The organism is Allobosea eneae (assembly GCF_042657265.1).
Lineage (GTDB): Bacteria > Pseudomonadota > Alphaproteobacteria > Rhizobiales > Beijerinckiaceae > Allobosea > Allobosea eneae.
In genome coordinates, this window is sequence record NZ_JBHSLW010000076.1 from 1 (window position 1) to 51,724 (window position 51,724).

The window sequence follows — 51,724 nt, forward strand, 5'->3', positions numbered from 1 at the left end:
GCCGGCGACAGAGGCTGATCTGCTGATCGATCATGGGGTGCGTGGCCCAGATCCAGTAGAGGGCATCGCCGCGGCCGAGGTCGGCGATCGGGAAGGCCGCGCACTGCTCGATGGACAGCGTTGTGTAGTGCGCCTCCGGTGCCTTTTGCTTCTTGCCGGCCTCGCTCCACGCCTCGAAGCGCCATGGGAAATCCACCATGACGAAGTCGAACGACATCGGAGTAAGGTCGCCGAAGCGCCAGCTCATCCCCGCACCTGCCGCTCGAGGAACTCATCGACCGCCTGGGCGATAAGCTGGTCGCGGCTCTTGCCGGTGATGCGCGCGAGCAGGGAGAGCCCGGCCTCCATGGGCTTCGTCATGCCATCCTCGACCAGTGCGATCGAGCGCTCGCGGTTGCGGATCATCCGGATATGTCCGCGCTCCGCCAACGCATGGACCATGCGATGGGCGTTGCTCTTGACGATGCCCAGATGCGCCGCGATCTCCTCGTATGACGGCGCGACCTGGCCGGCCCCGAGGCGCTCGCGGATGAAGGCCAGGCAGTCGGCCTGGCGCGGCGTCAGGCCCATCATCGCGTCGGCCCTCCCGCCTTGGCGATCGCCTCGCGTTTCGCGAGCTCGATGCACATCTGCGCCATCGTCTCGCCATGGCGGAGCACGGCTTCGCGGGCCTCGGCCGGCAGCTTCAGGAAGGCTCGCATCTCGTCGGCGTACTCCTTCAGGGCCTCAAGCGAGCGGGCGGCCGCATTGAGCCGTTCGATATCTCGCTTGCCGAACTGCACGCCGCGCAGCTCCTTGATCGCCTTGCCGTCGTTCAGCGCGCGCTGGCGCGTCTCGGCGAAGCGCACCGACTCGATCTGTTCGGCGAGCGAGATCCTCGGGCCGGTCATGAGCGGTCCTCGATCGCCAGCGGCGCGGCGGAGCCGCCGACGCCGTGGTGCAGACCGACATCAGCGCCGGCGCGCCAACCGGCGCTGCCGGCGCCGGCATAGCGTTCCTTCCGATCCTTCAGCGGCACAAGAACGGCACCCGGCTCACGCTTCGCCAGGGCCTGCTTCGCTTCCTGCCGCGCGGCCTCGTTCCGGACCGGCTTGAACAGCTCGCCAAGGCGGACGGACAGGCGCAACACCATGCCGTCGACGAAATCGGCCGCTGCGGCGCGCCGGGTCGAGAGCTTGCGGCGACGGGCATAGAACGGCGTTGTCTTGAACTCGCGCAAGGCGCGGTCGACAGCGCCGAAGCAGACATCGCGCAGATAGGCGGCGATATCCGGACCGGGCTCGCGGCCGACGAACAGGATGTCGCCCTGATTGCTGCGGATCAGCATGGCGCAGTTGGTATAGAAGGCGATCGCGGCCGAGAGCTTGTCGCGCCAGGTCGTACGGTTTGTCGTTCGGATCGAGCTGTCGGGCGCCGTCGCCTCGGTCATCTCGATCTCGGCCTGGTCGAAGCCGTGCTCCGCCATCAGCCGGGCGGCTAGCGCGGCCGCAGCCATAGCCTCGGCTTCGGTGCAGCCGCTGGCCTCGGTCTTCGCCTGCAGGGCAGCGATCTTGCCGCGAAGGCGCTCGCGCGGGCTCATGCCTCGGTTCCCGCTTCGCGCAGCAGCTCGCGCAGACGACCCTTCGAGGCTGCATCGAGGGCGCGCTTGCCACCCCAGATCGTCTTAACGACGAGGTCGAGCTGCGCCAGCTTTGGCCTCATCTTGCAAAGCCAGACATCGACGACCTTGACCTCTCGATCATCATCGCCGTCCTTGGGGTCGTGGGTCGCAGCAAGCAGCGCCTCCATCGTCAGCTCGGTACCGCGATAGAGCGCCTCCAGCATGCGAGCCTCCGCAGGCTGGAACTTCACGCCGCCGACCTCACGGGGAAAGTTCTCGGTGACGCCGAGCGCCCGCAGGATTTCGCGATTGCCAGCTTCAAGTTCGGCAGCCGGTATCTGCACCGGCTTCGCCTTCGGCGATACGGCCGGCGGCTGCCCAGGCGCGGGAAGCGCTAGGCGACGGCCGAACTCTATCGGCACCTCAATCAGCAGGCGCTTGCCGATGGCATCGAGATAATACTCCGGCTCGGTCGCGGTCTCGCCAGCGACGATGCCGGGCGGCGGCGCCATGCGCAGGAGCAGCGTCTTGCCGTGCGGCGCGGACGCGGCCTCGAACGGTCCCTGATCCTTCGCCTTGATGAGGAGCAGGCGCTTCGGCGCATTCCAGCCGATCTCGAAGCGCGGGCCGCCGATTTCCGCCAGCACCTCGGCCTTGAACGCAATCTGCAGCTTCGCCGGCGTCGTCGCCTTGAAAGTGACGAAGGAGAGCTTGACGTCGGCCTTGAGCTTCGGCGCCGAAGGAACGAGCGCCTGGAAGGTGGTTTCGTCGAGATCGTCGAAGGCGCTCATCCGAACATCTCCATGAGTTCGGGTTGCTGGTCGGGCGCCGGCGGGGCGCTGCGGGTGGTGACGTCGCTGCCGGTCCGGATCTCGGGGGCGCCGGCGTAGACGCGCAGGACGTGCTGGGCGCAGTAGGAGGTCGGCCAGATGGTGGCGGCGCCGCAGACGCGGCGGCCGCCGAAGATGTCAGGCCGCTCGCCGCGGCGTGGCACGACGGCCTCGCAGACGATCCAGCGGCATTGGTCGAACTGGGCGCGGGAGAGGAGGACGGACACCGATGCCCCCTCAGTTCAGCGCGACGCCGGCGGGATCGAACGATCCATCTGGGCGTCGATGGTGATAGCGATCGGACAGCGACAGGATGTAGTCGAGTCGGCGCCGCAGCGCGTCCGGTGTCGGCATGGTCGGCTCGATCGTGCCGGATAGGACTGCGCTATCGAGCAGGGCCACTGCCGCCATCAACGACGCGTCGACCGTGACCGTCACCGCATTGAGCGGGCCGAATTCGGGGGTCAGCACGTTCGTCAGCGTCACCAGCGTTTCGGTGTTCGCCAGCGCAAGCTTGTTGGTGAGCGCGACCAGGCGCGCCTTGTCGGCTTCGGTCGTCATGTCGTTTCCTCGGGAAGAAGCCGGCAATCGGCCGCCGGCACGATGAAGATCAGTCCGTCATCGGCGCGGACGCGCAGATGCGAGCAGCTGGACGGGCCGACGACGCGGGCCTTGAAGGCGAGCTCGCCCAGCTCGTGGTCGAAGGTGCGGACCCCGACGAGGGCCTCCCGGGCGAAGTCGTCGACTGGCCCGGGTTCGTGGCTGAAGGTCTTGCCGCGGAGCCACATGGTCAGGCCTCCGCACGGGCCTGCCGGCGCGCGAGCGTCATTAGCCTGCCGGTGATCGAGTTGGGCTTTCGGCCGAGGCAGCGCCCGATCTCGCTGTCCGTCGCCCCGTTGAGCGACATCTGCTCGATGATCTTGTCTTCCTCGGCCGTGAACCCGCGGACGATGTGGTTGCCGCGCTTTACCGCAACGACGGGGCGGAAGGCGTCGCGAGTACGTGTTCCCTGGGGCGGTTCGATCGCATGGCGTAGGCACTGCCAGGCGATCGCGCCGGGAGATTTGCCCATCGCTTCGGCGATGCGCTTTACCGACCAGCCGCGGCGCTCACGCAGGTCGGCGAGCTTCTCGATGTCGATGCTGCTGCGGGGTGATGCCATCGCCCACCTCACGCCGCCGCGAGATCGATAGTGACCGTTTCGAAGCGGTCTTGCGGGCGCCGGCGCTGGTAAAAGCGGACATATTCCTTCGTGCCGGTGACCCGGATCGCGTCGCGGATCGCCGTCATCGCCCGCGTCCAGCGCTCGTCGCCGATGTCGAGCTTCAGCAGCAGGAAGAGGTTGGCCTTGTTGATCTGGCCTTCCCTCTCGACGGCGAAGGCGCGTGAGACGATGGCGCGGATCTCCGGCCGGCTGTCGGCTCCCCATTCGACCAGACATTCGTCGATCAGCGCCTTGGCCTGCTGGAGCTGCGGCCCGAACTCGATCAGGTCGGCGATCTGGACCTTGACCTGCATCAGCCCGTCGACCGTCTGGAAGGTGACGTTGCCCTTCTCGCCACCAGCGCGGGCGCCGTAATCCTGCTCCAGCAGCTGCTGGAAGCCGTTGAGATCGGCGAAAGTGTGCTCCTTGAAGCGGGCGACCTGGGCCGAGAGATCGAGCGCGAAGGCCATGACCTTGCGCACCATCTCGTCCTCGAGCTTGTCGGCCGGCTTCACCAGCTCGACCGGGACGAGCCGACCCTTTGCGTCGCGCATGTGCGGCTGGCCACCGACATCGACGATGCCGCTAGCGACGGTGGGTGCCTGGCGGGCCAGAGAGGTTTCGTTCTCGCTGCCAGGCAGGGAGGAAGCGTTGTCAAGCTGCATGAGCGGTCTCCTCGGTTGAAGGTTCGGAAGGGTCGCCATCGGCCTGCTCGACGATGAGACGGGACATGGCGACGATCTCGTAAGTCGAGACGCGGACGGCCTCGCGCTCGGGCGCCGAGAGCACGCGCCGGGCGGTGGCGAGCGGGTCGATCGTGACGGCGAAGCGCAGCAAGCCGGCGCGCTCGAGCGCCTGCAGCGTGCCGAGGAGCGCGTCCGTCGACAGGCGGAAGCTCTCGCTCGTGGCACGGAGCTCCTCGGCCCGGCGTTGGCCGTGGATGACCATGGTGTGGTCGCGACCGCCCGAAAGGCGGCCTACGGCGCTCGGACCCAACGACGTCATCTTGCTGGCGAGCCACCAGCAGGCGTAGCGGAGATGGACCCGCTCATCGGCGCCGGCGCGGCCAGCAACCATGATCTCGTGGTGGGTGATGCCGGCGACGGCGCCGACTGCCTGGACAATCATGTCGAAGGTGACGTGGCGCTCGCTCATGCCGCGTGGCCTCCGTCGTCGCGGCCGGCCGGACGTGGCGCCCGCGGGAAGCTGACGACGTTGCTGTCGCCGATCGGCATGGCGAGAGCGGCAAGGCCGGGTCTCAGGACATGCACCGGCCCGACGCCGTCCAGCTGGCGCTGGATCTGCGCCTGCTGGGCCCTCAAAGCCTGTTCGAGCGAGGGCGAGGCGGCGGCACTGGCGACGATGTCGAGATCGCGGGCAATCGCCTCCATCTCGTCGGCATCGGCGGCGCGCTGCTCGAGGTGCTCGGCCTTTTCGGCGAGCAGGCACAGGGACACCGTGAGATCGCGGCAGGCGTCGATCGTCGGACGCTGGTGGGAGGCGACATAGGTGCGGAAGAGGTTACGCAGCTCGCGCAGATCGGCGGAGAGAGGCTTTGCCTGCATGGCTCAGCCCTCCCGGCCCGGCAGCGCCGGAACGCGGCCGAGATGGCGAGCGTGGCGGACCGCCTCCTCGCGATCGAGCTGGGCGAAGCCGATGGCGCCGGCCAGGCTGGCGCAAGTGCCCGCGATCAGCACGAAGGCGTAGACCTCCGGGTTCCTGACGAAGTGCAGCATCGCGCCGGCGACGAAGCCGCCGAGCGGGACGAGGCTGATGCAAACGAGCTTGAAGGCTGATCGGAACATCAGGCGACGTCCTTCTGCTGGCGGTTGGGGCAGACGCGGCAGGCATGGAAGAGCCGGGCGCGGGTCGAGTTCGTCGCCGCGAAGGGCTTGGCCTGCTCGGAGAGGCAGCGATCGCGACCGATCTCGTCCAGGATCGGGCACATGACGGTCTCGCCCATCAGCGCGCCGCGGATCTTGGCGAAGAGCTTGTCCTGGTCGCCCGCCTGGTACTTGTTGGCGAGCACGTAGGAGATCGTCGCGTCGGAATAGCCGAGCTGGCGGGCGACGGCGCGCGAGGTGCGGGTCTTGCAGGCCTGTGCCAGCACCGCGACCTCGACCGGCATCGCCTCGCCCCAAGCCAGACGAGCCTTCTCGACCTGATCGACATGGGAGGAGCGGTTCATGCCGCCCTCCCGGCCAGATCGTTAAGGTTAACGGCCTGCTCCAAATTGCGATCGTAGAGGATGGTGCCGCCGGCCAGCGTCGCGGGCGCCTTCGGGCCGGTGTTCTTGGCCGGCAGCAGCCGCCAACGGGCAATCAGGCCGGGATGGGCACGATGCCCGACTTCGGCGAGATAGCCCGCGCCTGCGAGCGTGCCGACATATTCGCGGGCACGCTTCACCGTCACCGGCACGGCGTCGGTCGAGGCAGCCACGGCGAGCTCGCGGATGGTGAACTGGCGGAGCGCCCGGATCGCGGTCCAGAGCTGCTGAGCCCGGCGGCCGCGATCGTCGGCGAAGTCCGGCCGGCGCTGGACCGGCGCCGGAGCGCGGAGGTCGCGGACCTTGTAGATGTTGGCCTTGCGGTTCTTGATCGTCGGCTGGTCGCCGACGAGAGCGATATGGCCCTGCTCGGCGCAGAACAGGACGTAGTCCTTGATCGTCTGGCGCGAGCGGCCGTTGCTGGCCTTGTGCACGTCGGTGATGGTGAAGCCGCCGCGCCGGCTCATCGCCACCATCTCCTTCCAGTAGTGCAGCGGGCCGCGCGGCAGGGCGGCGGTGGGTGCGGTGCGCTTCATGCCGCCCTCCGGCTGCGCGCCGGCGGCTCGCCGGTGTAGAACTGGTCATCCGGGAAGCCGTCGAGCTCGGCGACGGCATGGATGCGCGCCCATTCCACCGCCTTTTCGAGGTTCACGGTGATGCGGCGGGCGCGGCCACCGGATTTGCGGCGGTTGCGCTCCAGGAAGGCCTCGGAATAGCGCAGCGCCGCAGGCACGAAGAGCTTGGCGAGCAGCTCGGTGTCTTCCAGGTCGCAGGGCTGGGCGGCGACCCATTCGAGCACGCGGTTATGGGTGCGCTCCGAGCGCTGGAGCTTGCTCGGCAGCTCCTCCTCCCCGATCAGGATGATCGGCACCTGGGTGGCCTCGTGGATCTCGCGGATGATCTCGATGAAGCCCTTGTCGACGGCCTTGTCGGCCTCGTCGATCAGCAGCGGCGGGTGGCCGGGCTCGGCCAGCCGCTCGATCGCCATCTCTGTCAGGCGCGGCACGGTGCCCTTGGGATCGTGGACGCCGAGCTCCTTCATGATGGCCCGGATCAGGGTCAACCGGGTCCAGCTGTCGCCGATCTCGACGCGCAGGGCGTTCTTCCTGTTCTGGAGATAGATCGCGGCAAAGGTCTTGCCGAAGCCCGAATAGCCGTTGAAGACGCCGAGACCGGGAAGATGCGGCGGACGCTCGATCAGGCGCTCGGCCAGCGTCAGCATCGCGGCGACGTTCTTCAGCGGCGCCAGCGATCCCTTCGGCTTGTAATCTGGTGAACTCATCGTATCCTCGTCGTTGATCTGATTGATCTGCCCCGGTTCGCCGCGGCTCTTTTTTGGGCGGGGCCTAACGCAACGCCGCCTCTCCGAAATCCTCCGCAAGCGCCTTCTCCGAGCGGTACTCGGCGCTGGTGCGGTAGCTGCCGAGCCAGAGCGCATCCTCGGTCGCGACTTGGTCGCCGGCGGCGATCGCCGCCTCGATGCTGAGGGCGCGCCGGAAGCGCTGGCGCGCGGTCTCCTGCGGGCGCAGCTGCATGACCTTCGGCTCGGCCGGGGCCGCAGCCGGCGATTCGAGCAGCTCGCGATGAACTTTCGCCGCGGCCTCCGAGAGCGGGGCGGCTGGCGGGGCTTCACCGCGGCGCAAGGCCGCGACCTCGGCGCCGGCGTCGAGCGCCGGAGTGCTGTGCGGTTCGGCGCGCTGCGGGAAAGCAAGCAGGTTGCCGGCGCGGGCTGCCGCCTGCGCCAGCCGATGGTCCAGGACGGTGCGGTCGGTGACGCGCTTGGAGCGCAGCATGGCCTTGGCCTCGGCCATCTGCTCCTCGACCATGCGGGCCTGCATCGCCTTGCGCTGCGCCTGCAACTCGACAGGGTCGACACCAGCGAGCTCGCCGTTGACGGCGCGCCCGAGCGGACGGTCCAGGCTCTCATCGGCGAACAGCCAGATCGTGCCCTTGTCGGCCGGATCGAGCATGACGAAGACGCGCTCGCCGGGCAGGATGCCCATCGGCTGGTAATGGAAGCCGTTCACCCTGACGCCGCTCTTGCCGACCGTGCGATACCCGTCGCCATCGGGCGCCTGCATCAGCAGCGCCGCCAGTGTGTCGGCATCGACGGTGCGAATCGAGCGTGTCGAGGACGCCACCTTGGCGAAGGGCGTCATCTTGCCGATGCCGCCATGCTCGTGATGGGCGTAGATGTCGGCCGCCCAATGGTCGCAGATCGCCTGCAGGGCCTCGCCCGTCAGGGTGACGTTGAAGGCGTCGTTTTCCTGTCCGAGACGCTGCGAGAAGGCCTTGCGCCCCTCGATCTTCTTGCGCTGGGCGACATTGTGGCCGACGAAGCCCGGCAGCATGCGGGCACAATCGGTCTGGAATGTGCGGATGTTGCGCTCGACGACGCCCTTCTGCCAGGGCGAGAAGGCATCGGAGCGGATGGCCTCGATCTGCAGGCGGGCGAAGAGCCGGACCGTGGCGCGGGCGACGAAATCCGAGCCATTGTCGGTCTTCACCGCGTCCGGCACGCCCCAGGCGAGGATCGCCTTGCGCATCAGCAGCTGCACGGCTTCCGAGCGCGGCGTCTTCGAGACGAACAGGATGATCCGGCGCGACCAGTAGTCGATGCAGACATAGATCGAGTGGCGGCCGTCGACGCACATGGCATCGACCGGCGAGGCGTCGATCTGCCAGAGCGCGTTCAGGTGCGGCGCCAGATGCGCGTAGGAACCGGAGACCTTCATCTTTGAGCGGAAGCCGTCCGGGTCCATCATCTTGAGGAGGCCGGCGGCGTATTCCTGCTTCCAGGCATTGAAGCGGATTTCAAAGGCCCGCTGGCCGGGGAGCGGAATGCCAGCCTGCTCAAGGCGCGCTTCGAACTCGCCCTTCACCGCCCCGTAGATGTGGCTGGCGGTATAGAGGTCGTTGAGCGAGTGCACGGCGATGGCGAAATGCTTGATCTCGCCGTCGAAGGCGGCATCGAGCACGCCCTGGCCGCGCCGTCCGGCGCCGCGGTCGACCGCAAGGCGGCTGGTTTCACCGTTGCGAGAGGCCGAGAGCCAACGCAGCAGCGTGCGGGTAGACAGCCGCGGCAAGACAACGGCGGCCCAGGCGGGAACCTCGACCTTCCCGAGATTGTAGAGGTCGACGAAGTAGCTGATCGCCAGCGTCTGCTTCATCTCCGACGTCCGAACGAACGCCCTGAGCGCGCCGAGCACGGCCAGGCGCGCATCGAGCTGCAGGGTGGCCGCGCTGGTCGAGCCTGCGGCCGGCTCTGGCGCGGCCTGGAGCGCCTCGCCGGCGGCAGGAGCCGGTGCCTCAGCGCCGAAATAGGCCACACGTGCCGCAACCGGCAGCAGATTGACATGGTATTCAAGCCCGCCGCCGCGGCCGGAGCGCTGGCGGCACAGCGCCGAGAAGCGAGCCCAGTCCTCGCGCTTCGCCAGCTCCACGACGTTCTGACGCGTCGTCGGCATGCCGGGCAGGGCCAGATCGGCGAGTTCGGAGGAGGTCAGCCAGAGCTTCACGTCAGACGCTCCAGCCGGAAGCTGGCGATCCAGGCACTGCGGATTTCGCCATTGAAGAGCCAGGACACTTCGAACTCGACGTGTCCGGCGCGGAAGAGCACGCCAATCACGGTGGCGCGCAGATCCTTGTCGCCGTCGATCCTGACGATGTCGCCAATCTGAAAGCGAGAGACGAAGCCGGAGGCGCTCATGCCACACCTCCGCAGGCGCGACGCGCGGCGAGATCGGGGGGATTGACCCCGCCGCGCGTGCTTCCGCCATGATGGGAGACACGACTCACCCCATCGGAGGAACTTGGAATGAGCGACGACTGGCGCGCCGCGGCCGCAGAGCTTGATCGTGAGCTGGTCGCGGTGCAGCACACCGCGTACGGTGCTTTCTGGCCAGCAACAGCTGTCGCCCTGGCGCTGATTGACAGCGGAGTGCTCGATAAGGCGAAACTGATGGAGATCATTGACGATCTCCATGACGTTGCGACCGCTTGGGCGGAGCCAGGGTACGGCGAAGACGCGACGCAGCAGCTCGAGCAGATGCGACAGCTTCTGGAGGGGGAAGCCTGGGCCTCTGGCCAGGTTCGCCCGCTGCTCCGAAGATTATTGAACGCAGAGTTTCTGAGAGCGGCTCTGCGGCCAAAATCTCCTCCGCCCGGTCACGAAGAATCTGAGAAGCGATGAAGCGCAAGCCGCTCATTCCGCACCGCCCTTCTTGGACTTGCTGGGCTTTGCCGGCGGCGTCATCGCCGAGATGCGGGCCGCAACCATGGAGGCAAGCGCCTGCAGGTCTGTCAGCGACATCCGCATCAGCATCGGCTCGATGCGGGCGAGAGGGCGATCCGCCTCGCGGACGGCGCCGCCCTCGGGCACCATGCCAGCAGAAACCTTGGCCGTGGCGAGATTGGCGGCACGGCCCTCGGCGATCTCGCGGGCGACCTTCACCTGATCTGCTGGATCGAGCTCGGCAAGCGCTTGCAGCTGCGCCTGGTTGTCAGCGACTTTCGTGCCGCGGATCAATGTGACGGCGTCGGGCGAAAGCTTGCCCGCGAGCTCGCGGGCGCGGCGGATCGAGCGCTCTGCCAAGCCAGTGCGGCGGGCTGCCTCCTTGGAGAAGGCCGACCAGTTGGCCAAGTTGGCCAACTGATTTTTCTCCCGCCATTTCTTGGATTTCCGATCGCCGCCATTGCGGGCGTCGGCGTTCTGCGCCTCGTGGATCTCGGCCAAGCGGCCGATGAAGACATTGCGGTCCAGGATCGTCAGCTCGGCCCGGATCAGATTGGCGTGGATCTCATGCTTGCGCCGCTCGCCAGCCGTCTGGCGTCTGACAATGACCTTGATCCGATCCCAGCCGAGCAGTTTGGCTGCTTCAAGCCGATGCTCGCCATCGACGAGCACCACGCCATTCGTGCCATCGTCTCTCACCGAGACGGCAATCGGCTGCTTTTGCCCGGCATAGGGATCGGCGGGCGTCGCCCCCTCTGCAAACGAGGCCGCGATCGCCTCAACGATGTCGCGATCGACCAGCCGCAGTCGGTCTTCGATCTCGATCGCGCCGATGTCGATGAATGTGAAGTGTTCCAGCTGCGTCGATGCAGCAATGGCGGGAACCTGATCTGCTGGCCGGTCACCGAGGTTGAGGACGTCGCGCATCAGGCGGCCCTCGTCGCGTTGATCACGCCGATCCGATTGCCATCCGCGTCGTAGAATTGGGGCCAGATGACCTGACGAGGCACCCCGAGCGCCTCAGAAATGAGGTCGTTCACTTTCGGGTAAGGACGCTCAAGGCCACCGTAGACGGTAAACCGGCTGATATTCGCCTTCGTCGCGATCTCGGACGCAGTCAGGCCGCGTTCTCGCAGCTCGAACAAGATCCGTTGCTTGGTCCAATTGATCGCCATGGGCTCATCCGATTCGTCACGCCGGATTTGGCGTGTTAACCACACTTGTGCGTGCCGCTTGTGGGCAAACTGCCAAATGTGGGAAGCCCCGTCAACCCGAATGTGATCAAGATGCCGAATATGAGCGATCAGCTCGCCGAATTTGCGCAACGACTGACCCACGTCGTGAATGGCAAGGGAGGGCTAACGGCCGTCTCTGCCGGCTCAGATGTGCCCTTGAGCACCCTCGGTCGCTATGTCCGTGGCGAGAGCGAGCCATCGGCGTTTCGCCTTGCGGCAATCAGCCGGTTCTGCGGAGTGTCTGTCGAAGAACTCGTATTTGGGGCCGAGGCATACCCGAAATTGACAGCCGGGTTCATCGACGCCCCTCAGAATTGGGGTTCAGATTCGAGTGATGACCCCGACGTTGTGATGATTCCGCTGCTCGAGGTGATCGCGTCCGCAGGCCCAGGCTATGAGAACGCGCGGCCTTATGAGCTGAAGCGACTGCCATTCCCTCGCACCTGGCTGCAACGGCTGGGTCTTCCAGAGAAGTATGCTCGCTTCTTAGGAATTGATGGCGACAGCATGGAGCCGACGATCATGGATGGCTGGATCGTCCTGGTCGACATCCGGCCCAAGCACGCACGTGCCGATGGAATCTATGTTCTGGTCGACGGGCCAAATGTCAGGGTGAAGCGCGTCGCGATTGGGTGGCAGAACGCGATCGTCCTGATCAGCGACAATGAGCGATACCAGTCTGAGACACTGTCACCGCCGGATGCTGAAGCACTTCAGGTCGCAGGACGGGTAGTTTGGGCGGGGGGAGAGATATGACGGGGGAGCGTAGGATAAAAGCGATTCTGGTCATGCTCCTAGTAGTCACAAGCGCGACTGCGCAGGAACGGCATCCGCTTCTGGTAAAGGCCATCGAGCTCGGTGCTGCAGGCAGTGTCGTCGCCCAGAAATGCCAGGGCCTCGCGCTGAATCCCGCGGTGACCGGGCAGCTTCTGATCGCGATCGGCTTAGCCGGCCTAACGGATCAGCTCGAGCGCATCACCGAGGCCGAAATCACAGCTTTGGCGGAGAATTCGATCTCCACGCATTGGCCTCCTGAGCGTCTGGAAGAGCAGTGTTCTGCCGCGGCCAAGATGACGATGCCGAACCCGGTTAAATCCGGCGAGACCATTCCGCTGTTCATCCAATCCACTAAATGAACGGCGGCCTTTCGGCCGCCGTCCAGCTTCAAGCGACCTTCAAATCGCGCTCATCCAGATCGGGACGCTCGAAATCAGCTTCATCTTCGTCTCGCAGCCCATCGACCCCGGCCGGCAACTTGCCATGCCGGGCGATGATGACGGCGTCCTCCCAGTCGCCGGTCGCTGGGCTGCCGGTGCGGTAGAAGGCAACGACCCCGGCGCGCAGCGGCTTGTAGCGCTCGACGAGCCGCATGGCGTGGTCGCGATCTCTTGCGGGCATCGGATCGTCGGCTGAAATGCCGTTGCGCCCCGCGACCCGATAGGTTTGAACAACGTAGTACGTCAGATTCTCGACGGTCTCCTGCTTCTTTCTGTTACGCATGAGCACTCTCCTGATCGCCCAGGTCTCAGCCGCCCGGGCTGGCTCAATCAAAGCGCGCATATGAGAACAGAACAAGAACATTTTTGACAGATTCTGTCAGCTGTGGAATCCTTGGATAACGGCCGAGCTATGCATGAGCCCGAAGGGCAGGACTGGAATGAAGCGGCGCGCCAGCGAAGCGGCCGCTCCCTGCTCTGGCTCGCGATCACCGGCCTTTCTGGGGTTCTGATCGGGCTGCTCTCCAGGCGATGGCTGACTATGTGACAGTGCTCGATGCGATGGTGGACGGGCACGAGCGGCTCGAGGTCAGATGTACGACTTGCAGGGTGACCCATCATATCCCCTGGCGGCTGATGCGCGGCGTCCTCAAAGCCGATCGCCTCGACGAGCTGCACAAGCGCCTGGTCTGCAGGAAATGCGGCGAGCGGCCGGCGCCGGAGGATGTCTGCATTCCCGAGCCGGTGCGGTTTCCGGGTGGGCCGCTGTACGGGCCGAGCACGAAGGGCGTTTGAAGAGCGGTTTCAGCGTGACAGTTCAAGATCGGGCACGAAACTCGATCTCTGGGCGCACTCGTTTGAAATTGCTTCGTTTTTCCTAACTGTCACGCTGAACTGCGCCACTCAGGAAAATCGTGACAGTTCGGCGGGCCGCGGCGACGGCATTTCAATGGGTTAGCGGCTGACCAGATTTCTGGCTTTCTGGCTTTCCCGATTTCTGCTGCTCAAAACTGCGAAGTATCAAATGGCACTAAACGCGCCGCCCGCCGCCGACTAACACATTGCAGCGCTGCGCTTTTCCGGCTGGTCCCGCCTAATCCCGGTTAATCCCGCTCATTGCCATGTGATTGTTCGTTTCACAGTTCGTCTTATGTCTGCCCCGGCCGCAGCTTGTAGAAGACGTGCCGGCCGATCGTGTCCATCTTCTTCAGCTTCCGCGCCCAGTACGGACGAACGTAGTCTGCGTGGTAATGCGTGGAGGCGCCGACTTCCGCCAGATAGGTCGTGCCGTCATAGACCTCGCGGGCGATGCGGACCGCGTCGCGCCAGGGCCCGGGCTCGGTGATGCGCAGCGACTTGCCCTCGCAGGCGAAGGTGAACTGGCAGGCGAGATGGCGGCTGGCGTTCTGGTAGACCGCGCCGCAGACCGTGTTCGGGTAGAGCCCGCTCTTGACCCGGTTGAGCACGACCTGCGCCACTGCGGCGCGGCCCTGCTCGCCCTCCGAGCGCGCCTCGAAATAGACCGCCTCGGCCAGGCAGCGCTGCTCCTTGGCCATGTTCTCCGGCGCGATCAGGCTCGTGTAGATCTGCTTCTCGTTGGGATCGACGGTGCGCAGGTCGGTGGCCGGCGCGCGCTCGGACTTGGCGATCCGGCTGCGCGATTTCGGCTCGGCAGCGACGGGAGCCATCTGCATCGGCGTCGCCGAGGCGCCGCCAGCGAGGCCAGTGGAGGTCGGTGTGCTGGAGGACTGGCCGAGCGCGGCGGGAACCGTCGGCGTCGCGCCGTCGAGGTTTTCCGGAGTGAGTTCGCCGTTTCGCGGCGCGGCGGCGCTCTTGGGCACCGCGGCCGGCGAGGATTCCGACAGGGCCGGGTCGGTGACCCCCTCGTCGCGCAGGAAGGGCTCGAAGCCGAGCGGCGGCTCCTCCGGGCTTTCTTGCGCCTCGAGTGAAAAACCGCCTGAGATCAGCCCCGGCTGGGTGTCGCCGAAGACGACCCGTTCGAGCTCGCCGGGCGGGCCGTTGCGGGTCAGCGTCGGGCGCAGCGATATGATCGGGTCACCCTTGCTGCTGCGGTCGACCTGCGGGAAGGCGCTGGCCGAGCGCTTCATGTCCTCGCGCGGCTGGCGCGGATCGATCGCGAAGGTCCGCTCGGGCGTTTCGAAGGAGAGGCGCGCCGGTTGGATGAGGCGGGCATAGGCACGCTCCGGCAGATTGAAGGCGCTGGCGGCGACGAGCAGCGACGGGCCGTCCGCCAGTTCGGAGAGGGGCCCCGGGGCCGTGCGCGCGATCAGCGAGCCTGGCGGGCCGAGTGGGGCGGGATTCTGGCCGGCCGAGGCGGTGAAGGAGACCAGCATGCCGGCCGAGAGCGCCCAGGGCGCGACCGTCGCCAGCGCCCAGCGCAGACGCTGCCAGCCCACTCGCTTCGATCGCCGACGCAGACGCAACTGACCCAGGCCCTCATATCAAGAAGACGAAAGCGGAATGGCCGCAAATCCGGATGATGCAAATTCGCGACAGTTCGATAATCCCTTGTCAGGGTTGAAGGCGGGTTAACGCGGCGCCGCCGATGGCCTCGGCCGGTCGCAGGGACGGGCACTCACAGCCCCTCATCCTGAGGAGCAAGTACAGCTTGCGTCTCGAAGGATGCTCCAGTGAGTTGGGGAGCCTCCTGGAGCATCCTTCGAGACGCCATTCCCATGGGAATGGCTCCTCAGGATGAGGGCTGGGGGATCGATGGGCTTGTGCCAGCCTTCGCCAAAAGACGGCTTTCGCGATCGGCGATTCTTCCCTTATGCTGCGCCGCAACAAAGGGAGAGAGACATGACCGCCACCGCCCTGAAGGCCGATTCCGAGGTCAATGCCGTAGCGCTGATCGCCGCCGCCTTGCCCGGTTTCGAGGCTCTGCTGGAGGAAGCGGTCGCCGCCGTCAGGCAGAAGGTACTGCTCGACGGCCGGATTTCCTCGGCCAAGCTCGAGCAGGAGCAGCACGCCGCCCATGGCCTCTCCTGGCTGGCCACCTATGTGATGGCGCTGCGCGAACTCAAGGCCTATGGCGAGCGCCTGCAGGCCGAGGATCGCTATGGTGCGATCGAGGACTACGCGATCCGGATCGGCGCCGGCGAATACGCCGCCCAGATCTTCGGCGGCATCCCGATGAGCCAGGGCGAGATCGTCCGTCTGCCGGCGCTCGGCCTCACGGCCAAGGCCGTCGCCGCCGCCTGCTCGGACGCCGCCGAGCAACTGATCGCCGAAGGCAACACACCGGAAAACCGCGCCCGCTTCGTCGCCCTGTTCAGCCAATCGCAAGGCCTCGCCAGCGTCGGCGATCCCGGTCTCGACGAGACGCTGGAAGCGATCCGCTCCGAGATGCGCCGCTTTTGCGAGCAGCAGGTCACGCCGCATGCCCATGAATGGCATCTTCAGAACGAGTACATCCCGCTGCCGGTGATCGAGCAGATGGCCGAGCTCGGCGTCTTCGGCCTGACCATCCCCGAGGAGTTCGGCGGCATGGGTCTGTCGAAGGTCTCGATGTGCGTCGTCTCCGAGGAGCTTTCGCGCGGCTATATTGGCGTCGGCTCGCTCGGCACCCGCTCCGAGATCGCCGCCGAGCTGATCCTGAACGGCGGCACCGACGAGCAGAAGGCCTATTGGCTGCCGAAGATCGCCTCCGGCGAGATCCTGCCGACGGCGGTCTTCACCGAGCCCAACACCGGCTCCGACCTCGCCTCGCTGCGCACCAAGGCGGTCAAGGACGGCGATACCTGGAAGGTCTACGGCAACAAGACCTGGATCACCCACCCGGTCCGCGCCGACATCATGACGCTGCTGGTCCGCACCGATCCGGACGCGCCGGGCTATCGCGGCCTCTCCATGCTGATCGCCGAAAAGCCGCGCGGCACCGATGCCGAGCCGTTCCCGGTCGAGGGGCTGACCGGCGGCGAGATCGAGGTGCTCGGCTATCGCGGCATGAAGGAATATGAGCTCGCCTTCGACGGTTTCGAGGTCAAGGGCGAGAACCTGCTCGGCGGCGTCGAGGGCCAGGGCTTCAAGCAGTTGATGCAGACTTTCGAGGCCGCCCGCATCCAGACCGCGGCGCGCGCGCTCGGCGTCGCGCAATCGGCCTTCGATCTCGGCCTGCGCTACGCCCAGGAACGCATCCAGTTCGGCAAGCCGCTGATCGCCTTCCCGCGCGTCGCCGACAAGCTCGCCATGATGGCGGCCGAGCTCGTCATCGCCCGCCAGCTCACCTATTTCGCCGCCCGCGAGAAGGATGCCGACCGGCGCTGCGATCTCGAAGCCGGCATGGCCAAGCTGTTAGGGGCCCGCGTCGCCTGGGCGGCGGCCGACAACGCCCTGCAGATCCATGGCGGCAACGGCTTTGCGCTGGAATACCCGGTCAGCCGCGTGCTCTGCGACGCCCGCATCCTCAACATCTTCGAGGGCGCGGCCGAAATCCAGGCGCAGGTGATCGCGCGCAGGCTGGTGGAGGGGTGAGGTGAGGTCTCTGGCCTAGAGGCTGGCCGCCGCCCGCGCCGCCTGGTCGTACTGGCCCGATAGCGAGCGCATCGCGGCGGCGATCTCCGACAGGCGGGCCGGATCGACTCCGGTCGCCAGCACCGATTTCACCAGCAATTGCTCGCGGATCTGGGCGTAGCGCTTGCAGGCGTCCTCGCCCGCCGCCGTGATCGCGACGGTCTTTTCCTTGCCCTTGCGGCCGCTCTTCAAGAGCTTCAGGCGCTCGAGCTTCTTCAGCGAATAGTTCACCAGATGCGTGTCCTCGATGTTGAGGACGAGGCAGATGTCTGCGAGGCGCTTGGCCTTGCCGCGATGGTTGACGTTGTGCAGGACGAGCACGTCCATCGGCGTCAGTTCGGGGATGCCGGCAGCCGTCATGCAGCGCAGCATCCAGCGCTGGAAGGCATGCACCGTCATCGTCAGCGCGAACTCGAACTCCGACAGCGCCGGCATCGCGCCGGAGGCGAGATGGCCGGAGGAGACGATCGGGCCGAGGTCGTCGGAGGGGTGCATGCTGTCTCTTGTCGAAAGAGGCGCGGTGCGCGGGGGGCTCCCTTCTCCCCTCGGGGGAGAAGGTCCCGGCAGGGGGATGAGGGCGGTTCGACCAGGTGAGACAAGGACAGGTCGAGCCTGTCCTTCCCTCATCCGTCAGCGCTTCGCGCTGCCACCTTCTCCCCCGAGGGGAGAAGGAAAGCATCACGCCTCAAATCTTCTTATAGGCGTCGACGATCGCCTGGCCGTCGGCGCCGGCCTTCTTGAGCCAGTCGGCGGTCAGCGTCTCGCCGGCCTTCTTGAAGCCGTCCTTGAGCGCAGGCGACGGGGCCTGCACCTTCATGCCCTTGGCCTTGAGCTGGTCGAGATACCAGTTGGTCTTCTCTTCCCAGAGCTTCCAGCCCCGGGCCTCGGCATCGGCCGAAGCCTTGAGGATCGCGTCCTGCGTCGGCTTGTCGAGCGCCGCGAAGGCGGCCTTGTTGACGAAGGTCGCGTTCTTCGGAATCCAGGCCTGGACGTCGTAGAAATGCGTCAGCGTCTCCCAGGCCTTCGAGTCGTAGCCGGTGCCGCCCGACGACATGAAGGAGTTGACCACTCCGGTCGCCAGCGCCTGCGGCAACTCGGCAGCCTGGATGGTGACCGCCTGCATGCCGAGGAGCTCGCCGAGACGGGTCGTGCCGACATTGTAGGCGCGCCACTTCAGGCCCTTCATGTCCTCGATCGTGCTGAGCTCCTTCTTGGTGTAGACGCCCTGCGGCGCCCACGGGACCATGAACAGGAGCTTGATGCCCTGGCTGTCGAGCTTCTTCTCGACCGCCGCCTTCGAGGCCGCATAGAGCTTCTTCGACTCGGCGAAGGAGGTCGCCAGGAACGGCACGACGTCGATGCCGAAGACCGGATCCTCGTTCTCGTGCAGCGAGATCAGCACCTCGCCCATCTGGGCCTGGCCGGTCTGCACGGCGCGCTTGATCTCGGGCGCCTTGAACAGGGACGCGTTGGCGTGGACGGTGATGGAGAGCTTGCCTGATGTCGCCGCCTCGACCTCCTTGGCGAAGGTGGCGAGGTTCTCGCTGTGCGGATTGTCGGCGGGGTAGGCTGCCGGCAGGTTCCACTTCGCCTGGGCGAAGGCGGCCGGAGCGGCGAGGGTGAGCGTCGCAGCCGCGGTACCGGCGACGAGCATGCCCTTGATGAAATCGCTACGCTTCATGGTGTTCTCCGTTCCCTCTTGGTGGTGGTTGCGCATCATTTCGGAAAAGCGAGTTCGGGCAAGACCATCACGATCTGCGGGAAGATCGTAATGATCGCCACGGCCGCGACCAGCAGGAAGAAGAAGGGCAGGGCGGCGAGCGCGACGGTGTTCGAATCCTTGCCCGACATGGTCTGCAGCACGAACAGGTTGAAGCCGACCGGCGGCGAGACCTCGGCCATCTCGACGATCAGCACCAGGAAGATGCCGAACCAGACCAGATCGAAGCCGGCGGCCTTGATCATCGGCAGCACGATCGCTGTGGTCAGCACGATCATCGAGATGCCGTCGAGCGCGGCGCCGAGCAGGATGTACATCACGGTCAGCGCCGCGATCAGCGCATAGGGTGACAGGTGCAGGCTATCGACCCAGGCGGCGAGCGCGGCCGGGATGCCGGTATAGGCCATCGAGGTCGACATGAACGAAGCGCCGGCGAGGATCAGCATGATCATGCAGGTGATCCGCGTCGTGCCCATCACGCTCTGCCAGAAGGCCTCCTTGGTGAGCGAGCCCGACCACCAGGCGATGCCGAACGAGCCGAGCACGCCCCAGGCGGCGCATTCCGTCGCCGTCGCCCAGCCGAGCAGCAGCGACAGGAAGACCAGCGCGATCAGCAGCATGCAGGGGATGAGATTGGCCGATTCCCTGAGCTTCTCGGAGAGGCTCATCTTCGGCTCGGCCGGTGGCGCCTGCTCGGGGTGGAGCAGGTGCCAGACCGCGATGTAGCCGGAATAGAGCGCCATCACGAGCAGGCCGGGCAGGAAGCCGGCGAGAAAGACCTGGATGATCGAGACGTTGGCCGCCACCGCATAGACCACCATGGTGATCGAGGGCGGAATCAGGATGCCGAGCGTGCCGGCGCCGGCAAGCGAGCCGAGCGCGAGCTTCTCATTGTAGCCGCGCCGCTTCAGCTCCGGCAGCGCGATCTTCGCGACGGTGGCGCAGGTCGCGGCCGAGGAGCCGGAGACCGAGCCGAAGATGCCGCAGGCCAGCACGTTGACGTGCATGAGCCGGCCCGGCAGCCAGTTCAGCCAGGGGGCGAGGCCGCGAAACATCTCTTCCGACAGCCGCGTGCGGTAGAGGATTTCGCCCATCCAGATGAAGAGCGGCAGGGCAGCCAGTGTCCAGGAGGCGCTGTTGCCCCAGATGGTCGTGGCGAGCACGGAGCCGGCCGGGATGCCGCCGGCGACGAATTGCATCGCGACCCAGCCGCAGGCCATCAGCGAGATGGCGATCCAGACGCCGCCTGCGAGAAGGACTGCTAGCAGGACGAGCAGCAAGGCGGAGATTTCGATCATCGCCATCGGTCAGACTCCGCTCGCCATGGCGCGCTCGACGATCTCCTCGTCGGATTGCGGCGGCGGTTTCTCGTAGCGCGGCGGCTGGCCGCGCAGCACGACATGGACGAACTCGTCGAGCATGGCGATGAACAGGATGACGAGGCCGCCGGAATAGCCGAGCTGCGGGATCCACATCGGCATGGCGACGACGCCGCCGGCAATATCGTTGAACTCGTAGGATTGCCAGGTCATCACCACGGCATGCCAGGCGAAGAAGCCGGCGAAGCCGAGGCCGAGCACCAGCGAGAAAACCTCGAACACCCAGCGCGTGCGGCCCTGGAAGCGGTCGATCAGGAGGCCCACGCGGATCATCTCGCCGGATTTGAAGGTGTGGGCGAGGCCGAGGAAGGCCATCGCCGCCATGCACCAGGAGGCGAAATCGTCGCCGGCAGGAATGTTGAAGCCGACCTCGCGGCCGATCGACAGGCCCATCATCAGGACGAGGATCGCGATCAGGAAGAGGCCGGCGGCGTAGCCGGCGAAGAGGTAGAGCCCATCGAGGAAGCGGCGGATCATGCGTGCGCCTCCGGACGGCGTACCGCCACGCCAGCCGATTGCGCCATGCGCAAAGCAGCGGTTGCCAGGACTGGTCCCGTCATGAAAGCCTCCCCTCAGATCGGCCCGGCCCCTCAGCCATGTCCCGATCGCTGAGCCGATCCTAATCGGCGAAATGGGCTTGTCAACGTTTCATCGACGATTTATCGATGAAACGTCAAAACGCCTTCCTGGCCAATAATCGGGGGATCGGATCATGAGCGGCCGTTGGGACTTCTGGATCGACCGTGGCGGCACCTTCACCGATGTGATCGGCCGTGATCCCGCAGGCAAATTGCATGCCCGCAAGCTGCTCTCCGAGAACCCCGGTGCCTATCGCGACGCCGCCGTCCAGGGCATCCGCGACCATCTCGGTCTCAAGGCCGGCGATCCGATCCCGGCCGGCACGGTCGGCGAGGTCCGCATGGGCACGACCGTCGCGACCAATGCGCTGCTCGAGCGCAAGGGCGACCGTACCTTGCTCGTCACCACCAAGGGTTTCCGCGACGCGCTGCGCATCGGCTACCAGGCCCGGCCCGACATTTTCGCCAAGGAGATCATCAAGCCGGAGCAGCTCTACGACGCCGTCGTCGAGATCGAGGAACGCGTCCTTGCTGACGGCTCGGTCGAGAAGGCCGCCGACGAGGCCGCGATCCGCAGCGACATGCAGGCGCAATTCGATGCCGGATTCCGCGCCGTCGCCATCGCCTTCATGCACGGCTATCGCTACCCGGCGCATGAGCAACTCGCCGCGAAGATCGCCCGCGAGATCGGCTTTCCGCAGGTCTCGGTCAGCCATGAGGTCTCGCCGCTGATCAAGCTGGTCGGGCGCGGCGATACCGCCGTGGTCGACGCCTATCTCTCGCCGATCCTCGCCCGCTATGTCGCGCAGGTCTCCGAGGAGCTCGACATCGCCCGCACCGGCGCGCGGCTGATGTTCATGATGTCCTCGGGCGGCCTCACCGCCGCCGAGCTGTTCCAGGGCAAGGACGCGATCCTGTCCGGTCCGGCCGGCGGCGTCGTCGGCCTCGCCGAGACCGGCCGTTCGGCCGGCTTCGACAAGGTCATCGGCTTCGACATGGGCGGCACCTCGACCGACGTCGCCCATTTCGATGGGGAATACGAGCGCGCCTTCGAGACCGAGGTCGCCGGCGTGCGCATGCGTGCGCCGATGATGCTCATCCACACGGTCGCGGCCGGCGGCGGCTCGATCCTCCACTTCGACGGCTCGCGCTTCCGCGTCGGCCCCGACTCCGCCGGCGCCAATCCGGGCCCGGCCGCCTATCGCCGCGGCGGCCCGCTCGCCGTGACCGACGCCAACGTCATGGTCGGCAAGCTGATCCCGTCCTATTTCCCGGCGATCTTCGGCCCCGGCCAGGACCAGCCGCTCGACGTCACGACGGTGCGCGAGAAATTCGCGGCGCTCGCGGCCGAGGTCGGCGATGGCCGTTCGCCGGAGGAGGTCGCCGACGGCTTCGTCCAGATCGCCGTCGCCAATATGGCCGAGGCGATCAAGAAGATCTCGGTCCAGCGTGGCTACGACATCACCCGCTATGCGCTGAACTCCTTCGGCGGCGCCGGCGGCCAGCATGCCTGTCTCGTTGCAGACGCGCTCGGCATCAAGACCGTGCTGCTGCACCCGTTCTCCGGCCTGCTCTCGGCCTATGGCATGGGCCTCGCCGAGATCCGCGCCACCCGCACCGCGGCGCTCGACGTGCCCCTCGATGCCGAGGCCAAGGCCGCGATCGGCGCGCTCGCCGACAGGCTTGGCGCCGAGGCCAAGGGCGAGGTTGCAGGACAGGGCGTGCCCGATGGCGATATCGCCATCCATGTCCGCGCCCATATCCGCTATGCCGGCACCGACACCGCGATCGCGACGCCCTTCGGCAGCCGCTCCGAGATGCAGGACGCCTTTCAGGCGGCGCACAAGGCCCGCTTCGGCTTCATGGACGAGACCAAGGCGCTGGTGGTCGAGGCGGTCGAGGTCGAGGCCGTCGGCGGCGGCGCCCGCTTCGAAGAGGAAGCTGCCGCCGAGAACGCCGGCGAACCCGAGATCGCCGAGCGCACCCGCTTCTTCTCCAAGGGGCAGTGGCACGAGGCGGCGATCGTCCGGCGCGAGGCGATGGCGCGCGGCCAGGGCATCGCCGGCCCGGCCATCGTGATCGAGCCGAACCAGACCGTCGTCGTCGAGGATGGCTGGACCGCCAAGCTCACCGCCAAGGACCATCTCGTCCTCACCCGCAGCAAGGCGCTGGTGCAGCAGGCGGCGATCGGCACCAGGGCCGACCCGGTCATGCTCGAGATCTTCAACAACCTGTTCATGTCGATCGCCGAGCAGATGGGCGTGACGCTGCAGAACACCGCCTATTCCGTGAACATCAAGGAGCGGCTCGACTTCTCCTGCGCCGTCTTCGACCAGACCGGCGCGCTCGTCGCCAACGCGCCGCACATGCCCGTGCATCTCGGCTCGATGGACCGCTCGGTCGAGACGGTGATCTCGAACAATCCGGTGATCCGCCCCGGCGACGTCTATTGCCTCAACGCGCCCTATAATGGCGGCACGCATCTGCCCGACATCACCGTCTGCACACCGGTCTTCGACAACGAAGACAAGACCATCCTGTTCTGGGTGGCGAGCCGCGGCCACCATGCCGATGTCGGCGGCACCGCGCCGGGCTCGATGTCGCCGCTGGCCACCAATATCGAGGAAGAGGGCGTCTATATCGACAACTTCAAAATCGTCGATCAGGGCCGCTTCTGCGAGGAGGAACTGGTCAAGCTCCTGACCGGTGCGCGCTATCCCGTCCGCAACGTCGTCCAGAACGTCAACGACCTGAAGGCACAGATCGCCGCCAACGAGAAGGGCGTGGCGGAGCTGCGCAAGATGATCCGCTCCTTCGGCCTCGACGTGGTCCAGGCCTATATGGGCCATGTCCAGGACAACGCCGCCGAGAGCGTCGCGCGCCTTTTGACCCGCCTGCACGACTCCGAGTTCACCTATCCGATGGACCAAGGCTGCGCGATCAAGGTGAAGATCACCATCGATCGCGACAGGCGCGAGGCGACGGTCGATTTCACCGGCACCTCGCCGCAGCGCGAGGACAATTTCAACGCGCCGGCGCCGGTCACGCGCGCCGCCGTGCTCTATGTCTTCCGCGTCATGGTCGACGATGCGATCCCGATGAACGCCGGGTGCCTCAGGCCGATCAAGGTGATCGTGCCCGAGGGTTCGATGCTGGCGCCGCGCTATCCGGCCGCCGTCGTCGCCGGCAATGTCGAGGTCAGCCAGGCGGTGACCAATACGCTGTTCGGCGCGCTGGAGGCGATGTCGTCCTCGCAGGGCACGATGAACAACCTGACCTTCGGCAACGACCAGTACCAGTATTACGAGACGATCTGCTCGGGCTCGCCGGCCGGGCCAGGCTTCAACGGCACCTCGGGCGTCCATGTCCACATGACCAATTCGCGCCTGACCGATCCGGAGATCCTGGAGACGCGCTTCCCGGTCGTGCTGGAGGATTTCCACATCCGCGCCGGGTCAGGCGGTAAGGGCGAATGGAATGCCGGCGACGGCACCAGCCGCACCATCCGGTTCCTCAAGACGATGGACTGCGCCATCCTCGCCTCGCACCGCAAGGTGCGCCCCTTCGGCATGAAGGGCGGGGAACCCGGCGAGCTCGGCAGGACGCTGGTCCGGCGGCTTTCGGGAGAGGTCGAGGAGCTCAAGCCGTCAGACCAGACGCTGCTCCAGGCCGGCGAAGCCGTCACCGTGATCACGCCGACCGCCGGCGGCTATGGAAAGCGCAAGGGCTGAGGCTGCGGACTTGTGCTTTCCGTCATTCCGGAGAAGGGCGAAAAGCCCAAACCCGGAATGACGGCGGCGGCTCCGCACTGCTGATCGCTACGCCATATCGGTCTGCGCGAAATCGTTACCCTTGTAGAGCAGGACCGCGCCATGTTCCTTGGCGCAGGCGTAGGCGAAGCAATCGCCGAAGTTGAGCTTGGCCGGGCTGCCGACCGCGCGCCCATAGCGCTTCGCCGCCTCGATCGCGGCCCGGCCGATTGCGGGCGAAATCTCGATTTCGCGCGCTTTGATGTTCGCGGCGAACAAGGCGACGCTGCTCTGGGCCTGGTCGATCAGGGAGGAATCGAGTTCACGCCCTGTGTCGCGCGCCTTTTTCGCCGCCAGCGACATGACGGCCTCGAACAGGCCCGGCGGCGAAACGAGAAACGGAGCTGGGGCAGCTTCCAGTCTATCGAGCAGGGCCTCGGAGTCGTCCTCCCGTCCGAGGATTGCGACGATCACGGACGCGTCCAGATAGGTCACACGTCGCCCCACATCTCGTCGAGGAAGGCCTTGACGTCAAAGTCGCTTCTGCCTTGCCCCATTGCGTCGGCGAGCGCGAGGCTGGGCGCTATCCGTTCGCGCAGCGAACGGGCGCTCTCCACCCGTTCAAGCTCCTGTTCCAGGGCGCGGCGCACGACTTCCGTCTTTGTCCGCGCGCCCGTTGCTTTCTGCAAGCGGGTCGCGAGCTCGTCGACGGTGCGGTCGCGGATGTAGAGGGACATGGATCGATAGTCATATGAATATTCAGATTAGGCAAGTGAATATCCTTACGAGCGATGGCGTTCGCATGCCGCCGTGGGCCGCTGCTCTGGAAAGGACAGGGCCAGAGGCTTAGGTCAGGTCTTCAAGACGGAGACCGACCATGCCGCAGACCTGGATGATCACCGGCGCCAATCGCGGCATCGGCCTGGCGCTGACCATGGAGTTGCTGCGGCGAGGGGACCATATCGTCGCCGCGGCGCGTGATCCCTGGGGCGGGGCGCTGGCGGAGGTTGCGAGCGGCCAGGCCGGAACGCTGACCCCGCTGGAGCTCGACGTCACCTCTGACAGGAGCGTGGCGGCGGCCAAGCAGGCACTCGATGGCCGGCCGATCGATGTGCTCGTCAACAATGCCGGCGTCTACGGTCCGCGCGATCGGCAGACGGCGCTCGACATGGACTTCAAGGCGTGGCGCGAGGTCTTCGAGGTCAACGTCTACGCCCCCTTGCGGGTGGCGCAGGCCTTCCTGCCGAATGTCGAGGCCGGCTCGGGCCGCAAGATCGTGACAATCTCAAGTCGCATGGGCTCGATCGGCAGCAATCCATCGGGCGCCATTGCCTATCGCTCCTCCAAGGCGGCGGTGAACATGGTGATGGTCGGCTTCGGCAATGCGGTGCGCGACAGCGAGGTCGCGGTGCTGCTGTTCCACCCCGGCTGGGTCCGCACCGATATGGGCGGCGGCGGGGCCGATATCCCGGCTTCCGAGAGCGCCGCCGGGCTGATCGCGACGATCGATGCGTCCGGCATGGCCCAGACCAACAGCTTCCGCAACTGGAAGGGCGAGGCGATCCCCTGGTAGGGATCAGCTGCCGCGGGTCGAGGCGAGCCAGAGCCCGCCGCCGATCAGGAAGCCGCCGCTGAACTTCGACATCAGCCGGACGCGCTTCTGCGATAGGAAGCGGCCGGCGCGGCCGGAGAGGATCGCATAGGCGCTGTCGCTGACGGCGGCGAACAGCATCGCGATCGCGCCCATGATCGCGATCTGCGTGGCGTAGTCGCGGGTCGGATCGAGGAACTGCGGGAAGAAAGCTCCGAAGAAGACCAGCGTCTTCGGGTTGCTGAGCGCCACCAGCAGCCCCTGCAGGAAGAAGCCGCCCCGCGGCGCGCGGGCCTCGGCCGCGCCATCGCTGATCTCACCGGCGCTGCGATACATTTTCCAGCCCAGCCAGATCAGATAGGCGGCGCCGGCGAGCCTGACCCAGTCGAACCAGTGGCCCATCGCTGCGATCACCGAGCTCAGGCCGATGCCGACGATCGCGATCATGATCACCAGCCCGGCCTGTGTTCCTGCCATGTTGAGAAGCCCGGCGCGGCTACCATGCCTCAGGCTGTTGGCGATGATCAGGGTCACCGTCGGGCCGGGCACGGTCACGATGACGAAGCAGGCGACGAGATAGGCGGCGAGGAGTTCGAGTGACATGGAAAGCCTCCAACGGCGGTCGCCTCGGAGGCGACGCGTCATTTCCTCTCCTGTTTGCGCCCGCCTGTCGAGAGAGGGGCTGGGATGACGAAGGTAGACTTTCAGGTCGTCCCGCTGACGCCGGGCGCTGGAGGATCTCTTCGGCCTGCAAGGGCCCTGCTATGGCTGCTGGTGCGATCATTTCCGCATGCCGCCGAAGCTGCGCAAGCCCTCGCTCGGTGAGGGCGCACGGCAGCTTTTCGAGGAGCGCGTCAGCAAGGAGCCGCCGCCGGGCGTGTTCGCTTTCGCCGGCGATGTTCCGGTCGGCTGGCTGCAGATCGGGCCGCGGGCGCATGTGCCCGAGTAGGACAATCGGGCGCCGTGCCCCGACGCCGCTGCCGGGTGCGCCGGCGCAGAACGAGCGCAACTGGGCGGCGTCCTGCCTCTTTGTCCGCAAGGGTTATCGCGGCCAGGGCCTCACGGCGGCGCTGCTCTTCGGCGGGCTCGGTTTCGCGCGGGAAGGTGGCGCGCGCCTCGTCGAGGCTGCGCCGATGGACAATGAGGGCAAGCGCAGCGCCGACGGGCTCTATGTCGGTCCTGAAAGCGTGTTCCGCCGTGCCGGCTTCGCGGTATTCGCAAGGCCGAAACCCGGCCGCCTATTGATGCGGTTCGCATTCTGAGCGCGTGCGCTTGGGGAAATGCTGTCAAATAGAAAACGAAAGATATTTTAGATATTTAGCTGGCTCTGTTAAGCATCCGTTTGCTGCCCGGGTGCGAGAAGTCGCGCGCTCGACATGGATGGTTGATGTGATTCGACGGGTCGGACTGACGGCGAAGATCACCGTGCTTTTCGCGATCTTCGGCATTGCTGCGGCGCTAGGCCTCGCCAGCGTCGTGCGCGGACTCGATTCCGTCCATGCAATCGACCGGGAAGCCTTCGGCGGACAGCAGCTCGCCAACAAGGCGGCTTTGCTTTCGAGCCGTGTCGCGCAGGCCTCGCTCCTCAGCCGCTTCGACGATGCGAGCGAGCCGCGGGAGGTCGAGCAGGCGCTTGATCAGATCGATGCCGCGATCGAGCTGGTCGATGCGGCGCGGGCGAATCTGATGTCGTCCCTGACGGACGAGATGAAGCTGGCCAATCCCACGCTCGACCCGAGCATCCGCACATTCATCGCGTTCCAGCGCGATATCGTCACGATCGGCCGTCAGGTTTCTCCCAAGGCGGCGCTCGTCGAGGCGTCGGCCGATGCTGCAAAGGACAATGTCCGCCAGATCATGGGCGTCACCGGCAGGTTGCGCGACGAGCTCGACCGACGCGCCAGCCTCGCCGCGGGACGTGCAGAAACTCTGGCCGGAACGGTTAGGCTTCGGAGCATCGTCATTGCCGTCGCGCTGCCGTTCGCCGGTGGATTTCTGGCGATCGTTCTGTTGCGAACCTATCTGACTCGGCCGCTGCGCGAGCTGATGGCCTCGATTCAGGCGGCGACATCCTCGAACCACGTCATCGAGGTCCCCCATCGCCGACGCCGCGACGAGATCGGCGAGCTCGCCCGGACCGTCCGCACGCTGAGTGAGGTCCGCGCCACGCTCGTCACCCGGGATGCGGAAGCTGAACTGGCGCAGCAGCATGAACGGCGCCGAACCGAGGAGCTTCATCTGATAGCCCAGGAGTTTGAAGGCCGGATCGGCCGGCTGCTCGCCGACATTGGCCGCCTGAGCGAGGAATTGGATGCCGCGCTCACCGAATCCGCCGTTCAGGCCGAGCAGATTTCGCAGAGCAGCGGGGCGGCTGCGAATGCGGTCGCCGGCGCGGGCGGCGAGGCCGAGCGAATCGCCGATGCGGCTGTGCGGCTGGAAGAGGTCGTTGAGCAGATCAACCGCGAGGTCAGGCGGGTTTCGGAAACGGCGAGCCTGGCCACGCGTGATGCTGCCGGCACGGCCGGCCTGGTCGGCAGGCTGACCGAGAACGCCGGTCAGATCCGGGATGTCATCCAGCTGATCGAAGCGATCGCCCGGCAGACCAATCTGCTCGCCCTCAATGCCACGATCGAGGCTGCGCGGGCCGGCGCCCATGGCCGCGGCTTCGCGGTCGTCGCGAGCGAGGTCAAGGAATTGTCAACACAGACCGCAGAGGCGACCGGGCAGATCGTGCGCCGGATCGCGACAGTGGACGCGGCACTCTCGCAAGCAGCGCAGGCGATTTCCGGGATCGTCGGGCGTGCTGGCGCGGTCGAGCAGGCCAGCACGGAAATCTCGGCCATGGTGGCTTCGCATACCGGGCTTCTGCAGGGGCTCGGCGAGACGATTGCGCGAATCTCGGCGGTCACCGGCCAGGCTGCGAGCGCAGTGACGACGATTGCTGGCGCGACCGCCCAGACGGTCGCCCGCGCCGAGCAGGGTGCAAGCGGGGCGCGCCAGCTCGACGAGCGCATCTCTGCCTTGCAGGCGGAAGCGGACGAGTTCGCCCGAAGGCTGCGCGCCGCCTGATCCGGCTTGCCTTGGCCGCCCGACTCGCGGCCTTGTGCGCCATGCTCAACAGCATTCGCATCCACCTATGAGCTGGTCGCCGCAGCAGGACGCGGCGCTCGCCGCCGTGGCCGATTGGCTGAAGGTCGGCTCGCCGCAGCTCTTCCGCCTGTTCGGCTATGCCGGCACCGGCAAGACCACGCTCGCCCGCCATATCGCCGAGGGCGTCGACGGCACCGTCGTCTTTGCCGCCTTCACCGGCAAGGCGGCGCTCGTGCTGCGCAACAAGGGCTGCGAGGGTGCGCAGACCATCCATTCGCTGATCTATCGCTCGCGCGGCGTCGACGAGGAGAGCCCGACCTTCGTGCTCAACCGCGAGAGCACGGCGGCAAAGGCCAAGCTGATCATCATCGACGAGTGCTCGATGGTCGACGAGGAGTTAGGGCGCGATCTGCTGTCCTTCGGGACGCCGGTGCTGGTGCTCGGCGACCCCGCCCAGCTGCCGCCGGTCAAGGGCGGCGGCTTCTTCACGGAAGGTCAGCCTGACGTGATGCTGACCGAGGTCCACCGCCAGGCGGCCGACAACCCGATCGTGCGCATGTCGATGATCGTGCGTGAGGGCGGGCGGCTCGAAATCGGCGACTATGGCGCGAGCCGGATCATCCGCCGCGCCGAGATCACGCCGGAGATCGTGCTCTCGGCCGATCAGGTCCTGGTCGGCCTCAACAAGACGCGCCGGCTCTACAACGCCCGCATGCGCCAGCTGATGGGCCATGTCGCCAATGTTCCGGCGGTCGGCGAGAAGCTGGTCTGCCTGCGCAACGACAAGAGCAAGGGCCTGCTCAATGGCGGCGCCTGGATCGTGCAGGAGCTCAAGACCTCGAAGAAGGGCCTCGTCACCATGCGGGTGACGCCGGAGGACGACACCGGCGGCAAGCCGGTCAAGGTCTCGGTCATGCCCAACTTCTTCGACGGCACCGAGGACGAAGTGCCCTGGGAACTGCGCCGCCACACCGACGAGTTCACCTTCGGCTATGCGCTCACCGTGCACAAGGCGCAGGGCTCGCAATGGGACAGTGTCGTGCTCTTCGACGAGGCCTTCGCCTTCCGCGAGCACCGGGCTCGCTGGCTCTATACCGGCCTGACGCGGGCGGCCGAGACGATCACGGTGGTGATGTGAGCGCCGCCAGCAGGCTGGCGCGTTCAAGGTCCTTGGGGCGGCCAAACCCTGCGATGATGCGCCTGAGCTCGTCCCGCTCAGGGACATAGAGGGTCTCCGAGCCGATCATGATCGCCTGCCGCGTCGTGGGCCAGACCGGGTGCCATGCATCACCGACGCGATGCTCGAAGCCGGCCATCAGATCGACCGGCACCGGCGGCGCCGGCCATTTGGCCAGAACCTCTGACCGAAACAGAGGGTTCGATGGTCCTCGATAGGGCTCGATGCCGAGCATTGGCAGGATGCGATTGATGTCCTCGACGCTGAGCAGGAGGTCGACATCGGCGACCGTGACCGGCTCGGCGCCATGCAGGGCAGCGGCGGCGCTGGCGATGATCCACCAGGGGTCGCGCGCTGTTGCCATGATCGCCGCGACGGAACCGAGGGTCTCGATCAGGGGCGTCGGCAGGCTCATGAGCGGCCTATAGCAGGCCCGCAGCCGCTGCCGCGAGTCTCCGCCAGACCGCCACGGTAGATTGGAATTGCGCGAAACGCTGCTGGCGGAGAAGAGCTTTCTTGGTATGCGATGGTCTCGTGCTGGCCCGGCAATGCATCGGAACCCATGATGATCGCAGCTTCGACCTTTGACTTGCATATCGACCGCCGCGGCAGCAACTGCGCCAAATGGGACAAGATGGAAGCCATCTACGGCGTGCCGGTCTCCGACGGTATCGCCATGTGGGTCGCCGACATGGACTTCCGCCCGCCTCCTTGCGTCCAGGCCGCGGTCGAGGCGATGGCCGCCCATGGCGTCTACGGCTATTTCGGCGACGAGAGGACGAACAGCGACGCGATCCGCTGGTGGATGCAGGAACGCCATGGCTGGGAGGTCACACCGGAAGCGATCTTCACCACGCACGGGCTGGTGAACGGCACCGCGCTCTGCGTCGACGCCTATAGCAAGCCCGGCGACAGCGTCGTGCTGATGACGCCGGTCTACCACGCCTTCGCCCGCGTCATCAAAGCTGCCGGCCGCGACGTCGTCGAATGCCGGCTCGCGCAGGAAGACGATCGCTACGTCCTCGACATCCCCGGCTGGGATGCGCAGATGACCGGCAAGGAGACGATGCTGATCCTGTGCTCGCCGCACAATCCCGGCGGGCGCGTCTGGACCCGCGACGAGCTCCGCCAGATCGCCGATTTCTGCGTTCGCCACGACCTGATCCTGGTCTCGGACGAGATCCATCACGACCTGGTCATGCCCGGCTACAAACATACGGTCATGGCCAATGCCGCGCCGGAGATCGTCGATCGCCTGGTGATGATGACGGCGACGACCAAGACCTTCAACATCGCCGGCGCCCATGTCGGCAACGTCATCATTCCCGATGAAAAATTGCGCGCGCCGTTCCGCGCCCGGATGAACGCGCTCGGCATCTCCCCGAACGCCTTCGGCATGGAGATGTCGACGGCGGCCTACAGCAAGGAGGGCGCGGCCTGGGTGGATGCGCTCACGACCTATCTCGACGGCAATCGCAAGCTCTTCGACGATGCGATCAACGCCGTTCCCGGCCTGCGCTCGATGCCGCTCGAGGCGACCTATCTCGCCTGGGTCGATTTTTCCGGCACCGGCATGGAGCCAAGGGATTTCATCGCTCGCGTCGAGAAGCAGGCGAAGATCGCGGTGAATCATGGTGCGAGCTTCGGCGCTGGCGGCGACAGCTTCCTGCGCTTCAACCTCGCGACCCAGCGTTCCGTGGTGGCCGAGGCGGCCGAGCGCCTGAAGCGGGCCTTCGCAGACCTTCAGTAATCGAGGTCGCAGGGTCAGGCGATATTCCGCGTCAGCTCGGCGAGTTGCTGCGGCGACAACAGGTAAAGGCTCGGCTCGGCCTTGCGTGCGTAGCGCACCATCATCCGGCTGTTCCTGGGGCAGGCGCAGCGCCTCCCGTTCGAAGGCGGGCATAGCGTCGCGGTGAGCAGTTCCTTGTCCATCGCCTCGATCGTCATCTTGCCGACGATGTCGTCGGCCTGCGATTGGCGCGAGTGGGCGATGATCTGGCGCTTGCGCTTATAGGCGAGCACCGCCGCGGCAGTCGACTTGCCGTAGGTATCCGTCTTCAGCTCGGCCGGATCGATCACCGCGCCGTCGAGCGCGCGCAGGGCGGCCTGGATCCGCCGCACATGGATGCCCTTGTGGCCGAGAAGCACATGGGCGGAGTCCTTCACGAGACAGGCCTGCAGCTTGGGATCGTCCTTGAAGGCGTAGGATTTGAGCGGCATGCGGAAAGATCCCCGAACGTTTATCGCTTCAGGCCGAGTTGTTCAGGAAGTCGATCTCGGGCTCGCGAAAGGCTTTGATGTCCTTCTTGGCATAAGGCTCCATGACCGAGCCCGAATCCGGATTGTGCCCGAGGCCGAGCGCATGGCCGATCTCGTGAAGGATGACCTGTGACATCGGATATTCGTCGCTAGGCTCGATGAATATGTACTTTTTGCCCCAGCAGATACCGATCGGGTCGTCGTGAGTTTTGTCGTAGCGTATCCGCCAAACGAATATGAGGTAGTAGTCGACCGCGGCTGGCGGCAGCGTCTGGTTCCAGAAGGCAAATTCCGTGGGGCCATTATCGGCCGTTCCGATAGGGACTTCCGGATAATCCTTGTCGACTTTCAATTCGACGAGGTCGGCCTGTGCCCAGGCCTGCACATTGGCTTCGCCGAACAAGCGCTGGTTGGCCCACTGGGTTTCCTTGAGCAGGGTCTGCTTGTCGTGGTCGATCTTGCGGCCCAGGAGATCGACAAGGATGAATGGCTTGTAGCGAACTGGGCGGACGATCTTGCAGTTGATCCTGAGCCAGGAGGCGTCGGCTCGGCTGCCGTTGGCGCGTTGCAGGGTCAGGCTGAAGCGACCGGAGACATCGGACAACAGCGCGAACTGGACAGTGGTTTTGCGCGGGAGCTGGAACACCTCTGCGGTGTCGTGCATGCCGAGCGATGTGAGCGCAGGTATGACGTCGGTCAGCTTGAGAGCCGAGCGCGGCCTGACGATCAGGACCCAGTCGGCGTCGTCGGTGATCACCGACATGGCGCGCGGGCGGCCCAGCGGCAACATCTGATAGTTGTTTTTCCTGTCCCACCCATCGGGCTCTGCCCACCAGAGTGGTTTCTCGAATCTCGCGACCATCTCGCTCGCCCGTGGAGTGCGCCGGCACATCGAGGCCGTTGCATGCGACTCTATGGCGAGGCCCGGATATGCCGCGTCCCCTAAATGAAGGAGTGTCGACGCGGAACGCTGCGACCTTACAGCCGCTGCGAGGTCGTGCCCTTGGCGATGATCGGCCCGGTCGGCCGGCCGGTCGGCGAGCCGCTTGCCGGCTCGAGCGTGATCTCGAAGAGCTGGTCCCGGCCGAGCGGCAGATTGTCGAGCCGCAGCGGCGTCGAGCGCGCCCGATCGATCAGGCCGACAGAGCGCGGGCCGACAGCGCGGTCCCACAAGGTCCAGATCTCCAGCGCCTTGCCGGCCGGCACGTCGATGCTCTGCAGCGGCAGCATCTCGACGCGCCCATCGGCGAAGGTGTTGACCACCGCGGCAGCGACATTGCTGTCGGTCAGGAGCACCGCGACCATCAGCGGCTGACGCTTGGCACGATCAAGCGCGCCGACCAGACCAACAGCCAGCAGCACGGTCGCCAGCGCGCCGGCGAAGGCGGCGCCACGCCAGACGAACAGGCTGTTCCACCAGTCGGCGAGGCGGCCGGAGCCGGCTGTCGCCGGGCGCGTCGCCGCAGCCGAGGCGGCTGGCTGCATCAGGCCCGCCAGCCCGGCTTCGATCCGGGGCCAGAGATCGACCCGAGGCGCGATCGGCGTGGCGGTCGCGTCGAGCGCGAAGAAGTGAACGCGCCAGCGCTCGACCGAAGCGGCGAAGTCGCGGTCTGCATCGAGCCGGCGCTCGGCCGCCGCGAACTCGGCTTCGTCAAGCAGTCCGAGCACATATTCGCCGGCAAGCGCGTCGCGCTCGGGCGGGCTGAGTTGATCGTCGCGGGAGGGGCTCATCCGAGGCACTCCTTCAGCGAGAGCAGCGAGCGGCGGATCCAGGATTTGACGGTGCCGAGCGGCAATTTGAGGCGCCCGGCGATCTCGCCATGCGTCAGCCCTTGCACGAAGGCGAGCAGTACGAGGCCGCGCCGCTGTGGCGGCAGCATCTCCAGGCAGGCTCGCAGCGCGCTGGCATCCGACAGCTTCGCCATCACCGTCTCCGGATCGTCCTCCTCGCTCGCCGTCTCCTCGGCGATCGGAGTGTCGCTCGTCTCGGTCCGCTTCTCGTCGCGCAGGATCGAAAGGGCGCGGTTGCGCAGGATGGCATAGATCCAGGTCAGGCCGGCGCCGCGCTCGGGATCGAAGCGGCCAGCATGCCTGAAGATCAGCACGAACGCGTCCTGCACCGCTTCCTCCGCCAGGGCGCGGCGCTTCAAGAGACGTTGCGCCACACCGAGCATACGCGGCGACTCGGCCTCGTAGATGCGCCTGAGCGCGTTTTTGTCGCCGGCGGCGCAGGCGAGCAGCGCGGTTTCGATCTCGCCGGGCTGTGCTTCCTGCGTTGCCTCGCTCGCCATCCGTCTCCCCGGTCTCCCGCCGCCCTCACGGATACGGCGGCCAATAGATACCCGATGCTGCCGGTATTGGATGCAGGCCGCAGCTTTTATTTTTTCCTCCGCATCCGCATCGGAGTCTGGTCGCTATCCGCCATGGGTGCCGCGCCGCAGGAGGCCTCGGCCAACCCTTTGAGATCGCGACACGAACCGGAGGACATCACATGACCAAGGCTCGCAACCTACTTCTCGCTTCCACCATTCTCAGCGCGGCTTTCGCGGCGACTGCAGCCCAGGCCGGCACGCTCGCCGTCCTGACCGGCGACGACACGCTCACCATGGTCGACACCGCGACCCAAAAGGCCGGCAAGTCGATGAAGGTCACGGGTATCAATGGCAAGATCGCCGGCATCGATGTCCGCCCCGCCGACGGCATGCTCTATGCGCTCGCCACCGACGGCACGATCTACACGGTCGACAAGGCCGGCAAGGCGACAATGAAGTCGAAGATGGACACGGTGCTCTCGGCCAGCACGATGGCGACGGTCGATTTCAACCCGGCCGCTGATCGTCTGCGCGTCATCGGCGCCGACGGCACCAATCTTCGCGTCAATGTCGACGACGGCAAGACCACGGTCGACGGCAAGCTGAAGTTCGCCGAGACCGACATGCACAAGGGCGAGACGCCGATGGTCGTCGCCGGTGCCTACAGCAATTCGGTCAAGGGTACCAAGGAAACGGCGCTCTACGACATCGACGGCAAGATCGGCGGGCTGTTGAAGCAGGCGCCGCCGAATGACGGCGTGCTCGGCGCGATCGGCAAGCTCGGCATCACCCCGAAGGCGATCGCCTTCGATATCGAGACGGCGGCCGACGGCAGCAATACCGGCTGGCTGGTGGCCGATGGCGGCCTCTACAAGCTCGACATCACCACCGGCAAGGCCGCGATGGTCGGCAAGATCGGCGGGCTCAGCGCGCCGGTGCGCGATGTCGCGGCGCTGCCGGCGATGTGACCTGGACGCATCTTGCGACCTGCGAGAGGCCGCCGCTCCGAATGGGGCGGCGGCTTTTGCGTTGCGGATATGGTCGGGCTTTCGCCATAGTTGCAGTGGAGCTTGCTCATGGCGACGCAGATGGCGGAGGCGAGGGCATGGCGGATTGGTCAGACCCACGCTTGAAGATGCAGGCCTTGCAGCGCTTGGGCTTGGGCCCGAAGCCGGGGCAGGGCGGAGCGTCGGGAGATGTCCGCGAGCGCCTGCTGGCGGAGATTCGCAGCGACGGCGCGCAGCAGCCGCGCGTCAGCTTCTCCGGCGCTGCGCCGATCGGGCGAGCGCTTTATGCGTTCGAGGATGAGGAGCGCGCCGCGCGCGAATCGCGCCGGGTTGCCGGCCAGCAAGGCATGGAGCAGGGCGTGCAGGTCGCCGCCGCGCCGCCTATGCCCGGGCAGCCGCAAGGCCAGATGCAGGCGCCGGCGCAGCCGGTTCCCCAGTTTCCGCAGGCCGTCTACCGCGAGGAGGTCGTCGCCCGCGTCCAGGGCGCGCTCGAGGCCGAAGCCGGTTTCGCCGAGCGGCTGGTGCAGTTCTGGTCGAACCATTTCTGCGTCTCGGTCGCCAAGGGCAATTTCGTCCGCGCCATGGCCGGCGCCTTCGAGCGCGAGGCGATCCGCCCCAACATCTTCGGCCGTTTCGAGGACCTGCTGATCGCAGTCGAGAGCCATCCGGCGATGCTCAACTTCCTCGACAACCAGCTCTCGATCGGCCCGGATTCGCGCGCCGGCAAGCGTCGCGGCCGCGGCCTCAACGAGAACCTCGCCCGCGAGATCATGGAGTTGCACACGCTCGGCGTCTCCGGCGGCTATACGCAGGCCGACGTCACCTCGCTGGCGCGGATCATCACCGGCTGGACGGTGGTCGGGCGCGATGCGCGGTTGGGCTTCCCCGGCTCCTTCGCCTTCAATCCCGGCCTGCACGATCCTGGCGGCCAGAGGCTGCTCGGCAAGGTCTATCGGCAGGAGGGCAAGGAGAAAGGCATGGCGGCGCTGGCCGATCTCGCCCGCCATCCGAGCACGGCGAGCTTCATCGCCCGCAAGCTCGCCCGCCATTTCGTCGCCGACGAGCCGCCGCAGTCGCTGGTCGGCGAGCTCACTCGTGTCTTCCGCGAGACGGGTGGTGATCTTGCCGCGCTCTCGCGGGCGCTGGTGTCCTCCGAAGCTGTCTGGATCACATCCGCGACCAAGCTGCGCACGCCGCAGGAATTCCTGGTCGCCGCGTTTCGGGCGCTCGGCCGCAAGCCAGATTATGGCCAGGTCGCCGGGCCGCTCGGCGTGATGGGACAGCCGCTCTGGCAGCCCTCCGGCCCGGACGGCTATCCCGACACGAACGCCGCCTGGGCGACGCCCGAGGGCATCAAGACCCGCATCGATGTCGCAGCCCAGCTCGGCCGGCAGGCGGCAGGTTCGGTCGCCGATCCGCGTGCGCTGGTCGAGGAGGTGCTCGGCCCGCTCGCGTCGCCGCAGACCCGGCAGGCGGTGGCGCGTGCCGAGAGTAAGCCGCAGGCGCTCGCGCTGCTCCTGATGTCGCCTGAATTCCAGCGGAGGTGAGCATGGCCACCGACGACGATGATTGCGAACGGATGACGCCCTCGCGCCGCGCCGTGCTCGGTGCGGCCAGCGCGCTCTTTGCATGGTCCTATATGCCGAAATTCGCCCATGCGGCGGCTGGCTCGCGCGATTCCCGCTTCCTGCTGGTGGTGCTGCGCGGCGCGCTCGACGGACTCTCGGCCGTGCCGCCGCTCGGCGACCCCGGTTACGCCGATCTGCGCGAGGGCATCGCACTCTGCAAGGACGGGCCGGAGGCGGCGCTGCCGCTCGATGGCTTCTTCTATCTGCACCCGGCGATGCCAAACCTGGCCCGGCTCTATGCCGAGGGACAGGCGGCGATCGTCCATGCCAGCGCCACCGGCTATCGCGAGCGCTCGCATTTCGACGGGCAGGACGTGCTCGAAAGCGGGCAGGGCGGCCCGGGCAAGACCGATAGCGGCTGGCTCAACCGGCTGATCGCCAGCCTGCCGCCGGGCGAGGCGGTGTCGCGCCACGGCGCGCTCGGCGTCGGCGTGGTCCCGCCTCTGGTGGTGCGCGGCGAGGCGCCGGTGCTCGGCTGGGCGCCGCCGCGCATGGCGCGGGCCGGCGCCGATCTCGTCCAGCGCCTCGGCGATCTCTATGGCGAGCGCGATCCCAATTTGGCGCTGGTGCTGAAACGGGCGATCGAGACCGAGCTGATTGCGACCAGGCAGGGCGCCGAGCAGCCTCGTGGCGGCGGTGGTCCCGACAGCGCCGAAGGTATGAAGCGCATCGCCGAAGGCGCGGCGAGGCTGGTCGGGGCCGATGACGGCCCACGCATTGCCGCGCTGGCGTTCGAAGGCTGGGACACACATGCCAACGAGGGCGGCGCCAAGGGCCGCCTCGCGACGCTGCTCGGCGGGCTCGACGGCGCGCTCGCCACCTTCGAGAGCGGGCTGAAACCCGTCTGGCAGGATACGGTGGTGATGGTCGTCACCGAGTTCGGCCGCACCGCCCGCGTCAACGGCACGGTCGGCACCGATCACGGCACCGGCACGGTCGCCTTCCTGGTCGGCGGCGCGGTCAGGGGCAGGCGGATCATCGCCGACTGGCCCGGCCTCAAGCCCGAGCAGTTGCACGAGCAGCGCGACCTCAGGCCGACCACCGATATCCGAGCGGTCGCGAAGGGCGTCGTTGCCGACCTCTTCGGGCTCTCGGGGCCTGTGCTGGCCGAGAAGGTGTTCCCCGGCACCGGCGGGCTCGCGCCGATGCAGGGGCTGATTGTATAGTCAGCCTAGTTTCTCCACAGCCCTCATCCTGAGGAGCCGCGTAGCGGCGTCTCGAAGGATGATCCAGAATGGCTGCTGATGGTTTACGCCTGAGAAGTCGGAATCTGGGGGATCGCAATGCGCGATACCAATGGATGCTGGGTCTACATTGTCAGATGCGCCGACGGAGCCTTTTATACTGGCTCAACGCGCTCGACCGTTGAGATCCGCGTCGCGGAGCACAACAATTGTGTTCACACTGACGGGTTTACCTCTAAACGCACACCGGTAACGCTGGTCTTTGCCGAGCATTTCCAAGCTATCACAGATGCGATTGCCATGGAGCGACGTATCAAGGGTTGGTCTCGCGCCAAGAAGGAAGCGTTCATCGCGGGCGATTTCGAACGCCTCTCGCTTTTGTCGAAGCGGAAACCCACAGCCCCCGTCCTTCGAGACGCCGCTGACGCGGCTCCTCAGGATGAGGGCTGTTGATCGTTGGCGGCTTAGGATACCCGCTACTCAAGCCCAGGCGCGGCCCTTCAGCTTCTCCTCATAGGCGTCGATCTTGGTCGACTTCTCCATGGTGAGGCCGATGTCGTCGAGGCCGTTGAGCAGGCAGTGCTTGCGGAACGGGTCGATCTCGAAACGGATCTCGCCGCCATCCGGACCCTTGATGCTCTGGTTGACGAGGTCGACGGTCAGCGTCGCGTTGGCGCCGCGGTCGGCGTCGTCGAACAGCTTGTCGAGGTCTTCCTGGCTGACCACGATCGGCAGGATGCCGTTCTTGAAGCAGTTGTTGTAGAAAATGTCGGCGAAGCTGGTCGAGATCACGCAGCGAATGCCGAAGTCGAGCAGCGCCCAGGGCGCATGCTCGCGCGAGGAGCCGCAGCCGAAATTGTCGCCGGCGACCAGGATCTCCGACTTGCGATAGGCCGGCTGGTTGAGGACGAAATCCGGGTTCTCCGAGCCGTCCTCCTTGTAGCGCATCTCCGAGAACAGCGCGGTGCCCAGCCCGGTGCGCTTGATCGTCTTCAGATACTGCTTGGGGATGATCATGTCGGTGTCGACATTGATCACCTTCAGCGGGGCGGGGGTCGAGGTCAGGGTGGTGAAGGGCTGCATGGCGGATACTCCGGCAGGTCTTGTCTGGTCAGGTTGGGGAGACGGCTCAGTCAGAGCTGCGCCGTCAGGAGCTTGAAGCTGGCGAAGGTAAAGAAGGCGGCGAGGCAGGCTTCGGCGCGGCGGCGGATCCTGCGATAGCCCGCCACCATCGAGGCGGTCGAGAACAGGTAGGCATAGGTCTGGTTGATCGCGAGCGAGATCGTCAGGCATCCCAGGATGATGGCGTAGAGCACCACCGCCGGCGTCTCGGGACGCAGGCCGAGCGCGATGATCGCCGTCCAGCTCAGGATCGCTTTCGGGTTGGTGAGGTGCATCAGGTAGCCGCGCAGATAGAGGCGGCGGCCCGAGAGGCCGGCTTTCGGCGGCGGCATCTCCGCCTGCATGGCCGAGCGCGCGGAGCGCCAGGCCAGGAACAGAAGATAGAGCCCTCCGACGATCTTGATGGCGTAGAGTGCGCCGGGATGGGCGACGATCAGTGCGGTGACGCCGACCGCGGCGAGGATGCCCCAGGTCAGCGATCCCGTGGTGACGCCGAGCGCCAGCGTCATCCCGGCTTTCCGGCCATGCTCCATCGAGGTCGCCATCACCTGGAGATTGCTCGGTCCAGGGCTGGCGACGGCGATGAAGAAGGCCGAGAAGACCAGGGCCAGGTCAGGCAGGTGGCGGATCAGTTCGCCGAGCATCTCTCTTATCCTGCCGCCTTCTCGATCGCGTCCATGTCGTCGTCGTCGAAGCCGAAATGGTGGCCGATCTCGTGGACGAGCACATGGGTGACGATGGCGCCGAGCGTCTCGTCATGCTCGGCCCAGTAGTCGAGGATCGGCCGGCGATAGAGATGGATGGTGTTGGGCATCTGCCCGGTCTGCGGAGCATAGCCCTGCTGCGGCAGGCCGATCCCTGAGAACAGGCCGAGCAGGTCGAAGGGGCTCTCGGCCTCGAGCTCCTTCAGCACATCGTCCTCGGGGAACTCGGTGATAGTGATGACGAGGTCGGCGCAGAGCTTGCGGAAATCCTCGGGCAGGCGGTCATAGGCCGCCTGCGCCAGGATCTCGAACTCGGCGGTCGAGGGCGCGCGCACGCCGTCCCAGTCGAGGCCTTGCGAGGGCTCGCCCGAAGCGGCGGACTTGATCGAGGGAACGGAGCCCATCACCAGATCTTCAGTTGATGCCCGAGCCACCAGGACAGGCCGATGAAGGCGATCAGCGAGAGACCCCGGCCGATTCTGCGGCCCCAGAGCTCGATGTTGTCGCCTTCCGGCGCGTCCTTGCCGGAGAAGTGGTCGGCCGCACGGCCCATGGAGGAGCCGAGAAAGCTCTCATCGTCGCGCCGGACGCGATCGAGCGCTTCCTTGGCCTCCTTGGCACGGGCGGCGTCGCGGGGATCGGTGCTCATGACGTCCTCCCACGAACTGACCCGCTTCAGCCCAGCGTCCGCACGTCGACGAAGCGGCCGGTCAGGGCTGCCGCCGCTGCCATCGCCGGCGAGACGAGGTGGGTGCGGCCGCGATAGCCTTGGCGGCCCTCGAAATTGCGGTTCGAGGTCGAGGCGGCGCGCTGGCCCGGCTTGAGCTGGTCGGGGTTCATGCCCAGGCACATCGAGCAGCCCGGCTCGCGCCATTCGAAGCCGGCGGCGATGAAGATCTTGTCGAGCCCCTCGGCCTCGGCCTGCTGCTTCACCAGGCCCGAGCCCGGCACGATCATGCCGTAGTCCAGGCTTTCATGGATCTTCTTGCCCTCGACGATCTTCGCGACCGTGCGCAGGTCCTCGATGCGGCCGTTGGTGCAGGAGCCGATCCAGATCACGTCCAGCGGAATCTCGGTCATCTTGGTGCCGGCGGTCAGGCCCATATACTCCAGCGCCCGCTTCTTCGAGGCGCGCTTGACCTCGTCCTCGATCTGGTCCGGATCGGGCACGGCGCCGGTCACCGAGATCACGTCCTCCGGGCTGGTGCCCCAGGAGACGATCGGCGGCAGGTTGGCGGCGTCGAGCTTGACGATACGGTCGAAATGCGCGCCCTCGTCGGTCCGCAGCGTCTCCCAGTAGCGCAGCGCCTCGTCCCAGGCGGTGCCCTTCGGCGCTTTCGGGCGATCCTTGAGATAGGCATAGGCCTTCTCGTCCGGCGCGACCATGCCGGCGCGGGCGCCGCCCTCGATCGACATGTTGCAGACGGTCATGCGGCCTTCCATGGAGAGGCCGCGAATGGCCTCGCCGGCATATTCGATCACCGAGCCGGTGCCGCCGGCGGTGCCGATCTCGCCGATGATGGCCAGCGTGATGTCCTTGGCGCCGACGCCCGGAGCGGGCTTGCCGTCGACCTGGACCAGCATGTTCTTGGCCTTCTTCTGGATCAGCGTCTGGGTGGCGAGCACATGCTCGACCTCCGAGGTGCCGATGCCATGGGCCAGTGCGCCGAAGGCGCCATGCGTCGAGGTGTGGCTGTCGCCGCAGACGATGGTGGTGCCGGGCAAGGTGAAGCCCTGCTCGGGGCCGACGATGTGGACGATGCCCTGGCGGATATCGAGCTCGTTGAAGTACTCGACGCCGAAATCCCTGGCGTTCTGGGCGAGCGCCTCGACCTGGATCCGGCTTTCCTCTTCCTGGATGCCCTTGGAGCGGTCGGTGGTCTGGATGTTGTGGTCGACCACGGCCAGCGTCTTGCCGGGGGCATGGACCTTGCGGCCGGTCATGCGCAAGCCTTCGAAGGCCTGCGGGCTGGTGACCTCGTGCACGAGGTGGCGGTCGATGTAGAGCAGGCAGGTGCCGTCGTCCTGGCGGTCGACGACATGGTCCTCGAAGATCTTGTCGTAGAGGGTGGTGGGGGCCTTGGTCGCAGTCATGGCTTCAAACGCCTTCGGTATGGAAATCGGTAGCGGCCCTATGGGCCAGCACGCATCGCAAAAGCCTGTCGCCGGCCGGACGGCCGGTCTCAGGCGCAGCTAAGGCCGGCTGCGAGCGAGGCCGTGAAACGGCCGAAGAAGCGCCAGGGCAGGCGGGCATGGTCATGCAGCGCGGCGAAGCCCTGGGTGGTCGGAAAACGGCGCAGGTTCAGCGTGCGGCGCATCACGCGCCGGACTTCGCCCCTGTTCTGCCGCTTCACCGTCATGGCTCGCTTCTACCAGTTCCAAACTGCACGGGCAACGCGGCGGCGCTGTCGCTGCGGCAGGCGCGTAGCGCGTTGCGTGCAGGGCTGTTATCTAGCGGCTCCCGCCGCGCCGCGAAAGGGTGGCTGCGCCGGCAAACGGATTGGTGATGCGATGGCGCGCTTCTTCCCCTTCATGTTGCTGGCGGTCATCGCCTATGGCGTCACCGTCGCTGCGATGGGCGTGCCGCTCTCCCGCGAGCTTCTGAATGTAGGCCTACCGTCCGGCACGGCCTTCGTGCTCACGGTCAGCGAACTCCTGCTCGCGATCTCGACCGTGGTGCTGTTCTTCGAGATCATGAACGCGACCAGCGCCAAGTCGAGCTCGATCCTCAACCATGGCCTCTCCATGGTGGTGTTCATCGCCTGCGGGCTGATCTTCCTGTTCATTCCCGGCTTCGGCACCGGCACCTTCATGATCATCACGCTGATGGCGCTGGTCGACGTGATCGCCGGCTATTCGATCAGCATCCTGACGGCGCGGCGGGACATGACCTTCGGGAACAACGAGTAAGCGCGCTTCCCGTCATTGCGAGAAGCGCAGCGACGAAGCACAATCCAGGGCCGTCGAGCGAGCCCTCCTGGATTGCTTCGCTTCGCTCGCAATGACGGTGAGGCCTACAATTCACTCCGCAGCTGCCACAGCTCCGGAAAGAAGGAGCGTTCCAGCGCCGTCTTCAGGAACTTCACGCCGCTGGAGCCGCCGGTGCCCTGCTTGAAGCCGATGATGCGCTCGACCGTCTTCATGTGGCGGAAGCGCCATTGCTGGAACTGGTCCTCGACATCGACCAACTCCTCGGCGAGTTCGTAGAGATCGAAATAGCGGTGCGTGTCGCGGTAGATCGAAAGCCAAGCCGCCTTCACGCCCGCGTTCGCGACATGGGGCTGGCTCCAGTCGCGCTCGACGCAACCCACCGGGATGGGCAGGCCGCGGCGCGCCAATAGCCGCAGCGCCTCGTCATAGAGGCTCGGCGCCTCCAGCAACCTGTTCAGGTGGGCGTGATGCTCGGGATGATGCTTGTGCATCGCCAGCATGCGCGGGTCCTTGGCGCCGAGGCGGAATTCGAGGGCGCGGTACTGATAGGACTGGAAACCGGAGGACTGGCCGAGCGCGTCGCGGAAGGCGAGATAGTCTGATGGAGTCATGGTCGAGAGCACGTCCCATGCGGTGACGAGCTGCGCCTGGATGCGCGAGACGCGCGCCAGCGACTTGAACGCCGGCTGCAATTCATCTGCGCGGATCGCGGCGATGGCGCCGTCGAGCTCATGGGCGGCGAGCTTCAGCCAGAGCTCCTGCACCTGGTGAATGGTGATGAACAAAAGCTCATCGGGTGCATCGCTCAGTGGCTTTTGCGCCGCGAGCAAGAGGTCGAGGCCGAGATAGGAGCCATAGTCCATCCGCTCCTTGAAATCGGTCTGCATGCCCGGCTCGATCCGGCTCTGGTGGTCGCCCGTCCCGCTGGTCATGATGCCGCCCTCGCTCGCCTCACGCCTTGACTGAGGGGAGGCGCGAGATATTTTAAGCTTAAAGTATTTTGCCGGTTCGGCAAGGCTGCGGAGCATGATGATGGACCAGCTGACGAAGGTTCCCGCGGCGCTCGGCCGTCCGCCGTTCGACCTTTCCGCCGAGTTCTCGCGCTTCCGCCAGAACTGGCCTGCGAGCCTGCATTTCGCCGCGCACAGCCATCATTTCTGGCCGGATGCGACCCGCGAGGCGCATTTGCGCGCTTGGGACGATGCCGCTCGCCTCGTCGACGGCAAGTGGCAGGAGGTGCTGGGACCGGTTTGGCAGAAGGTCGCGCAGGGCGTGGCGCGACACCTCAATCTGCCCGGGATCGACGGGCTGGTCCCGGCCAACAACACCCATGAATTCGTCAACCGCCTGCTCTCCTGCCTGCCGCGCGACCGCAGGCCGCGCATCCTGACCAGCGATGCCGAATTCCACTCCTTCCGGCGCCAGATCGAGCGGCTCGCCGAGGACGGTTTGATCGAGCTCACCATCGTGCCGGCCGAGCCTTTCGCCAGCCTGACCGAGCGGCTGATCGCGGCGGCACAGCAAGACCCCGGTCCCGACATGGTCTTCGTCAGCCAGGTCCATTTCAATTCCGGCTATGTGCTGACCGATCTGGAGGAGCTGGTCGACGGCGTCAGCGCGCCCGGGCGGCTCGTTGTCATCGACGGCTATCACGGCTTCCTGGCCCGCCCGACCGATCTCTCTGGGATTGCCGACAAGGCCTTCTACATCGCCGGCGGCTACAAATACGCGATGTCGGGCGAGGGCGCCTGCTTCATGCACTGCCCGCCCGGTTTCGCCAAACGGCCGCGCGACACCGGCTGGTATGCCTCCTTCGGCGCGCTTTCGGGCGCGCAGGGCGAGATCGGCTATGCTGAGAATGGCTGGCGCTTCATGGGCGCGACCTTCGACCCCTCCGGCCTCTACCGCATGGGCGCAATGTTCGACTGGCTGGGTGCCAAGGGCCTCGACGTTGCGGCTATCCACGCCCACGCCCATGCCTTGCAGGCGGTTTTCGCCGAGGGGCTGGCAAAGCAGCCTTGCGGCGTGCTCGCCCTGGAGAATTTGGTCGTGCCGCTGAGCGAGCCGGCGCGGGGCAATTTCCTGACCTTCCGCCATGCCGATGCGGCGAAGTGCCATGAGACGCTGAAGCAGGCCGGCATCACCGTCGATCTGCGCGGCGATCGTTTGAGAGTAGGCTTCGGACTCTACCAGACGGAAGCCGATGTGACGCTGCTGCTGGAGCGGCTTCTGACATTGCGGTAGGCTCCGCTCCCGTCAGCGATTGTGTGCTGGCCGATCGGACGGACGGAGCTGACGTGTGAAGACGCCTGGTGATCGCCGCCGCCGTCGCTTCCTGCTCGCGCAGGCGCCGGTGCCGCGCAGTTCCGCACCAGGCTCCGGCGGAGCGATTTCAACGCGAAGAACCGCGTCTGCCTGCAGCGCACCAAGCCTGTCTATGACCGCGGCGGCAGCATCTTAACCTGCGTACAGGGAATGACTGTCACGGCGGTTCACACGGGGCGGGCAACAAAAAACGCGGCCCGAAGGCCGCGTTCCCGAAACCCAAAAAGGAAGAGCGGCTTACTTGCCCTTGCTCTCGCCCTTGGCCGGCTTGGCGTCGACGCGCTCGGCGATACGGGCCGACTTGCCGCGACGATCGCGCAGGTAATACAGCTTGGCGCGGCGAACCTTGCCCTTGCGGACGACCTTGATCGAGTCGAGGTTAGGCGAATACAGCGGGAAGACGCGCTCGACGCCCTCGCCATAGGAAATCTTGCGGACGGTGAAGCTCTCGTTGAGGCCGCCGCCATTGCGGGCGATCACGACGCCTTCATAGGCCTGGACGCGGCTGCGCTCGCCTTCCTTGACCTTGACATTGACCTGCACGGTGTCGCCGGGCTGGAAATGCGGGATCTCCTTGCTCTCGGAGAGCTTGGCGATCTGCTCCTGGTCAAGCTGCTCGATGATGTTCATGGCTATCTCCATGGCCGTGTTCGCGCGGTAGCGCGGGCTTTCGGCTCGCTGTTTTCAGTTGAGGGCGTGGCCATACAGGAGCGCGGCAGGTTTGTCGAGACGCCGTGGCGACCGGGCCCGCAATTGTGCCGGAGCCGCGACCTGTCCTCTCCCCCCTTGTGGGGGAGAGCTAGAGAGGGGGGTAGTCAGCCGCGAGGCTGATCATGATCGGAACCTTAAAGCCGCTCACCCGGTCACCCCCCTCCCAACCCTCCCCCACAAGGGAGGAGGGCTCCCGCGCCCTATAGGCAAGCGTGAGAATGCTGCTCGACCGCCTTGCGCAAGATCGCCGGCAGGGCCACGAGAGTCAGCATGCCGGCCGAGATTCTGTCCTATGCCTCCCTGTTCACCCTCGTGGTCGGGCTGATCGCCGGCACCGTCGGCGGCGTGGTCGGCACCGGCTCCTCGATCATGCTGTTGCCGGTGCTGGTCTGGTCGTTCGGGCCGAAGCAGGCGGTGCCGATCATGGCGGTCGCAGCTGTGATGGCGAATCTGGCGCGGCTCGCCGCCTGGTGGCGCGAGATCGACTGGCGCGCCTTCCTCGCCTATGCGCTGCCCGGCATCCCGGCAGCGATGCTGGGCGCCCGTACGCTGCTGCAATTGCCGGCCGCGGTGATCGACATCGGCCTCGGCCTGTTCTTCCTGCTGATGATTCCTGGGCGGCGCTGGCTGGCGGCGCGCCGGATCAGGCTCGGCCTCTGGCAACTGGCTTTGGCCGGCGCGGCGATCGGCTTCCTGACCGGCCTCGTGCTCTCGACCGGCCCGCTCAGCGTGCCCGCCTTCGCCGCCTATGGCCTGGGCAAGGGCGCGCTGCTCTCGACCGAAGCCGCGACCTCGCTCTTCATCTATCTGACCAAGGTCGGTACCTTCCGCAGCTTCGGCGCGCTGCCGCTGGCGATCTTCGCCAAGGGGGTCATCGTCGGCTCTTCCCTGATGCTCGGCGCGTTCATCGGCAAGGCGCTGGTGCGGCGCATGGACGAGCGCACCTTCCAGCTCCTGCTCGACGGAATGATGCTGGTCTCCGGACTGTTTCTGCTGCTGGCGGCGTTTCGCTGAGCGCGCTTCCGGCCGGCCGCGCCGGGCTGTATGCAAGGCGGCAATCCCGAGGGAGCGGAGCAGCATCATGTCCGAGAGTTCGATCAAGACCGCCCTCGTCACCGGGGCCGCGCGCGGGATCGGCCTGGCGACGGCCAAGCGCTTCCTCGCCGACAACTGGCGCGTCGCCTTGCTCGATATCGACGAGCCGGAGCTCGCCAGGGCCATGGCCGAACTCGATGCACCCACCGTGACGATGTCGATCGGCTGCGATGTCGCGGTTCCCGAACAGGTCGCCGAGGCGGTCGATGCGGTGGTCGAGCGCTTCGGCCGGCTCGACGCCCTCGTCAACAATGCCGGCACCGCGGTGTTCAAGCCGCTGCTCGAAACCACTTACGCCGAATGGCAGCGCGTCCTCGCCGTCAATCTCGACGGGCCGTTCCTGACGACGCGAGCCGCGGCGCCGGTGATGGCCGACAATGGCGGCGGCGCCATCGTCAACATCACCTCGATCTCGGGCCTGCGCGCCTCGACGCTGCGTGTCGCCTACGGGACCAGCAAGGCGGCGCTCGCCCACCTCACCAAGCAGCAGGCGGCCGAGCTCGCCGGCCTCGGCATCCGCGTCAACGCGGTGGCGCCCGGCCCGGTCGAGACCGCCATGGCCAAGGCCGTGCACTCGTCGGAAATCCGCGCCGACTATCACGATGCCATCCCGCTTGCCCGCTACGGCGCCGAAGAGGAGCTCGCCGAGGCGATCTTCTTCCTGTGCAGCGACAAGGCGAGCTACATCACAGGACAGGTGCTCGCTGTCGATGGCGGCTTCGATGCGGTCGGCATCGGTCTGCCGACGCTGCGTGGGCAAAGGCGCAATCGCTAGCCCAGCAGCCCGGCCAGCGCCTCGTTCAGCGTGACCTTGCCGCGGCGCGTCTCGCCGACCGCCTCGAAGCCGGCGCGCCCGGCGTTCATCGCGTCGTAAAGCCCGGCGAGCTCGCGCGCATGGCTTGCGCTCAAGCCCGCGGCGATAAGCCCCGGTTCCCACTCTTCGCGCGGCGTCGCGACTGCCATGACCGGCTTATCGAGCAACTCGGTCAGCGCCTGTGCGGCTTCCTCCGGTGAATACTCGGCCGGCCCTTTCAGGTTGACGATCCGCTCGCCGGCATGCGGGCGGGCGAGCTCGGCTGCCGCCTGCCGGCCGACATCGACTGCGGAGACGGTCTCGCCGGCGGCATCGAGCGGCTGGCGCATGCTCGGCAGGATGCCGTGCTCGGCGGCGACGCCGAGCACGCTGCCCCAGTTCTCCATGAATTCGGTAGCGCGGATGAAGGTCAGCGACGGCGCGCTGCCGCGCAGTGCCTGCTCGAAATCGTGCAGGGCGCGCACGATGCCGGTCCCTTCGCTGCGATGGGCGCCGCTCGACGACAGGGCCACCACATGCGGCACGCCGGCACGGCGGATCGCCTCGGCGATCGCTGCGCCGTTCCTTGCTGCCGCAGCGAAGACGTCCTCGGCGGCGTGCGGCACCGGGTTCAGGACATAGACCGCATCAGCGCCGGCGAAGGCTGCCGTCAGCGCCTCGACATCGTCGAGATCGGCTTTGGCCAGAACGGAGCCCTTCTCGGCCAGCGCTGCCGCGTGGCTCGGCTCGCGCACGATCGCCTTGACCTTATGACCCGCTGCGAGTGCGGCTGCCAAAGCGGCGCCGCCCGTCTGTCCCGTCGCTCCCATGATCGCAAACATCATGTCCTCCTTCGGTTGCTGGAGAGGGCATAACAGGGCAGTATCAGAAGGATAAGTACGCACAATTTTTATACTGACTTGGAGCTGACATGCGCCCCTCGCTGAAAGACGTCCCCTATGTCTGGTGCCCGGTCGAGGCCACCATCGACGTGATCGGCGGCAAGTGGAAGGCGCTGATCCTGTTCCAGCTGACGCGCGGCCCATGCCGCTTCAACGCGCTGCGCCGGCTCCTGCCCCATGTGACGCAGCGGATGATGACCCTGCAGCTGCGGGCGCTCGAAGAGGATGGCATCATCTCGCGCAGCGTGCAGGAGACAGTGCCGCCCAAGGTCGAATACGCGCTGACCGAGCAAGGCTGGGCGCTCGGGCCGATCTTCGAGGCGATGGCGCTCTGGGGGCAGGCGCATGGCGCCCGCCGGTCGGAGCCGGGCTGAGAGGACGCGGCAACATTCCGCTTGCGCCGGCTCCGGAACGGCGCGAACCTGCCCTCCGACATCCCTCTTCGACGGCCGCCCGACCCTGTCGGGCCCGAGCGACCGCCGCCGTTCCGGCGTGGGCGCTCCATTACCGTTCCCGCCGGTCAATCGCCGCTCCGGACAAGAAGCCTTCATGGCCGTTGTCCGCGTGCGGCCAGAACCGAAGGAGGACGACATGGCTGCGACTGCCAGCAAGGGAGGAAACCCGTCCGGCGTCAGAGGCAGGGGGCCGCGATGCATCGCGATCGTCGGTCCCTTCCAGAGCGGAAAGACCAGCCTGTTCGAAAGCATCCTGGAGCGTTGCGGCGCCGTCTCGCGCGCCGGCTCCGTCAAGACCAGGAACAGCGTCGGCGACGCCTCGCCCGAGGCGCGCTCCCACCAGATGAGCACCGAGCCCAACGTCGCCAGCGTCGACTTCATGGGCGAGCGCTACACCTTCATCGACTGTCCCGGCTCGGTCGAGTTTCTTCAGGAGATGCGCCATGTCCTGCCGGCGGTCGACGCCGCGGTCGTGGTCTGCGAGGCCGATGACCGCAAGGCGCCGGCGCTCGAACTTGTGCTGCGCGAGCTCGAGGAGGCCGACATCCCGCGCTTCCTCTTCCTCAACAAGATCGACACCGCTTCGCGGCGCGTGCGCGAGACGCTCGGATTGCTGCAGCGCGCCTCGCGGACGCCGCTATTGCTCCGGCAGATCCCGATCTGGCAGGGCGGCATCGCCGTCGGCTTCATCGACCTCGCGCTGGAGCGGGCCTTCATCTATCGCGAGCATGCACCGAGCGAAGTGGTGCCGCTGGCACCCGAGGAGGTCGAGCGCGAGCGCGACGCCCGCTTCTCGATGCTGGAGAAGCTCGCCGACTATGACGACGAGCTCATGGAAGGCCTGCTCGGCGACATTGAGCCGCCGCGCGATCTCGTTTTCGACGACCTCGCGCGTGAACTGAAGGAACGTCACGTCGTGCCGGTGCTGATCGGCGCGGCCGAGCGCGGCAACGGCGTCACCAGGCTGCTCAAGGCGCTGAGGCATGAGGCACCGCCCCTGGAGGTGACGCGCGGGCGGATCGGCGTGGTCGACAGCGGGGCGCCGCTCGCGCTGGTCATGAAGACCTGGCAGTCCGGCCAGGGTGGCAAGCTCTCGCTGGCACGTGTGCTGCGCGGCCGGATGGCGGAAGGCGACGTGATTACCTCCTCCGGGGGCGTCGAAGCCCGCATCGCCGGCGTGCTCGAGCTCAAGGGCGCCGAGCAGCAGCGCCGCCCGGCTGCCGAGGAGGGCGAGACGGTCGCTTTCGCCCGGCTGGAAGGCGTGCGCACCGGCGATGCGGTCGCGGTCGGCAAGGTCCGGCCCGATGTCGTCAGCGCCGTCGCGCCGCCCGAGCCGGTCCATGCACTCTCGGTCGGCGTCAAGGATCGCAAGGACGATGTCAGGCTCACGACCGGCCTCGCCAAGCTGATCGAGGAGGATCCGGCGCTCGCCCTCGAGCATCGTCCGGAGTTCAGCGAGATGCGCCTCTCCGGCCAGGGCGAGATGCATCTGCGCGTCGCGCTCGAGCGGCTCGCTGGGCGCTACGGCGTCAATGTCGACAGCGGTGCGACCCAGATCGGCTATCGCGAGACTTTGCGCGGCAAGGCCAGCGCCCGTGGCCGGCACCGCAAGCAGAGCGGCGGCCATGGCCAGTTCGGCGACGTCGTCCTGGAAATCGCGCCGCTCCAGCGCGGCGAAGGCATCCGCTTCGTCGACCGCATCACCGGCGGCGTCGTGCCGAAGCAGTACATCTCCTCGGTCGAGGCCGGCGTGCGCGACTATTGCCAGCGCGGGCCGCTCGGCTTCCCGCTGGTCGACATCGAGGTGACGCTGACCGACGGCTCCTACCATACGGTCGATTCCTCCGACATGGCCTTCCGCCAGGCGGCGCGGATCGCGATGGGCGAGGCCTG

General features: G+C 66.5%; 64 protein-coding genes and 1 pseudogene (1 of these 65 cut by a window edge). 22 read left to right on the plus strand and 43 right to left on the minus strand.

What is annotated here, in order from left to right; all coding sequences use genetic code 11:
* The 18 genes and pseudogenes from ACFPOB_RS27590 to ACFPOB_RS27675 all read right to left on the minus strand — a co-directional run.
* Positions 1–247: pseudogene (locus ACFPOB_RS27590) on the minus strand (MT-A70 family methyltransferase); the annotation flags it as partial.
* Positions 244–573 carry a LexA family protein gene (locus ACFPOB_RS27595; protein WP_377801463.1) on the minus strand — a complete coding sequence of 110 codons (330 nt, stop codon included), beginning with the start codon at positions 571–573 and terminating at the stop codon, positions 244–246. The gene ACFPOB_RS27595 and the pseudogene ACFPOB_RS27590, both read right to left, overlap by 4 nt.
* Entirely contained in the window at positions 570–890 is a 321-nt protein-coding gene (locus ACFPOB_RS27600) for a hypothetical protein (protein WP_377801464.1), read from the minus strand. Before ACFPOB_RS27600 ends, ACFPOB_RS27595 begins: the two co-directional genes overlap by 4 nt.
* Positions 887–1,579, minus strand: a complete 693-nt coding sequence (locus tag ACFPOB_RS27605) for a DUF7168 domain-containing protein (RefSeq protein ID WP_377801465.1) — start codon at positions 1,577–1,579, stop codon at positions 887–889. Before ACFPOB_RS27605 ends, ACFPOB_RS27600 begins: the two co-directional genes overlap by 4 nt.
* Positions 1,576–2,391: a hypothetical protein gene (locus ACFPOB_RS27610; protein ID WP_377801466.1), complete on the minus strand. Its 816-nt coding sequence runs from the start codon at positions 2,389–2,391 to the stop codon at positions 1,576–1,578. The genes ACFPOB_RS27605 and ACFPOB_RS27610 overlap by 4 nt, the downstream gene beginning before the upstream one ends.
* Positions 2,388–2,657 (minus strand): hypothetical protein, encoded by a 270-nt coding sequence (locus ACFPOB_RS27615; RefSeq protein ID WP_377801467.1) that lies wholly within the window; start codon positions 2,655–2,657, stop codon positions 2,388–2,390. The genes ACFPOB_RS27610 and ACFPOB_RS27615 overlap by 4 nt, the downstream gene beginning before the upstream one ends.
* A 10-nt stretch (positions 2,658–2,667) precedes the next feature.
* Positions 2,668–2,991: a hypothetical protein gene (locus ACFPOB_RS27620; protein ID WP_377801468.1), complete on the minus strand. Its 324-nt coding sequence runs from the start codon at positions 2,989–2,991 to the stop codon at positions 2,668–2,670.
* Positions 2,988–3,218, minus strand: coding sequence for a hypothetical protein (locus ACFPOB_RS27625; protein WP_377801469.1), 231 nt, complete (start codon positions 3,216–3,218; stop codon positions 2,988–2,990). Before ACFPOB_RS27625 ends, ACFPOB_RS27620 begins: the two co-directional genes overlap by 4 nt.
* Before the next feature lie 2 nt (positions 3,219–3,220).
* On the minus strand, positions 3,221–3,592 hold the full coding sequence (locus ACFPOB_RS27630; protein WP_377801470.1) for a hypothetical protein: 372 nt from the start codon (positions 3,590–3,592) through the stop codon (positions 3,221–3,223).
* Between the two features lie 8 nt (positions 3,593–3,600).
* Entirely contained in the window at positions 3,601–4,188 is a 588-nt protein-coding gene (locus ACFPOB_RS27635) for a DUF3164 family protein (RefSeq protein WP_377801656.1), read from the minus strand.
* 100 nt (positions 4,189–4,288) lie between these two features.
* On the minus strand, positions 4,289–4,789 hold the full coding sequence (locus ACFPOB_RS27640; RefSeq protein WP_377801471.1) for a helix-turn-helix domain-containing protein: 501 nt from the start codon (positions 4,787–4,789) through the stop codon (positions 4,289–4,291).
* A complete protein-coding gene (locus ACFPOB_RS27645; protein WP_377801472.1) occupies positions 4,786–5,199 on the minus strand; it encodes a hypothetical protein in 414 nt (137 codons plus the stop codon). Before ACFPOB_RS27645 ends, ACFPOB_RS27640 begins: the two co-directional genes overlap by 4 nt.
* Before the next feature lie 3 nt (positions 5,200–5,202).
* Positions 5,203–5,439, minus strand: coding sequence for a hypothetical protein (locus ACFPOB_RS27650; protein ID WP_377801473.1), 237 nt, complete (start codon positions 5,437–5,439; stop codon positions 5,203–5,205).
* A complete protein-coding gene (locus ACFPOB_RS27655; protein ID WP_377801474.1) occupies positions 5,439–5,822 on the minus strand; it encodes a transcriptional regulator in 384 nt (127 codons plus the stop codon). Before ACFPOB_RS27655 ends, ACFPOB_RS27650 begins: the two co-directional genes overlap by 1 nt.
* On the minus strand, positions 5,819–6,436 hold the full coding sequence (locus ACFPOB_RS27660) for a hypothetical protein (RefSeq protein ID WP_377801475.1): 618 nt from the start codon (positions 6,434–6,436) through the stop codon (positions 5,819–5,821). Before ACFPOB_RS27660 ends, ACFPOB_RS27655 begins: the two co-directional genes overlap by 4 nt.
* Positions 6,433–7,182, minus strand: coding sequence for an AAA family ATPase (locus ACFPOB_RS27665; protein WP_377801476.1), 750 nt, complete (start codon positions 7,180–7,182; stop codon positions 6,433–6,435). Before ACFPOB_RS27665 ends, ACFPOB_RS27660 begins: the two co-directional genes overlap by 4 nt.
* 64 nt (positions 7,183–7,246) lie before the next feature.
* Complete coding sequence (locus ACFPOB_RS27670) at positions 7,247–9,418, minus strand: DDE-type integrase/transposase/recombinase (protein ID WP_377801477.1); 2,172 nt, start codon at positions 9,416–9,418, stop codon at positions 7,247–7,249.
* Positions 9,415–9,609 carry a hypothetical protein gene (locus ACFPOB_RS27675; protein ID WP_377801478.1) on the minus strand — a complete coding sequence of 65 codons (195 nt, stop codon included), beginning with the start codon at positions 9,607–9,609 and terminating at the stop codon, positions 9,415–9,417. Before ACFPOB_RS27675 ends, ACFPOB_RS27670 begins: the two co-directional genes overlap by 4 nt.
* Positions 9,610–9,717: 108 nt before the next feature.
* On the opposite strand from ACFPOB_RS27675, the gene ACFPOB_RS27680 reads away from it, so the two are divergent.
* Positions 9,718–10,092: a hypothetical protein gene (locus ACFPOB_RS27680; RefSeq protein ID WP_377801479.1), complete on the plus strand. Its 375-nt coding sequence runs from the start codon at positions 9,718–9,720 to the stop codon at positions 10,090–10,092.
* Positions 10,093–10,104: 12 nt separating this feature from the next.
* Here ACFPOB_RS27680 and ACFPOB_RS27685 read toward each other — a convergent pair whose 3' ends face one another.
* Positions 10,105–11,061 carry a ParB/RepB/Spo0J family partition protein gene (locus ACFPOB_RS27685; RefSeq protein WP_377801480.1) on the minus strand — a complete coding sequence of 319 codons (957 nt, stop codon included), beginning with the start codon at positions 11,059–11,061 and terminating at the stop codon, positions 10,105–10,107.
* Positions 11,061–11,309, minus strand: coding sequence for a helix-turn-helix domain-containing protein (locus tag ACFPOB_RS27690; RefSeq protein WP_377801481.1), 249 nt, complete (start codon positions 11,307–11,309; stop codon positions 11,061–11,063). Before ACFPOB_RS27690 ends, ACFPOB_RS27685 begins: the two co-directional genes overlap by 1 nt.
* Before the next feature lie 120 nt (positions 11,310–11,429).
* Here ACFPOB_RS27690 and ACFPOB_RS27695 point away from each other — a divergent pair, with 120 nt between their 5' ends.
* Together ACFPOB_RS27695 and ACFPOB_RS27700 are read left to right on the plus strand one after the other, a co-directional pair.
* Positions 11,430–12,125, plus strand: a complete 696-nt coding sequence (locus ACFPOB_RS27695) for an XRE family transcriptional regulator (protein ID WP_377801482.1) — start codon at positions 11,430–11,432, stop codon at positions 12,123–12,125.
* A 32-nt stretch (positions 12,126–12,157) separates the two neighbouring features.
* Positions 12,158–12,505 carry a hypothetical protein gene (locus ACFPOB_RS27700; protein WP_377801483.1) on the plus strand — a complete coding sequence of 116 codons (348 nt, stop codon included), beginning with the start codon at positions 12,158–12,160 and terminating at the stop codon, positions 12,503–12,505.
* A 28-nt stretch (positions 12,506–12,533) separates the two neighbouring features.
* Here the strand turns inward: ACFPOB_RS27700 and ACFPOB_RS27705 are convergent, their stop codons facing one another.
* Positions 12,534–12,869 carry a hypothetical protein gene (locus tag ACFPOB_RS27705; protein WP_377801484.1) on the minus strand — a complete coding sequence of 112 codons (336 nt, stop codon included), beginning with the start codon at positions 12,867–12,869 and terminating at the stop codon, positions 12,534–12,536.
* 248 nt (positions 12,870–13,117) lie between these two features.
* On the opposite strand from ACFPOB_RS27705, the gene ACFPOB_RS27710 reads away from it, so the two are divergent.
* A complete protein-coding gene (locus ACFPOB_RS27710) occupies positions 13,118–13,381 on the plus strand; it encodes a hypothetical protein (RefSeq protein WP_377801485.1) in 264 nt (87 codons plus the stop codon).
* Positions 13,382–13,734: 353 nt separating this feature from the next.
* Here ACFPOB_RS27710 and ACFPOB_RS27715 read toward each other — a convergent pair whose 3' ends face one another.
* Complete coding sequence (locus tag ACFPOB_RS27715; protein ID WP_377801486.1) at positions 13,735–15,003, minus strand: cell wall hydrolase; 1,269 nt, start codon at positions 15,001–15,003, stop codon at positions 13,735–13,737.
* 403 nt (positions 15,004–15,406) lie between these two features.
* Between ACFPOB_RS27715 and ACFPOB_RS27720 the strand changes: the two genes are divergently transcribed.
* The gene (locus tag ACFPOB_RS27720) at positions 15,407–17,080 is read left to right on the plus strand and encodes an acyl-CoA dehydrogenase family protein (protein WP_377801487.1); all 1,674 of its coding nucleotides are present in this window, start codon (positions 15,407–15,409) and stop codon (positions 17,078–17,080) included.
* Positions 17,081–17,095: 15 nt separating this feature from the next.
* Here the strand turns inward: ACFPOB_RS27720 and ACFPOB_RS27725 are convergent, their stop codons facing one another.
* The 4 genes from ACFPOB_RS27725 to ACFPOB_RS27740 all read right to left on the minus strand — a co-directional run bounded on the left by ACFPOB_RS27725 (position 17,096) and on the right by ACFPOB_RS27740 (position 20,695).
* Positions 17,096–17,614 carry a winged helix DNA-binding protein gene (locus ACFPOB_RS27725; protein WP_377801488.1) on the minus strand — a complete coding sequence of 173 codons (519 nt, stop codon included), beginning with the start codon at positions 17,612–17,614 and terminating at the stop codon, positions 17,096–17,098.
* A gap of 190 nt (positions 17,615–17,804) precedes the next feature.
* Positions 17,805–18,800, minus strand: a complete 996-nt coding sequence (locus ACFPOB_RS27730) for a TRAP transporter substrate-binding protein (protein ID WP_377801489.1) — start codon at positions 18,798–18,800, stop codon at positions 17,805–17,807.
* A 35-nt stretch (positions 18,801–18,835) separates the two neighbouring features.
* The gene (locus tag ACFPOB_RS27735; RefSeq protein WP_377801490.1) at positions 18,836–20,143 is read right to left on the minus strand and encodes a TRAP transporter large permease; all 1,308 of its coding nucleotides are present in this window, start codon (positions 20,141–20,143) and stop codon (positions 18,836–18,838) included.
* A 3-nt stretch (positions 20,144–20,146) separates the two neighbouring features.
* On the minus strand, positions 20,147–20,695 hold the full coding sequence (locus ACFPOB_RS27740) for a TRAP transporter small permease (protein WP_091831578.1): 549 nt from the start codon (positions 20,693–20,695) through the stop codon (positions 20,147–20,149).
* Positions 20,696–20,930: 235 nt separating this feature from the next.
* Between ACFPOB_RS27740 and ACFPOB_RS27745 the strand changes: the two genes are divergently transcribed.
* The gene (locus ACFPOB_RS27745) at positions 20,931–24,527 is read left to right on the plus strand and encodes a hydantoinase B/oxoprolinase family protein (protein WP_377801491.1); all 3,597 of its coding nucleotides are present in this window, start codon (positions 20,931–20,933) and stop codon (positions 24,525–24,527) included.
* An 87-nt stretch (positions 24,528–24,614) separates the two neighbouring features.
* Here the strand turns inward: ACFPOB_RS27745 and ACFPOB_RS27750 are convergent, their stop codons facing one another.
* Entirely contained in the window at positions 24,615–25,040 is a 426-nt protein-coding gene (locus tag ACFPOB_RS27750; RefSeq protein ID WP_377801492.1) for a type II toxin-antitoxin system VapC family toxin, read from the minus strand.
* Positions 25,037–25,282: a type II toxin-antitoxin system VapB family antitoxin gene (locus tag ACFPOB_RS27755; RefSeq protein WP_377801493.1), complete on the minus strand. Its 246-nt coding sequence runs from the start codon at positions 25,280–25,282 to the stop codon at positions 25,037–25,039. The genes ACFPOB_RS27750 and ACFPOB_RS27755 overlap by 4 nt, the downstream gene beginning before the upstream one ends.
* Positions 25,283–25,422: 140 nt before the next feature.
* Here ACFPOB_RS27755 and ACFPOB_RS27760 point away from each other — a divergent pair, with 140 nt between their 5' ends.
* Positions 25,423–26,118 (plus strand): SDR family oxidoreductase, encoded by a 696-nt coding sequence (locus ACFPOB_RS27760; RefSeq protein WP_377801494.1) that lies wholly within the window; start codon positions 25,423–25,425, stop codon positions 26,116–26,118.
* A gap of 3 nt (positions 26,119–26,121) precedes the next feature.
* On the opposite strand, the gene ACFPOB_RS27765 is transcribed toward ACFPOB_RS27760, so the two are convergent.
* A complete protein-coding gene (locus ACFPOB_RS27765; protein WP_377801495.1) occupies positions 26,122–26,739 on the minus strand; it encodes a LysE family translocator in 618 nt (205 codons plus the stop codon).
* A gap of 187 nt (positions 26,740–26,926) precedes the next feature.
* On the opposite strand from ACFPOB_RS27765, the gene ACFPOB_RS27770 reads away from it, so the two are divergent.
* From ACFPOB_RS27770 to ACFPOB_RS27785, 4 genes are all read left to right on the plus strand, one after another.
* Positions 26,927–27,085 (plus strand): hypothetical protein, encoded by a 159-nt coding sequence (locus ACFPOB_RS27770; RefSeq protein WP_377801496.1) that lies wholly within the window; start codon positions 26,927–26,929, stop codon positions 27,083–27,085.
* A complete protein-coding gene (locus ACFPOB_RS27775) occupies positions 27,072–27,398 on the plus strand; it encodes a hypothetical protein (protein ID WP_377801497.1) in 327 nt (108 codons plus the stop codon). Before ACFPOB_RS27770 ends, ACFPOB_RS27775 begins: the two co-directional genes overlap by 14 nt.
* Before the next feature lie 127 nt (positions 27,399–27,525).
* Complete coding sequence (locus ACFPOB_RS27780; RefSeq protein WP_377801498.1) at positions 27,526–29,205, plus strand: methyl-accepting chemotaxis protein; 1,680 nt, start codon at positions 27,526–27,528, stop codon at positions 29,203–29,205.
* Positions 29,206–29,272: 67 nt separating this feature from the next.
* The gene (locus ACFPOB_RS27785) at positions 29,273–30,364 is read left to right on the plus strand and encodes an ATP-dependent DNA helicase (RefSeq protein WP_377801499.1); all 1,092 of its coding nucleotides are present in this window, start codon (positions 29,273–29,275) and stop codon (positions 30,362–30,364) included.
* On the opposite strand, the gene ACFPOB_RS27790 is transcribed toward ACFPOB_RS27785, so the two are convergent.
* Complete coding sequence (locus ACFPOB_RS27790) at positions 30,348–30,818, minus strand: hypothetical protein (RefSeq protein WP_377801500.1); 471 nt, start codon at positions 30,816–30,818, stop codon at positions 30,348–30,350. The genes ACFPOB_RS27785 and ACFPOB_RS27790 overlap by 17 nt on opposite strands.
* A gap of 147 nt (positions 30,819–30,965) precedes the next feature.
* Here ACFPOB_RS27790 and ACFPOB_RS27795 point away from each other — a divergent pair, with 147 nt between their 5' ends.
* Entirely contained in the window at positions 30,966–32,153 is a 1,188-nt protein-coding gene (locus ACFPOB_RS27795) for a MalY/PatB family protein (RefSeq protein WP_377801501.1), read from the plus strand.
* A 14-nt stretch (positions 32,154–32,167) separates the two neighbouring features.
* Here ACFPOB_RS27795 and ACFPOB_RS27800 read toward each other — a convergent pair whose 3' ends face one another.
* From ACFPOB_RS27800 to ACFPOB_RS27815, 4 genes are all read right to left on the minus strand, one after another.
* Positions 32,168–32,623: a hypothetical protein gene (locus ACFPOB_RS27800; protein ID WP_377801502.1), complete on the minus strand. Its 456-nt coding sequence runs from the start codon at positions 32,621–32,623 to the stop codon at positions 32,168–32,170.
* Between the two features lie 28 nt (positions 32,624–32,651).
* Positions 32,652–33,524 (minus strand): matrixin family metalloprotease, encoded by an 873-nt coding sequence (locus ACFPOB_RS27805; protein WP_377801503.1) that lies wholly within the window; start codon positions 33,522–33,524, stop codon positions 32,652–32,654.
* Between the two features lie 116 nt (positions 33,525–33,640).
* Positions 33,641–34,393, minus strand: a complete 753-nt coding sequence (locus ACFPOB_RS27810) for an anti-sigma factor (protein ID WP_377801504.1) — start codon at positions 34,391–34,393, stop codon at positions 33,641–33,643.
* On the minus strand, positions 34,390–34,953 hold the full coding sequence (locus tag ACFPOB_RS27815) for a sigma-70 family RNA polymerase sigma factor (protein ID WP_377801505.1): 564 nt from the start codon (positions 34,951–34,953) through the stop codon (positions 34,390–34,392). Before ACFPOB_RS27815 ends, ACFPOB_RS27810 begins: the two co-directional genes overlap by 4 nt.
* A 200-nt stretch (positions 34,954–35,153) precedes the next feature.
* Between ACFPOB_RS27815 and ACFPOB_RS27820 the strand changes: the two genes are divergently transcribed.
* The 4 genes from ACFPOB_RS27820 to ACFPOB_RS27835 all read left to right on the plus strand — a co-directional run bounded on the left by ACFPOB_RS27820 (position 35,154) and on the right by ACFPOB_RS27835 (position 39,246).
* Entirely contained in the window at positions 35,154–35,942 is a 789-nt protein-coding gene (locus tag ACFPOB_RS27820) for a DUF4394 domain-containing protein (protein WP_377801506.1), read from the plus strand.
* Between the two features lie 137 nt (positions 35,943–36,079).
* Positions 36,080–37,528: a DUF1800 domain-containing protein gene (locus tag ACFPOB_RS27825; RefSeq protein WP_377801507.1), complete on the plus strand. Its 1,449-nt coding sequence runs from the start codon at positions 36,080–36,082 to the stop codon at positions 37,526–37,528.
* A gap of 2 nt (positions 37,529–37,530) precedes the next feature.
* Positions 37,531–38,775: a DUF1501 domain-containing protein gene (locus ACFPOB_RS27830; protein ID WP_377801508.1), complete on the plus strand. Its 1,245-nt coding sequence runs from the start codon at positions 37,531–37,533 to the stop codon at positions 38,773–38,775.
* Positions 38,776–38,892: 117 nt separating this feature from the next.
* Positions 38,893–39,246 (plus strand): GIY-YIG nuclease family protein, encoded by a 354-nt coding sequence (locus tag ACFPOB_RS27835; protein WP_377801509.1) that lies wholly within the window; start codon positions 38,893–38,895, stop codon positions 39,244–39,246.
* Between the two features lie 27 nt (positions 39,247–39,273).
* Here ACFPOB_RS27835 and leuD read toward each other — a convergent pair whose 3' ends face one another.
* The 6 genes from leuD to ACFPOB_RS27865 form a co-directional block, all read right to left on the minus strand.
* Positions 39,274–39,876 (minus strand): 3-isopropylmalate dehydratase small subunit, encoded by a 603-nt coding sequence (leuD, locus tag ACFPOB_RS27840; protein ID WP_377801510.1) that lies wholly within the window; start codon positions 39,874–39,876, stop codon positions 39,274–39,276.
* A gap of 50 nt (positions 39,877–39,926) precedes the next feature.
* Positions 39,927–40,559 carry a LysE family translocator gene (locus ACFPOB_RS27845; protein WP_377801511.1) on the minus strand — a complete coding sequence of 211 codons (633 nt, stop codon included), beginning with the start codon at positions 40,557–40,559 and terminating at the stop codon, positions 39,927–39,929.
* Between the two features lie 5 nt (positions 40,560–40,564).
* Positions 40,565–41,023: a metallopeptidase family protein gene (locus ACFPOB_RS27850; protein WP_377801512.1), complete on the minus strand. Its 459-nt coding sequence runs from the start codon at positions 41,021–41,023 to the stop codon at positions 40,565–40,567.
* Complete coding sequence (locus ACFPOB_RS27855) at positions 41,023–41,268, minus strand: hypothetical protein (RefSeq protein WP_377801513.1); 246 nt, start codon at positions 41,266–41,268, stop codon at positions 41,023–41,025. The genes ACFPOB_RS27850 and ACFPOB_RS27855 overlap by 1 nt, the downstream gene beginning before the upstream one ends.
* A 26-nt stretch (positions 41,269–41,294) precedes the next feature.
* Positions 41,295–42,713 carry a 3-isopropylmalate dehydratase large subunit gene (leuC, locus tag ACFPOB_RS27860; RefSeq protein WP_377801514.1) on the minus strand — a complete coding sequence of 473 codons (1,419 nt, stop codon included), beginning with the start codon at positions 42,711–42,713 and terminating at the stop codon, positions 41,295–41,297.
* An 89-nt stretch (positions 42,714–42,802) separates the two neighbouring features.
* On the minus strand, positions 42,803–42,979 hold the full coding sequence (locus ACFPOB_RS27865; protein WP_175506860.1) for a hypothetical protein: 177 nt from the start codon (positions 42,977–42,979) through the stop codon (positions 42,803–42,805).
* Between the two features lie 151 nt (positions 42,980–43,130).
* Between ACFPOB_RS27865 and ACFPOB_RS27870 the strand changes: the two genes are divergently transcribed.
* The gene (locus ACFPOB_RS27870) at positions 43,131–43,529 is read left to right on the plus strand and encodes a hypothetical protein (RefSeq protein ID WP_377801515.1); all 399 of its coding nucleotides are present in this window, start codon (positions 43,131–43,133) and stop codon (positions 43,527–43,529) included.
* Positions 43,530–43,633: 104 nt separating this feature from the next.
* Here the strand turns inward: ACFPOB_RS27870 and kynA are convergent, their stop codons facing one another.
* Positions 43,634–44,482, minus strand: a complete 849-nt coding sequence (gene kynA, locus ACFPOB_RS27875; protein ID WP_377801516.1) for a tryptophan 2,3-dioxygenase — start codon at positions 44,480–44,482, stop codon at positions 43,634–43,636.
* 100 nt (positions 44,483–44,582) lie between these two features.
* Between kynA and ACFPOB_RS27880 the strand changes: the two genes are divergently transcribed.
* A complete protein-coding gene (locus tag ACFPOB_RS27880) occupies positions 44,583–45,794 on the plus strand; it encodes an aminotransferase class V-fold PLP-dependent enzyme (protein ID WP_377801517.1) in 1,212 nt (403 codons plus the stop codon).
* 318 nt (positions 45,795–46,112) lie between these two features.
* On the opposite strand, the gene rplS is transcribed toward ACFPOB_RS27880, so the two are convergent.
* Entirely contained in the window at positions 46,113–46,505 is a 393-nt protein-coding gene (gene rplS / locus ACFPOB_RS27885) for a 50S ribosomal protein L19 (RefSeq protein WP_377801518.1), read from the minus strand.
* A gap of 351 nt (positions 46,506–46,856) precedes the next feature.
* On the opposite strand from rplS, the gene ACFPOB_RS27890 reads away from it, so the two are divergent.
* Together ACFPOB_RS27890 and ACFPOB_RS27895 are read left to right on the plus strand one after the other, a co-directional pair.
* Entirely contained in the window at positions 46,857–47,600 is a 744-nt protein-coding gene (locus ACFPOB_RS27890; protein ID WP_377801519.1) for a sulfite exporter TauE/SafE family protein, read from the plus strand.
* Between the two features lie 67 nt (positions 47,601–47,667).
* Positions 47,668–48,456, plus strand: coding sequence for an SDR family NAD(P)-dependent oxidoreductase (locus tag ACFPOB_RS27895; RefSeq protein WP_377801520.1), 789 nt, complete (start codon positions 47,668–47,670; stop codon positions 48,454–48,456).
* Here ACFPOB_RS27895 and ACFPOB_RS27900 read toward each other — a convergent pair.
* Complete coding sequence (locus tag ACFPOB_RS27900; RefSeq protein ID WP_377801521.1) at positions 48,453–49,316, minus strand: NmrA family NAD(P)-binding protein; 864 nt, start codon at positions 49,314–49,316, stop codon at positions 48,453–48,455. The genes ACFPOB_RS27895 and ACFPOB_RS27900 overlap by 4 nt on opposite strands.
* An 89-nt stretch (positions 49,317–49,405) precedes the next feature.
* On the opposite strand from ACFPOB_RS27900, the gene ACFPOB_RS27905 reads away from it, so the two are divergent.
* Together ACFPOB_RS27905 and ACFPOB_RS27910 are read left to right on the plus strand one after the other, a co-directional pair.
* On the plus strand, positions 49,406–49,750 hold the full coding sequence (locus ACFPOB_RS27905) for a winged helix-turn-helix transcriptional regulator (protein WP_377801522.1): 345 nt from the start codon (positions 49,406–49,408) through the stop codon (positions 49,748–49,750).
* A gap of 217 nt (positions 49,751–49,967) precedes the next feature.
* On the plus strand, positions 49,968–51,724 hold the 5' portion of the coding sequence (locus ACFPOB_RS27910; RefSeq protein ID WP_377801523.1) for an elongation factor G. 322 nt of this gene lie beyond the right edge of the window; the window shows 1,757 of its 2,079 coding nt (coding positions 1–1,757); the start codon lies at positions 49,968–49,970; its stop codon lies beyond the right edge, outside the window.

Excerpts from the sequence above, each read along its gene's own strand:
- ACFPOB_RS27595 (WP_377801463.1), bottom strand. The coding sequence starts at position 573 with ATGATGGGCCTGACGCCGCGCCAGGCCGACTGCCTGGCCTTCATCCGC.
- ACFPOB_RS27600 (WP_377801464.1), bottom strand. The coding sequence starts at position 890 with ATGACCGGCCCGAGGATCTCGCTCGCCGAACAGATCGAGTCGGTGCGC.
- ACFPOB_RS27605 (WP_377801465.1), bottom strand. The coding sequence starts at position 1,579 with ATGAGCCCGCGCGAGCGCCTTCGCGGCAAGATCGCTGCCCTGCAGGCG.
- ACFPOB_RS27610 (WP_377801466.1), bottom strand. The coding sequence starts at position 2,391 with ATGAGCGCCTTCGACGATCTCGACGAAACCACCTTCCAGGCGCTCGTT.
- ACFPOB_RS27620 (WP_377801468.1), bottom strand. The coding sequence starts at position 2,991 with ATGACGACCGAAGCCGACAAGGCGCGCCTGGTCGCGCTCACCAACAAG.
- ACFPOB_RS27625 (WP_377801469.1), bottom strand. The coding sequence starts at position 3,218 with ATGTGGCTCCGCGGCAAGACCTTCAGCCACGAACCCGGGCCAGTCGAC.
- ACFPOB_RS27630 (WP_377801470.1), bottom strand. The coding sequence starts at position 3,592 with ATGGCATCACCCCGCAGCAGCATCGACATCGAGAAGCTCGCCGACCTG.
- ACFPOB_RS27635 (WP_377801656.1), bottom strand. The coding sequence starts at position 4,188 with ATGCGCGACGCAAAGGGTCGGCTCGTCCCGGTCGAGCTGGTGAAGCCG.
- ACFPOB_RS27640 (WP_377801471.1), bottom strand. The coding sequence starts at position 4,789 with ATGAGCGAGCGCCACGTCACCTTCGACATGATTGTCCAGGCAGTCGGC.
- ACFPOB_RS27645 (WP_377801472.1), bottom strand. The coding sequence starts at position 5,199 with ATGCAGGCAAAGCCTCTCTCCGCCGATCTGCGCGAGCTGCGTAACCTC.
- ACFPOB_RS27650 (WP_377801473.1), bottom strand. The coding sequence starts at position 5,439 with ATGTTCCGATCAGCCTTCAAGCTCGTTTGCATCAGCCTCGTCCCGCTC.
- ACFPOB_RS27655 (WP_377801474.1), bottom strand. The coding sequence starts at position 5,822 with ATGAACCGCTCCTCCCATGTCGATCAGGTCGAGAAGGCTCGTCTGGCT.
- ACFPOB_RS27660 (WP_377801475.1), bottom strand. The coding sequence starts at position 6,436 with ATGAAGCGCACCGCACCCACCGCCGCCCTGCCGCGCGGCCCGCTGCAC.
- ACFPOB_RS27665 (WP_377801476.1), bottom strand. The coding sequence starts at position 7,182 with ATGAGTTCACCAGATTACAAGCCGAAGGGATCGCTGGCGCCGCTGAAG.
- ACFPOB_RS27675 (WP_377801478.1), bottom strand. The coding sequence starts at position 9,609 with ATGAGCGCCTCCGGCTTCGTCTCTCGCTTTCAGATTGGCGACATCGTC.
- ACFPOB_RS27680 (WP_377801479.1), top strand. The coding sequence starts at position 9,718 with ATGAGCGACGACTGGCGCGCCGCGGCCGCAGAGCTTGATCGTGAGCTG.
- ACFPOB_RS27685 (WP_377801480.1), bottom strand. The coding sequence starts at position 11,061 with ATGCGCGACGTCCTCAACCTCGGTGACCGGCCAGCAGATCAGGTTCCC.
- ACFPOB_RS27690 (WP_377801481.1), bottom strand. The coding sequence starts at position 11,309 with ATGGCGATCAATTGGACCAAGCAACGGATCTTGTTCGAGCTGCGAGAA.
- ACFPOB_RS27695 (WP_377801482.1), top strand. The coding sequence starts at position 11,430 with ATGAGCGATCAGCTCGCCGAATTTGCGCAACGACTGACCCACGTCGTG.
- ACFPOB_RS27700 (WP_377801483.1), top strand. The coding sequence starts at position 12,158 with ATGCTCCTAGTAGTCACAAGCGCGACTGCGCAGGAACGGCATCCGCTT.
- ACFPOB_RS27705 (WP_377801484.1), bottom strand. The coding sequence starts at position 12,869 with ATGCGTAACAGAAAGAAGCAGGAGACCGTCGAGAATCTGACGTACTAC.
- ACFPOB_RS27710 (WP_377801485.1), top strand. The coding sequence starts at position 13,118 with ATGGCTGACTATGTGACAGTGCTCGATGCGATGGTGGACGGGCACGAG.
- ACFPOB_RS27720 (WP_377801487.1), top strand. The coding sequence starts at position 15,407 with ATGACCGCCACCGCCCTGAAGGCCGATTCCGAGGTCAATGCCGTAGCG.
- ACFPOB_RS27725 (WP_377801488.1), bottom strand. The coding sequence starts at position 17,614 with ATGCACCCCTCCGACGACCTCGGCCCGATCGTCTCCTCCGGCCATCTC.
- ACFPOB_RS27730 (WP_377801489.1), bottom strand. The coding sequence starts at position 18,800 with ATGAAGCGTAGCGATTTCATCAAGGGCATGCTCGTCGCCGGTACCGCG.
- ACFPOB_RS27735 (WP_377801490.1), bottom strand. The coding sequence starts at position 20,143 with ATGGCGATGATCGAAATCTCCGCCTTGCTGCTCGTCCTGCTAGCAGTC.
- ACFPOB_RS27740 (WP_091831578.1), bottom strand. The coding sequence starts at position 20,695 with ATGATCCGCCGCTTCCTCGATGGGCTCTACCTCTTCGCCGGCTACGCC.
- ACFPOB_RS27745 (WP_377801491.1), top strand. The coding sequence starts at position 20,931 with ATGAGCGGCCGTTGGGACTTCTGGATCGACCGTGGCGGCACCTTCACC.
- ACFPOB_RS27755 (WP_377801493.1), bottom strand. The coding sequence starts at position 25,282 with ATGTCCCTCTACATCCGCGACCGCACCGTCGACGAGCTCGCGACCCGC.
- ACFPOB_RS27760 (WP_377801494.1), top strand. The coding sequence starts at position 25,423 with ATGCCGCAGACCTGGATGATCACCGGCGCCAATCGCGGCATCGGCCTG.
- ACFPOB_RS27765 (WP_377801495.1), bottom strand. The coding sequence starts at position 26,739 with ATGTCACTCGAACTCCTCGCCGCCTATCTCGTCGCCTGCTTCGTCATC.
- ACFPOB_RS27770 (WP_377801496.1), top strand. The coding sequence starts at position 26,927 with ATGCCGCCGAAGCTGCGCAAGCCCTCGCTCGGTGAGGGCGCACGGCAG.
- ACFPOB_RS27775 (WP_377801497.1), top strand. The coding sequence starts at position 27,072 with ATGTGCCCGAGTAGGACAATCGGGCGCCGTGCCCCGACGCCGCTGCCG.
- ACFPOB_RS27785 (WP_377801499.1), top strand. The coding sequence starts at position 29,273 with ATGAGCTGGTCGCCGCAGCAGGACGCGGCGCTCGCCGCCGTGGCCGAT.
- ACFPOB_RS27790 (WP_377801500.1), bottom strand. The coding sequence starts at position 30,818 with ATGAGCCTGCCGACGCCCCTGATCGAGACCCTCGGTTCCGTCGCGGCG.
- ACFPOB_RS27795 (WP_377801501.1), top strand. The coding sequence starts at position 30,966 with ATGATGATCGCAGCTTCGACCTTTGACTTGCATATCGACCGCCGCGGC.
- ACFPOB_RS27800 (WP_377801502.1), bottom strand. The coding sequence starts at position 32,623 with ATGCCGCTCAAATCCTACGCCTTCAAGGACGATCCCAAGCTGCAGGCC.
- ACFPOB_RS27805 (WP_377801503.1), bottom strand. The coding sequence starts at position 33,524 with ATGGTCGCGAGATTCGAGAAACCACTCTGGTGGGCAGAGCCCGATGGG.
- ACFPOB_RS27810 (WP_377801504.1), bottom strand. The coding sequence starts at position 34,393 with ATGAGCCCCTCCCGCGACGATCAACTCAGCCCGCCCGAGCGCGACGCG.
- ACFPOB_RS27815 (WP_377801505.1), bottom strand. The coding sequence starts at position 34,953 with ATGGCGAGCGAGGCAACGCAGGAAGCACAGCCCGGCGAGATCGAAACC.
- ACFPOB_RS27820 (WP_377801506.1), top strand. The coding sequence starts at position 35,154 with ATGACCAAGGCTCGCAACCTACTTCTCGCTTCCACCATTCTCAGCGCG.
- ACFPOB_RS27825 (WP_377801507.1), top strand. The coding sequence starts at position 36,080 with ATGGCGGATTGGTCAGACCCACGCTTGAAGATGCAGGCCTTGCAGCGC.
- ACFPOB_RS27830 (WP_377801508.1), top strand. The coding sequence starts at position 37,531 with ATGGCCACCGACGACGATGATTGCGAACGGATGACGCCCTCGCGCCGC.
- ACFPOB_RS27835 (WP_377801509.1), top strand. The coding sequence starts at position 38,893 with ATGCGCGATACCAATGGATGCTGGGTCTACATTGTCAGATGCGCCGAC.
- leuD (WP_377801510.1), bottom strand. The coding sequence starts at position 39,876 with ATGCAGCCCTTCACCACCCTGACCTCGACCCCCGCCCCGCTGAAGGTG.
- ACFPOB_RS27845 (WP_377801511.1), bottom strand. The coding sequence starts at position 40,559 with ATGCTCGGCGAACTGATCCGCCACCTGCCTGACCTGGCCCTGGTCTTC.
- ACFPOB_RS27850 (WP_377801512.1), bottom strand. The coding sequence starts at position 41,023 with ATGGGCTCCGTTCCCTCGATCAAGTCCGCCGCTTCGGGCGAGCCCTCG.
- ACFPOB_RS27855 (WP_377801513.1), bottom strand. The coding sequence starts at position 41,268 with ATGAGCACCGATCCCCGCGACGCCGCCCGTGCCAAGGAGGCCAAGGAA.
- leuC (WP_377801514.1), bottom strand. The coding sequence starts at position 42,713 with ATGACTGCGACCAAGGCCCCCACCACCCTCTACGACAAGATCTTCGAG.
- ACFPOB_RS27865 (WP_175506860.1), bottom strand. The coding sequence starts at position 42,979 with ATGACGGTGAAGCGGCAGAACAGGGGCGAAGTCCGGCGCGTGATGCGC.
- ACFPOB_RS27870 (WP_377801515.1), top strand. The coding sequence starts at position 43,131 with ATGGCGCGCTTCTTCCCCTTCATGTTGCTGGCGGTCATCGCCTATGGC.
- kynA (WP_377801516.1), bottom strand. The coding sequence starts at position 44,482 with ATGACCAGCGGGACGGGCGACCACCAGAGCCGGATCGAGCCGGGCATG.
- ACFPOB_RS27880 (WP_377801517.1), top strand. The coding sequence starts at position 44,583 with ATGGACCAGCTGACGAAGGTTCCCGCGGCGCTCGGCCGTCCGCCGTTC.
- rplS (WP_377801518.1), bottom strand. The coding sequence starts at position 46,505 with ATGAACATCATCGAGCAGCTTGACCAGGAGCAGATCGCCAAGCTCTCC.
- ACFPOB_RS27890 (WP_377801519.1), top strand. The coding sequence starts at position 46,857 with ATGCCGGCCGAGATTCTGTCCTATGCCTCCCTGTTCACCCTCGTGGTC.
- ACFPOB_RS27895 (WP_377801520.1), top strand. The coding sequence starts at position 47,668 with ATGTCCGAGAGTTCGATCAAGACCGCCCTCGTCACCGGGGCCGCGCGC.
- ACFPOB_RS27900 (WP_377801521.1), bottom strand. The coding sequence starts at position 49,316 with ATGTTTGCGATCATGGGAGCGACGGGACAGACGGGCGGCGCCGCTTTG.
- ACFPOB_RS27905 (WP_377801522.1), top strand. The coding sequence starts at position 49,406 with ATGCGCCCCTCGCTGAAAGACGTCCCCTATGTCTGGTGCCCGGTCGAG.